The organism is Synechococcus sp. H60.1 (assembly GCF_047462335.1).
Taxonomy (GTDB): domain Bacteria; phylum Cyanobacteriota; class Cyanobacteriia; order Thermostichales; family Thermostichaceae; genus Thermostichus.
The window spans coordinates 8,917-53,356 of sequence record NZ_JANSJA010000185.1; the positions used below are offsets into that span (position 1 = coordinate 8,917).

Genomic DNA, 44,440 nt, shown 5'->3' on the forward strand with positions numbered 1-44,440 from the left:
GGCGCCCTGCTCTGGAACGGTTGCCCCTTCCCCCAGCTAGTAGTTGGCAAGGATCGGGTCTAGAGGTATGCTCCCTTAGGACGTTGGCCAGAAGGGGACAATGGAAGCCGTCAAAAGACCAGTTCGGCGGAACTTAGGGATTTTGGCCTTGCTGGCAATTTGGGCTTGGCTGAGCTGGGGGACACTGGTCTGGTCTGCCCCCTCCTGTAGGGAGCGGGAGCTGCGCTTGCTGCGGCAAATCCTGGCCGCGCTGGGCCGTCCCCAGGTGGTAGTGGAAGAGGTGGCTCTGTTCGATACGGATCAATGTCTGGTTCAGTTGGTATTGGATCGCCGCGGGCTGAGCGGATCCCTGCCGCCGGAGATTGGCCAATTCCACCGCCTGCGGGCCTTGTCCCTCAGTTACAACCAGCTTTCTGGCCCCATCCCCGCCGAGCTGGGGCAACTGAGCGAGTTGGAAAACCTGTTTCTGGACTATAACCAGTTCTCCGGCCCCATTCCGCCGGAGCTAGGGCAACTGCACAAGCTGCGGGGGTTGTTTTTGGATCACAACCAGCTCTCCGGGCCTATTCCTGCCGAGCTGGGGCAGCTCAGCCGCCTAGAAAACCTCAGCCTACAAAACAACCAGCTCAGCGGCGCCATTCCCAGCCAACTGGGCCAGATGAGCTCCCTGAGGGGCCTGTTTTTGGATCGCAACCAACTCTCTGGGCCTATTCCGCCCCAACTGGGGCAACTGCGCCACCTGGAGAATCTGTACCTGTCGGACAACCGCCTCAGCGGATCCCTGCCGCCAGAGCTAGCCCAACTCAAGCAATTACGGGATCTGCGCCTGGCCCGTAACCAGCTCACAGGCGAGCTGCCCGGCTTTTTGGCAGAACTGCCGCGGCTGGAACGGCTCCACATCGAGGGCAACCCTGGCCTCTGCCTGCCGGCGGCCCTGTCGAGTTGGTTTGCCGGTCTCAATCCAGGGGATCCTCCTTCCGCTCGCCCCTGCCCCTAGGTCTGGGATCTAGGCCTTCCGCCGACCTGCGATACTGGGATCAGGTGTCCACAGCCCCCTACGCGAACAGTTAGCCATGTATACCCTGGAATTGCTTCTGAAGGGAAATCCCGCCCCCATCGTCGTCCACCAAAAAGAGGAGGAGGCGGCCAACCGCGCCTATCAGAGTGTGGTTGAAGCTCTTCGCAACGGATCCCCTCAAAGCTTGGAGCTGACCTGTGACCGCACTGGCAAAAAGGTGTTCCTGCTCACCGGCGAGCTGTGTGGCGTGCAAATGACCACCAAGTCGGGTGGCGCTGGTGCCCCAGGAACGCGTCCCGGCTTTTTGGCGCAGTTGCAGGGTTGAGAGCAGCTCTTCGGGTCTTCGCAAGGGATCCTCATGTCTGAGAGGGGGACAGAGTCCTTTCGCGGTGGCAAGAGGGAGTCCCCGCCGGCCATTCGGGTGGAGGGCCTAACCTTTGCCTGGCCGGAGCGTCCCCCGGTTCTGCGAGAGTGCAGCTTTGTCATTCCCAAAGGCCAGTTGTGGATGCTGCTGGGGCCTAACGGCAGCGGCAAGTCCACCCTATTGCAACTGTTGTCCGGATCCCTCACCCATCCTCAGCCCCTAGCCGGCCACTTGGAGGTGCGCGGGCGGCTGGGCCACGTGTTTCAAAACCCGGATCACCAACTGTTTATGCCGACGGTAGGGGCAGATGTCGCCTTTGGCTTGGGGGCAGAGCCCCTCACGTTGGAAGAGATTGCCGAGCGGGTAGAAACAGCCTTGGAGCAGGTAGGCTTGCGCCACTTGATCCGCCGGCCCATCCACGGCCTCAGCGGCGGACAGAAGCAACGGGTGGCGGTGGCCGGGGCCCTGGCCCGGCACTGTGAAGTTCTGCTGTTGGACGAGCCAACGGCCTTGCTGGATCCCGAGAGCCAGGCGGAGTTGCTGCGCTGCATCCGCCGCCTGGTGGATCAAGAGGGGATCACCGCCCTCTGGGTCACCCATCGGCTGGCCGAGCTGGAATGGGCGGACGGAGTAATTTTCCTCTCCGAAGGACGGGTGCGCTATCAGGGATCCCCAGAGCAGGTGCGGCAACAGCTTGGACAACTGTTTGGCGCCTTCAGGTCTCACTGATCCCGAAGAGATGGCAAAAGGGTGGCTGCAACCCCCTGCGGTCGCTGCTTAGAATGGTAATGTATCCACAGCGCTCGATAGGTCGGCAGCAGGTCATCATCCTGGACTTATCTACCCTGCGGAGTGGCAGGTTTCTGCCTGTTAATCCGTGAGTGCGCTAGATCCCTGCGGATCGGCGTCAGCAGATTATACCTGTGGGCCCCTGGCCCCATCTCGTTGAAAGGAGCTTGAGCATATGGGACTGTCTGAAGTCATTGCCAAAGAGCTGGAAAACGCCCGCAAGATCTGCGATGAGTACGGCGAAGGGGATCCCCACTGCCGTGCTGCTTGGGATGTTGTTGAAGAAGTGCTGGCAGCCCGCAGCCACCAGCCCAAAACTCCCAGCAGCCTTGAGCAGCACTGCGCCGAAAACCCAGACGCCGTTGAGTGCCGGGTTTACGACACCTGATTTCAGGTAACCCCGCAGAGTAAACTTCCCCCGACTTTAGTCGGGGGCTTAGCAATAACGCGAGTGGTAAAATCTGCATCCCTTTCCCAGCCACAGGCCGGGTTGACACAAGCAAAAACCCTTTCCTTCCCGTTGGCCAAGCCACAAACACTGGTGGCAGGTCTGTGAGCGATAGGCAGGCGGCACCACCACAACCTTGACCTCTGCCCTCATTGCCTTGTACTGCACAAACTGCCTCAACAGGTAGAACGCCCCTCGCGCTAGCGGGCCGTAGGCCTCACTATTCGACCGCCGCCGTTCTGTCTGGCTGCACGGCTATTGGTTGACACACCCCCGCTCGCGCCAGCGGGCTGTAGGTCTCTGTCGCATCCAGCTTTGCAGAAGTTTCTCACGGAGAAAGGTTTTGAGCAGAATCAGCTCGCAGCCATTGCCTCATCCACAAGACAAAGGCCGTTCCCAGCAGCACCAGTTGCGGGATCAGCGTCTGCCAAGTGGGATACAGACCCAACCAGCGCAGCTTCGGGATCCCGGATAAGGGGGTCATCGGAAGCCAGCCCGCCACTTGCAAAGCGTGGAGGCCGCTGCCCAGGAACTTAAAGCCCAAGTAAAAAATCAGCAGGCTTAAACCCCGGAAAAAAGCCCCCAAGGGCAGCTTCAGCCCCACCTGCAGCAGCAAAATCGCCATTCCCACCAGCAGCAGGGATCCCAGACCGATCCCCAGCCAGAGATCTTCTGCCGCCAGGGAAGGGGCCAATCCCACATAAAACAACACCGTTTCCGCCCCTTCGCGAAACACCGCTGTAAAGGCCAGGAAAGCGAGGGAAAAGACCTGGCCGGTGGCGAGCGCTGCCTGGGCTTGTTCTTGCACAAAGGTTTGCCAGGAGGCAATGGCAGCCCGCTGGTGCAGCCAGAGGCTGACCGAAAACAGCAAACCTGCCGCCACCAGCCCGGTGATCCCTTCCAGCACCTCTTGGCGGGTGTGGGTCAGCAACTGCTGGAAAAACAACTTCACCAGCAAGGCAAGCATCACCGCTGCCAGCAGACCCATGGATCCTCCCAGCCAAACCCAGCGCTGTTGGGCTGACTGCCCACTTTTGCGCAGAAGGGCCAGCAAAGCCACCAGCACCAAGAGTGCCTCCAGACCCTCCCGCAGCAAGATCGAGGCAGCATCCAAAAAGGTGTAGTCCGACATCAGTTCACCCAGGCAGGCTGCCCAATTCTAGCGTTGCCTGAGAAAAGGCTCAGGTAGTGGTGGGAATGAACTTGAGAGCAGCAGAGTTGATGCAGTAGCGCAAACCCGTTGGTGGGGGACCGTCCCGAAACACGTGTCCCAAGTGTCCCCCGCAGTTGGAGCAGTGAACCTCTGTGCGAGGCACGAACAATTTCCAATCCGTCTTGGTACCGATCACCTGCGGAGCAACCGGCTCCCAAAAACTGGGCCAGCCAGTGCCACTGTCGTATTTGGCTGCCGAGGAAAAGAGCTCCTGCCCACAGCCCGCGCAGACATAGATCCCTGGGGCCTTATTGTCGTAGTAGGCGTTGCGGAAGGGGGGCTCGGTTCCCTCTTGGCGCAGCACGTAGTACTGTTCTTCAGTAAGCAGCTCACGCCACTCGGCGTCGCTCTTGGTTACGGGATAGGTTGGTTGAGCCATTGTCTGTTGCTCTCCTGTTGTTCTCAATTCTAACGCCTCTTCATGTCTTCCTCCCCTCCTCCGGCAGGTAGGGGGAGGCCGGGGTGCTTCTATGAGTTCCATCGGTAACTTCTATCCTCGCCTGGGGGCCTACTCCCGCTACAATGGGCACGGGCAAGGCTGGTCTCGAGATCCTAGACTCTCAACTCTGAGGAAGACGGAGTGCTTTATGTTGCTGGTGGGCTCAGGTGCCAAGTTTGTGCAACAGCTCGAGCAATGCGGGGCTTTGGCCATGTTTGTCACCCCGGAAGGGGGATCCGAAGGGCATTACCTGCGGCGGCTGCGCGGGGCCGGCTACGAGGTAGTCACCCTGTCCAGCAAGGGGATTGGGGATTTGGTCAGTTATCTGACGTCCAGCCATGGGGTGCGGCCTGCCACGCTGGGCAAATCGCAGCGGCGTACCTATTTCTACCCCTCGTTGATCGAGCAGTACCGTGCCACCTTGCCCCCAAAGGCTAAGGGATTGGTGTTTTGGTTTTATGAGGGGCATGTGCTCAGCCGGCAAGAACTCTCCTACCTGGTGAAGCTGAGCCAAGAAGATAAGGGCGTGAAATTTGTGGTGGAGCTGGGTCGAGAGCGGTCAATTCGCTGGCAACCTCTGCAGAGTGCCTGAGGATCTGCCCAGATGTCTCGAAAATTCTTTGCTACCATCTCAAGTAGGCGGCCTGCAGCCCAGACTCCCATCCTGCCGGTGGCTTTCCGTGTCTGTGACCTTGCCGAACGTCTCGCTGCAACAGGGTACTTGGTTTAAGCTAATCTGTGGCGCAAGTTTCCACCACTTGCCGTCGATTCGAGAGCTCTCTTTTCTCTACACGCTGGCCGGTGCCGATTGCATTGACGTTGCCGCCGATCCGGCCATTGTGCAAGCTGCCCAACAAGGGATCCGGCGGGCCCAGGCGGAGGATCCCCAGGTGGGATCCCCCTGGTTGATGGTCAGCGTCAACGACGGCGAAGATGTGCATTTTCGTAAGGCGGTGCTGGTGGATCCCGTCTGTCCTGCCGACTGTCCGCAGCCCTGCCTAGCTGTTTGTCCACCCCACGCCTTGATCCGGGCAGGCGCTTCCACCCAAGTCCACATCCGGGCAGAGCTCTGTTACGGCTGTGGCCGCTGTGAGCCAGTGTGTCCCCACCAGCGCATTGCCACCCAGGGCTATCAGGTTGCGGCGGCGGAGATCCTGCCGTCCTTGCTAGAGCTGGGGGTTGAGGCGGTGGAAATCCACACCCGTATTGGTCGGCAAAGTCAATTCGCGCAATTGTGGGGATCCCTAAAGCCCTGGCTGCGGCGGCTGCGGGCCGTCTCGATTAGCTTTAACGATGGCCCCGGTTTGGAGGCTTATTTACGGGATCTGCTGGCCTTGATGGATCCCCTGCCGGAGGTGTTGATCTGGCAGGTGGATGGCCGGCCCATGAGTGGAGACATTGGAGCTGGCACCAGCAAGGCCACCCTAAAGTTGGCCCGCAAGGTGTTGGATATGGGCCTGCCTGGCTATGTGCAACTAGCAGGAGGAACCAATGGGCAAACGGTGTCGCTGTTGGATCCCCGTTGGCCGGTGGCGGGTGTGGCCTTCGGCAGCTATGCGCGACAGTTGGTGGCCGCCTATTTGGAGGGGGGATCTGGATTGGCAGGCGGGATCCCATTGGCCAAACAGTTGGTGCAGCAAGTGAAGCGACGAGCGGTGGCCCCCAGACAAACCTGTTTTTCCGGTGTTTAACAACGTTGCTTAACCATGAGTTTCTCAGTACAGCCCTTCAACCCGTCGGCGAATCTGGAAAGTGCTCCGCACCGCCTAAGCAATCGCACCCCTTTTCCTGGCCAAGTCCACTACAACGACGATTTGAACAAGCTTCTGGATGTTCTGCCCGCCCCCATTCGCCAGCGCCTGGAGCAGCATCCCCAGTTGGATCAGTTGGTGGAGGTGGTGCTGGATTTGGGCCGCCGCCCGGAAGCCCGCTTCCCCGGCTTTGCCGATTACCTCTCGGAGGAGGTAGTCACCCGCGCCGACCTGGATCTGGTCATCAGCCAAGTGGGAGAGTTTAGCGGCGACAACCGGGCTGGCATTGCCTCAACTCTGCACCGGATCAGCGCCATTCGCAACCGCCAGGGCACGATCATCGGCCTCACCTGTCGGGTAGGGCGTTGCGTTATCGGCGTCATCAGCATGATCCGCGATTTGGTAGAGCAGGGCCGCTCGATGCTGTTGCTGGGCCGCCCAGGGGTGGGCAAAACCACCGCCCTACGGGAAATTGCCCGCGTGCTGGCGGACGAGCTGCACAAACGGGTCATCATCATCGACACCTCCAACGAAATTGCCGGTGATGGCGACGTGCCCCATCCAGGGATTGGCCGGGCCAGGCGCATGCAGGTGGCCAGCCCGGAGCTGCAGCACAAGGTGATGATCGAGGCGGTGGAAAACCACATGCCGGAAGTGGTGGTGATCGACGAGATTGGCACCGAGTTGGAGGCTCTAGCCTCCCGCACCATTGCCGAACGGGGGGTGCAACTGGTGGCCACTGCCCACGGCAACCGCATCGACAACCTAATCAAAAACCCCACCCTTTCGGATCTCATAGGCGGGATCCAATCCGTCACGCTGGGAGACGAAGAGGCGCGGCGGCGGGGCTGCCAGAAGAGTGTCCTGGAGCGCAAAGCCCCCCCCACGTTTGAGATTGCGGTGGAGATGCTGGAGCGGGATCGCTGGGTCATCCACGAAGATGTGGCGGCCACTGTGGATCGCCTCCTGCGCAACCGCGAGCCACTGGTGCAACTGCGCAGCCTGGACGAACGTGGCCAAGTGGTGATCGAGCGCCCCACCCTGTCTGGCCCCCAGTGGCCCCCCCCTGCCGGCAGCACCCCGTCCCCGACGCGGGAGCGAGGGGGATGGCACCGTTCTGGGCGGATGGAAGCTTTGCCCTTAGAACCCAGCGAGACTCGTTTGCGCCAGCCTGGTGAATCTGGCTCGCCCTCGGCCAAAGGGGAGGAATCCGTCCCGCCAGCAGCAGCGGGATCCCGTCCTGAGCCGCAAGTTATGGCCAGCCCCAAGGCAGAGTCCAGGTCTGAGGAGGAAGAGGATGCCGACTGGGAGGAACCTGCGGCAGCGGCCCTGGCAGAACGGCAACGGGGCCTGGATGGGCTGCTGAGGATCTATCCCTACGGGGTTAGTCGCTTCCACCTGGAGCAGGTGATCCAAACTTTGAAGCTGTCGGCGGATGTCACCAAAGACCTGGATGAGGCCGATATTGTTTTGGCTTTGCGATCCCAGGTGCGCAGCCGCTCCAAGATCCAGCAACTGGCCCACGCCCGCCAGATCCCGATTCACACCGTCAAGGCCAATACTCTGATTGCCCTTGCCCGCGCCCTGCGTCACATCCTCAACATCGAAAGCGAGGACGGCTCTGATTCTGACCTGGAGCTGTTCATTCGGGCCAGCTCGGGCGACGAAACGGAAGCCTTGGAGGAGGCCCGCCTGGCGGTGGAGCAGATCGTCATTCCCAAGTCCCAGCCGGTGGAATTGCTGCCCCGCTCCCCTCTAATCCGCAAGCTGCAGCACCAGTTGGTGGAGCACTATCACCTGCGGGCCCAGAGCTTTGGCGAAGAGCCCAACCGTCGCCTGCGCATCTATCCCAACTAGCTCCAGCCAGGGTTCCTCAGGCCAGCAGGGATCCAGCGATCATCCCTGCCAAGAGAATGAAGCCCTGGAGGACGTTTTGGCCGAAGATGGCCATGTAGAGAGTGGGAGGGGGATTGACCTGGTGGAGCTGCCAGGTTTGCCGGCCCCAGAGGGCGGCGGCAACTGCCAAGCTGAGGAAATAGACCGCGTGCAACTGCAGGCTGATCCCCACCCCTAAGAGGGCAAGGGCGGCGCCCAAGAAAAATAGCCCCACCGCCGTCGGCGTCTGTCGCCCAAAAAAGCGGGCGCTGGAGTGGATCCCGGCCCGCTCGTCGTCCTCCCGATCCGATAGGGCATAGACCGTATCAAACCCTAACGTCCACAACACCGTGGCCAGCCACAGCCAGCCCAGCCCCTCCTCCCACAGGGGCTTCTGGGGATCCTGGCCACTCACCGCCGTCCAACTGATGAGCACGGCAAATCCCCAAGCCAGGGCTAGCACCAGTTGGGGCACCGGGAACACCCGCTTGGCCCCCGGATAGAGCAGGATCACCGGCACCGCCGCCACGCAGAGGGCAAAGCTGACCGGGTTGAGAAAAAGCGCCAGCCCCGCCGCACAGGCCAAGGTCAGCAGCGCCATCACGATGCCGACGGCAACGGTCAATTCGCGGCTGGCCAGGGGGCGGTTGCGGGTGCGCTCCACCAAGGGATCCAAATCCCGATCCCAGAGGTCGTTGATCACACAGCCTGCCCCGCTGGTGGCTAAGCTGCCCAAAACCAGGATCCCAACCAGCGGCCAAGGCGGCGTTCCCCGTCCGGCCAGAAAAGCCCCCCACAAAGCCGGGATCATCAAAATCAACCGCCCTGCCGGCTTGTGCCAGCGCAACAGCCGTAAAATCGCTCCGCCAGTGGCCCAGAGGGCAGAAGGAGGGGCAGACATAGCCAGATCAAAAGAGGGCCAGTTGCCAAGGGGAATGGGGCTCCGCACCGATCTTAAATCATCCTGAACTGCCCTACCCTGGAACCCTTGTCGCCTCCCTCGCCGTCTTTCCTTTTTGGCCAGCATTTGGCTCCTCTTTTCCCCCTATTGGCCAGCCTGAGAAGTTTGATATCCTAGCGGGGGGCTGCTGTTGAGGATGATGAACTTTGCTCCTTTTCCTCTGTGAGGCCGTTCGCGCAAACGAGACGGAGTCTGCCATGCAAGCAACCCTTTCCATGACCAGTCAACTTCCCCAAGTTCAAGTCAAGGAAGCTTCTCCCCTGCTGGAGACTCTGCTAGTGGTGGATGATGAGGACGCAATTCGAGAAACCGTTGCCCTTGCCCTTGAAGAACAAGGATACCGAGTTTTGCAAGCAGTGGACGGTCGAGAAGCGCTAGAGCTGGTGCATACAGCCGAGCGGCTGGACTTGATGATCCTCGATCTAATGCTGCCCAGTTTGAATGGCTTGGATCTATGCCGTCTGTTGCGTAGGGAGGGTAACACCCTCCCCATTTTGATGCTGACAGCCAAAAGCAGCGAGACCGACCGGGTGATGGGCCTGGAGCTGGGGGCCGACGACTACCTAACTAAGCCTTTTGGGATGCGGGAGCTGATTGCCCGCTGTCGCTCCGTGTTGCGCCGTCGGCAGCAGGCCTACGCCAGCGAGGCCATGGTGCTCCGCTACGGGGATATTTGCATGTTTACCCAGGAGTGCCGGGTGTTGGTGCGGGGGGTGGAGGTGAGTCTCTCGCCCAAGGAGTTTCGCCTGTTGGAGCTGTTCATGTCCAATCCCCGCCGCGTTTGGACGCGGGAACAGCTTCTGGAGCGGGTTTGGGGATCCGACTTCATGGGCGACAGCAAGACCGTGGATGTCCACATCCGCTGGCTGCGGGAAAAGCTGGAGGTGGATCCCAGCAACCCAGAGTATTTGGTGACAGTGCGCGGATTCGGCTATCGCTTCGGCTAGGTTTGGGAGCTTCTCTCGCGCCAGCGGCGGGCAAAGGAAAGGGCTTCGGCACGGGTTTGGATCTGACCCGAAGCCTGGGCTTCCTGGAGATCTTGCAATAACTGGCCCACCCAAGGTCCGGGTTTAGCACCCAAGCTGTGCAGCAGGTCGCGGCCATCCAGCAAGGGCACCAAATGGGCCAGGGGATCCTGGGGATCTTCGTAGCGCTGCAGCCAGGACTCTATCTTTTGGGGGCTGCTGCCGGTCGCTGCCGCCAGCAGGGCTAGGCCGCCGAAGAGGGATCCCGCCTGGTGATAGAGCCGCCACTGTTGGCTGGGTGAGGGGGAGTGGGTTAGGAGCGGCTGGAACTGGGGCAGAAGCTGGTGCAGCTTTTGAATGGCCCGCATCTCTGCCCGGCTGAAGCGCAGCCGTTCCAGCTCAGCTTCCACCGTCTCGGCGGGGGTGCCCGCCGGATCCCACAGTAGGGCTGCCACCACCGTTGCCAAGAGGGCGCTGCGCCGATCCGCCAAAGGCTGGGCCAGCTCCGCCAGCGTGCGGGGGTACTGGAGCTGCCAGATCTCAGCCCATTGCCACACTGCCTGAGCCTGGGCAAAGCCGCAGCTCTGGGGCGTTAGGCGGGGCAGCCAAGCCACCAGCAACCCTGCCGCCACTGCCGCTTGCAGGTGGGCCAGGCCCGGGATCCCCGTCTCCAACAAGGTCACCACCTCGGCCCGCACCCGTTCTGCCGCCACATTGGCCACAAGGGGGGCCCGCTGGCGAATCGCCTCTGCCGTGGCCGGATCCAGCGCAAACCCCAGCTGAGCTGCCTGGCGATAGGCCCGCAACAGCCGCACTGGATCGGCGCTGAGGTTGTCGGGGTGAACCATACGCAGCCACCCTTGCTCAATGTCTGCCCGACCGCCTGTAGGATCCAACAGTTGCCCCTCTTGCAGCGCCAGGGCGAGGGCGTTGCAGGTGAAGTCCCGCTGGCGCAGATCTGCCTCTGGCGTGGGGCCCACCTGCAGGGCTACGTCCACCGTCGCCGCCGTGGGAGGAGAAGCCCTTCCTTGGCCCAGCACAATGCGGGCAATCTGTCGCTCCGCATCCAGCACCACAAAGCCAGCCTTCAGCCGCCGTGCCACCCCCGCCGCCCACCCCACGGGATCGGCTGGACACATTAAGTCCAGATCCAACGGCCCCTTGGGGTCGCTAGGCTGGCCCCGCAGCCAAGCTAGGTAGGCATCCCGCAGGGATCCCCCCACCCAGTAACTCCCCTGGGGCAGCCACTCTTTGGGAAAGGGCAGCTGTTGGTAGAAATAGGTCAGCAGCCACTCGGTCAGCAGGGCTTTGCTCATCGATTGGGTATAGCGGGGAGACTTCCTAGATGGATTTGAAGGGCTAGGATCCCCAGGCTGCCCACAATGGCTTTGGGGGATTTGGCCCTTGCTTGCCCAGACCTGCTCGCGGCCTCGCCGGATCCCTTTTGCCTAACGCTCCAGCAGTGAGCCGCCCACCGCCGCCGGCGCAAACGCAGGCGCTGAAGTGAGCAGATGGGGCCGCACCAGCGCCACCAGGCCGGCAATAAACAGGGGATCGGCATTTAGCGCTGGCACGCGGCGAAACTCGCGGATCCCAGTCTGGTGGGCCAGCTCCCGATACTCGATGTCGATCTCCTGCAAAGTTTCGATGTGCTCCGACACAAAGCTAATCGGCACCACCAGCAGTTGCTTTACTCCCTGAGCGCCCAGTTCCGGGATCACTGTCTCGGTGTAGGGCTGCAGCCAGCGCACGGAGCCCACCCGACTTTGATAGGAGAGGGTGTAGCGATTGGGGCGCCCAACTTCCCGCCAGATGAGCCGGACACAGGCCTCCATCTCCTGCTGGTAGGGATCCCCGGCCTGGGTGACATAGCTTTCGGGAATGCCGTGGGCGCTAAAGAGCACGTGAACGCTTGCTGGATCTGCAAACGCATCCAACTGCTGCCGGATGGCCCTAGCCATGGCCTGGACATATTGGGGCTGATCGTACCAAGAGCAGATCTGGCGGCGCTCGATGCGAGCCAGCTCCGGATCCTCGGCCCAGAGGTGATCCAGGAGTTTGAAGCTGGAGCCGGTCGTGCTGATGGAATACTGCGGGTACAGGGGCAGCACCACCAGGCGGGTAATCCCGTCCGACTTGATCTGCTGCACCACGGACTCGATCAGCGGGTGCCAGTAGCGCATGGCCACATACACCGGCACATCGTAGCCCTCCGCCACCAGTTGGGCCTGCAGCTTTTGCGCCTGTTCAGCGGTGATGCGCCGCAGGGGGGATCCGCCCCCAATAGCCGCGTAGTTGCGCCGGGATTTGGGAGCTCGCAGCGTGGAGATAGCCCAGGCAAACGCCCCCTGCAAAAACGGAAAGGGTAGACGGATTAGCTCCGGATCGGCAAAGAGGTTGTAGAGAAAGGGCTGCACATCAGCCTGGGTCTCTGGTCCCCCCAAGTTCAGCAGGAGCACGCCGCTTTTGGACATAACAAAGCTCAATATCCTTCTCTATCCACTGTAGGCGGTCTTATCCCACCTCCGGAAAGTGGCCTTAAGTTTTTTGCAGCCCTTCTCATTAGTCCAACCCAACAGCCAAAAAGGGGATCCCAACTCACACTGGGATCCCTGCCGGCAGCACACCCTCCTTCCAGAGGATTTAGAACTCTCGACCGCGGTAGACCCGCTGCAGCGCCAGCTTGACGGGATAACGATCGAGATCGGCCAAGTTCAACTTCAGACGCAGCGTATTGAGCAGCCTCCAGTAGGGGGGCACAAAGACTCGTTCGGTGCCCAGTTCGGGGAAGGGCTCGCCCGCTGCTGTTTCCACCCAGCAGCCGCGGTAGCGAACCGGCTGAGCTCCCCTGTGAAGGGCGCGGAGAGGGTGGCCGGGATCGACCGTCAAGCCGCGAAACTGGATTGCCCCTGGACGAGAAGCTTGCCGGTAGCACAGGTAACGGGCCCAAAGCTGGGCCAGCCCCTCCGGCAAAGTCTCAGGACGAACGTGGAAGCGCTCCGGCAGCAGGCGGTCGTTGAAAAAGCCGACAAGTGCAGACCAAGCTTGCCAGAGAAAAGCTCCCAAGAGGCGAGCAGAGAGAGATGGCAAGATCTTCATGGCAGAGGCCAAAAATCACTGTGGGTGGGAATTGCTGTCGATTATATCAACCCCGATCCTGCAAGATGCTCATCCTAAACAGTTTCCCTCTCACTGGGAAGCAGAGGCGGGCTTGCGGCTAAGCGCGTTGAGCCAGCCAACTTCATCGACTACAATAAGCGCAATGCTTAGGTGCCGTTTAATAAATTCTGAAAGCGCACCAACAAGCAGACTCCAGAACCACTGCACTAAGGGGATCGACGGATTATGACCCGGCGCGGCAACATCACTCCCATGGATCGGCTGTGGGGATCCCTTCCCTACCTTTTGCCGTTGGTATCGGCTCTGCCCTTCGGCTTTGTGCCCTCTGGTTTGTTTCAATCTCTGCCAGGTTTGATCCCCATTTTTAGTCCGCTGCTGCGTTTGCTGCCTCTGGCCACCGGCTGGCTGGGCATGGGGCTGTTTTTTGCCCTACTCTTTTTCGTAATCCGCAACGGCCGCGTCGCCCATTTTGTTCGCTTCAACACGATGCAGGCGCTGCTGCTCAACATTGCCCTGTTTTTGGTGCAAGTGTTGATGCAGGTGTTCGCTATGCTCTTTGGCAGCCTTGGTTTGGCAGCGCTTGTTAGCATTTTGGCCACCACTGCCCTGCTTGGGGTAATCGCTGTCACCCTTTATGCTTGGGTGCAGAACGTGCGCGGTCACTATGCCGAGGTGCCGGTGCTCTCCGATGCCGCCTATGCTTGGATTCGCTACTAACAGTTCTCAAGTTGAGGGCTTGGTTGCTGATTTGACGACTTCACTGGAGCCTGAGCCGGCTGTTGCAGCTTTCAAGGATTGCAGGAGGCTGGGGTGCCGTCGGATTTGACCTCTGATGTTGGCCCAACCCTCACCCACCTGGACGCTTCCGGTCGGGTACAGAGGGTGGAAGTGGGACATCAGCCCCTGGCTGCCCGTTTGGCCACTGCCCAAGGGCAGGTACGTAGGCCAGAAAGGACTTTAGAGGCCATTTTGGCCGATCAAGGGCCCAAAGGGAATGTGGTGGAAGCGGCTCGGCTAGCCGGGATCATGGCCGCCAAGCGCACTGCCGATCTGATCCCGCTGTGTCATCCTCTCCCCTTGACCAGCATCACCGTGGATCTGGATCCGGATCCCCACCTGCCCGGCTTTCTGATCACCGCTACGGCAAAAACCACAGCTCAGACCGGAGTGGAGATGGAGGCTTTGACGGCGGTTGCAGTGGCTGCCCTCACCCTGTACGACATGGCCAAGGCTTTGGAAAAGGCGATGGTGATCGAGAATATCCGCCTGTTGCGCAAGTATGGGGGAAGTTCCGGGCCTTCTGGGTTCGATCAGAATAGACCGTCCCAGTGAGATGTTGAAGAGGTTGCACCAACCGGGAGGGCTTATCGGGATCGCGCTGCTGGCCGGGGTGCTGGCACTGCTCTGGCCAATGCTGCAGCGGGGCTACCCCATCACCCATTCCACCCACTTCAATCTCAATTGGGCCTTCCAGTATCAGCGCCAGTTTTTCGGCGGGCAGTTTTACCCCCGCTGGCTGGAGTATTCCAACTTTGGCTATGGCAACCCCACCTTTGCCTTCTATCCGCCCCTGTGTATGGTGGCCACCCTGCCCTTTCGAGCCCTGGGGCTGGACATGCTCGGCTCTTTGGTGGCCAGCATGGGCCTAGCGATGGCGGTCTTGGGGCTGGGGCTGTACCTTCTGCTGCGGCAGGTGCTTCCTTGGGCTTTGGCGTTGGTCTTGGCCCTGCTGAGCATGGCCGGCCCCTACTGGCTGGTGGATATCTACCAACGGGGAGCCATAGGGGAAGTGTGGGCCATTGCCGTCTCCCCCTGGATTTTCTGGGCCTCGCTGCAGACGATCTGCCGGTTGCAGGCCCTTTGGCCGGTTGCGGCTTTGGCCCTGAGCTACGGCCTGCTGGCGCTGTCCCACCTGCCCACCTTGCTGGTGTTGACCCTGATTTGGCTGCCTCTGCCTTGGGTGGTGGGGGGAAGGGATCCCTTCTGGCCCAGGGTGGGGCGCTGCTACCTGGGGTTTGGGCTGGGGCTGGGGTGGACGGCGTTTTATCTGCTGTCGGCCTTCTGGGATCAGCGGCATGTCCAGGTGGATTTTGTCAACTTTACCGAGGAGTATACGCCCCACCATCGCCTGATGGTGAGCGGGCTCATGCAGCTGAAGCCGCGCTGGACAGAGCACTGGTTTGAGAGCAACCTGGTGGGGTACTGGGTTTGGATGGCGGCGGTTCTGGGAGGGGTTGGGATCCTGGTTTTTCTAGAATGGCTGGCCCGCCGGTCGGGGAGGAGTTTCTCCTGCCAGGAAAGTGGTGCTGCCGAATCTCTTGCCAGAGCCACCCTGCTCTACAGCTTGGGAGCCAGCCTGGTGGCGCTGCTGATGATGACGGATCTGCTGGCTTGGCTCTACGAGTGGGTTTTGCCCCTGCGGCGGATTCAGTTCTCCTGGCGCTGGATGGCGGTGACGGCGGTAACCGTGCCTTGGCTAGTGGGATCTCTAGCTGGGTGGGGATGGGGGCACAAGCGCTGGCGGCTCCCTTTGCTGGTGGGGCTCGGCCTGGCCATGGCAGTCCAAACCTGGCAGGGCTTGCAACTGGTGTCCAAAGCCGGCTTTGATCCGCCGCTTGTCCAAACTTTTCAAGAACTCGCTGCAGCCAAGCAGTTCCCCAACGAGCCCCAGGAGCGGCCGGGCATTGCTTTCTTGCACATGCACTGGCGCTTTCCCGATGGGCTGGCGCTGGTGGATGCGCTGGAATACCGGCCCCGCCAGGCGACGCTGCCCATGCCGCCCCCACAGGTGGATCCGCTGCTGCAGTGGCAAGGCGAGGTAGAGGATCCGGCGGCGCGGCTCCAGGTGGAAGAGTGGCGCTACGGCTACCGTCGCTTTCGGGCGCTTAACCCCACCGGTCAGGAGCAAGCTGTAGTCTTGCGCACGTTTTACTACCCCGCCTGGCGGGTACAAATTGATGGACGGTTCAGAGCTGCTGAATACAACGAGCCAGGGCTGTTGCAAGTGCGGATCCCGCCGGGGGAGCACCGCGTGGAGGTGCGCTACTTGGGCACGGCGGCGGACTGGCTGGGCTGGATCCTGACCGGCGTGGCAGGAGTGCTGCTGGTGGAGCTGCGGCGGCTGCTCCGTCTGTTGGGGTTGAGGACAACAGAGGAGGCAACACCATGTTGAGTCGCGTGGCCGATTCCATCTACTGGCTCAACCGCTACGTGGAGCGGGCCGAGAACATTGCCCGTTTTATCGATGTCAACCTAAACCTCATCCTCGACTCACCTAGTGGCACAGCTCAGCAATGGGATCCCATCATCTCCACCACTGGGGATCAGGAGCTGTTTTACCAGCGCTACGGCCAGGCGACCCAGGAAACGGTGATCCAGTTTCTGGCTTTTGATAGGGATTATCCCAACTCGATTTTTTCCTGCTTGCGGCTGGCACGGGAAAATGCCCGTTCTGTGCGGGAGATCATTTCTTCGGAAATGTGGGAGCGGGTGAATCGCTTCTACTTAATGGTGAAGGAAGCTGCTCAACAGTGGCCGCATCTGAGCCAGCTCCACGATTTCTTCACGGAAGTCAAGCTGGCCAGCCATCTCTTTGCTGGGGTGATGGATGCCACCATGACCCACGGGGAGGGGTGGCACTTTGGACAAATCGGCCGCCTTTTGGAACGGGCCGACAAAACGGCTCGCATTCTGGATGTTAAGTATTTTATTTTGCTGCCTTCTGTACAGGATGTGGGCACGCCCCTGGATGAATTGCAGTGGATTGCTCTCCTAAAGTCGGCCAGCGCTTATGAAATGTATCGAAAATACAGCCGCCAACACCGCATTAACCCTAGAGAGGTGGCCTCTTTCCTGATTTTGGATCGGCAATTTCCCCGCTCCATTCAGTTTTGTCTCATTCACGCCGATCGCTCCCTACACCAGATTACTGGAACCCCTGCTGATACTTGGCGGGATCCCAGTGAGCGGACTTTGGGACGGCTGCGCTCTGAGCTGGATTATCTCACCATTGACGATATTATGGAGCAGGGCTTACACGAATTTCTCGACAAGTTGCAATTGCAAATGAATTACGTTGGCGATTGCATCTACGAAAGTTTCTTTGCCATTCGCCCTTTGCAGACGGCTGACCCCCCTCTGCTCCTGCAGCGCCAAGCTTAGCCGAAACCCCTCACCCCCAGCCCCTCTTCCAAAGGGATAGCCCAAGCGCTCCGCGCCGCTCACGCGACCACCCCCAGCCCCTCTCCCTTTGGGAGAGGGGGGTTAATCTCTTTCACGGCTGTTGTATGCTTGCATCTGGTCAGCTGCCGGGGCAAAGGCGGTGCAGAGCACTGGGGAGGCCGGGAATTGCCGCACCGTTACTGGCGGTAGGATTGATGGAAGTTGTTGCTGGTTGGAGAGTGGGGTTGGAGCAGCAGCCGCGAGGGATCGACCAGGCAGCCTTTGTGGCCGCCAATGCCACGCTGATTGGTGATGTGCAGCTCTCGGAAGGGGTGAGCATCTGGTACGGGGCCATTTTGCGAGGGGATCTGTCGCCGATTGTGATTGGCCGCCGCAGCAACATTCAAGACGGGGCGATCCTGCACGGGGATCCGGAGCAGCCGACCTGCATCGGCGAGGAGGTCACTGTCGGCCATCGGGCCGTCATCCACAGCGCCCACATCGAGGCGGGATCCCTGGTGGGGATTGGGGCCGTCATCCTCAATAGAGTCACCATCGGGGCGGGCAGCATGGTCGGGGCTGGAGCGGTGGTCACCCGCTCGCTGCCGCCCCGCTCTTTGGCAGTCGGGATCCCGGCCAAGGTCATCCGCACCCTGACAGACCAAGAGGTGGAGCAGTTGCGCCGCCACGCCGAGCACTATGTGGATTTGGCGCTGCAACACGCCCGTCGTTTCGCCAGATGGCCGGGCCCTGCTGCTCCGGCCTAAGCCTACCCCTCAGCAGCGGGGATCCCCGCAGAGCACCCAGGTATCTTTGCTGCCGCCCCCTTGGGAGGAGTTGACCACTAGGGATCCCTTTTTGAGGGCCACGCGGGTTAGGCCGCCGGGATGAACGTAGATCTCTTTGCCGTAGAGAATGTAGGGCCGCAGATCCACATGGCAGGGCTCCAGCCTCAGCCCCTCTCCCCAATCCACGAGGGTGGGCACGCGGGAAAGACACACGACGGGCTGGGCGATGTAGTTGCGGGGCTGGGCGCGGATTTTCTCGGCAAAAGCGGCCCGCTCCTCCGGTGTGGCCCGCGGTCCCATCAGCATGCCGTAACCGCCCGACTCATTGGCCGCCTTCACCACCAACTTGTCCAGGTTCTCCAGCACATAAGCTTGATCCTTGGGATCCCAACACAAGTAGGTGGGCACATTGGGCAAAATCGCTTCTTCTCCCAGGTAGTAGCGGATCATCTGGGGCACATAGGCGTAGATGACCTTATCGTCTGCCACTCCTGTCCCCAAGGCATTGGCAATTGCCAGCCGACCCGAGCGATAGACCTCAAACAGGCCGGGTACCCCCAAGAGGGAATCGGGGCGAAAGACCAGCGGATCGATGAAGTCATCGTCGATGCGGCGGTAGATTACATCCACCCGTTGCAGGCCCTTGGTGGTGCGCATCTGCAAATAGCCATCGGCCACCACCAAATCCCGTCCTTCCACCAGCTCCACCCCCATCTGCTGGGCCAGAAAAGAATGCTCGAAGTAGGCGGAGTTGTAGATGCCGGGGGTGAGCACCACCACTGTCGGGTTGGCCAGGTGCGGCGGCGTCAGATTGAGGAGGGTATCCAACAAGTGGCTGGGGTAGTCGTCCACCGGGCGGATCCCCATCGTGTTAAACAGCGAGGGAAAGGTGCTTTTCATCACCCGCCGGTTTTCCAGCACATAGGAAATGCCCGAGGGGCAGCGCAGGTTGTCTTCCAGCACGTACCAAGTCCCGTCCCGATCCCGCACCAGGTCGGTGCCGGTGACGTGGCACCAAATTCTCCCCGGCGGGTTGAGCCCAATACAAGGCCGCAGGAATCCTTTGGCCGTCTCGACCAGCTCAGCAGGGATCACCCCATCCTTGAGGATCTTCTGGTCGTGATAGACGTCGTCGATAAACAGGTTCAGGGCATGGATGCGCTGCTTCAGGCCCTGCTCCAGCCGCTGCCACTCAGAGGCTGAGACGATGCGGGGAATGATGTCGAAGGGGAAAATCCGCTCCGTGCCCTGGCTGTCGCCATAGACGTTGAAGGTTACCCCCATCTGAAAGAGGGCTGCCTGGGCCGCCGCTTGCCGCTGCTGCAGCTCTCCTTCTCCCAGCGAATGCAGGCGCTCAATCAGCGGGATCGCCTCAGGGCGAGGCCGACCGCGCCCCACAAACAGCTCATCGTAAAAACCTTCACCTGGGTCATAAGTATCAAAACGCACGTCGGGATCCCTCGAACCCTACCCTGTTTTACTGTGGGCGGCTCTGGATTTGCCTAGTGTGCTTCCGGCTACTTTTACGGTTATCGTGGTGGAAGTTAGGACAGGGGGTATACCGGTTGCCCCCAGTCAGCCAGAGTTGTCAAGGTTTATGGTGGCGGGCGGTACTTTCTCAGCTTTGTTGTCAATGTAGTGTAGAGGAATGAACCGGACACCCTCTTTTGTAAATCGGCCCCTCATCGGCGTTACTACCCCCAGCCGCAACGGCCAGGGAGATTTTGTGGCGCCGGGCCGCTATGTGGATGCCCTTCGCGCTGCTGGCGGGATCCCCGTTCTTTTTCCCCCAGGCGAAAGTGAGCCACAAGCGCTGCTGGCTGCGGTAGATGGGCTGGTGTTGACAGGAGGCGGCGACCTTTGCCCCAGCACCTACGGAGAGGATCCCCAACATCCCCAGGTGCGTCACGTCAGCGCCGAGCGGGATCGCTTTGAGATGGCCTTGGCGGCAGCCGCCCTGGCGCAAGGGATCCCGGTCTTGGGCATTTGTCGAGGGATGCAGTTGCTGAACGTGGTCAGCGGCGGCAAGCTGATCCCCCATGTGCCCGACGTGTACGACGAGCTGGATCATTTCAACCCCGCCGATCGCAAGCCCGTTCGCCACAGCGTCAGCCTCATCCGCTCCACCCGCCTGCAGCAAATTGTCGGCGTCGACGCAATCTCCGTAGTCTCTTGGCACCACCAGGCTGTTTGGGGGGTGCCGGCGGGCTGGCGTTTGGCTGCCTGTTCTCCCGACGAGCTCATCGAGGCCATCGAGCACGAAACCCATCCCTGGGCTATTGCCGTGCAGTGGCACCCCGAGTTCACCTTTGAAGAGGCTGAGCATTTTCGCCTGTTTCAGGCCTTTGTGCAGGCAGCGCTGCAGTTTTCGCCGCGCCTGGCCAGCCCTGAAGCAATGCCTCAGGTTGCCTAGGGATCCTGTGCTGCTGCTGGAGAAGAGGCGGGGGCTTATCCCTCGCGATAGCCGGGGAGAGCCCTTGCTATGCTTTGCCCAGTGCCCCCCAAAAGAGGGCCTATGAGCAGGAGACAGGCACTGGCTAGAGCAGTTCTGGGTGTCTTAGCTTTTTTCGGTTTAGGTTTTGGCTGTAGTCCCAGCCCTTGGCTGCGCCAGTTTGGTACCCCTTCCTCTGACGAGGCTCGCGCCATCGCAATTGATGGAAAGGGAAATATTTGGGTGGCGGGGGTAACGGAGGGAAGCTTTTTGGGCCAAAGCTCGGCAGGGGGTGGCGATGGTTTCTTGCGCAAGTACAATGCCTGGGGCCGAGAGCTCTGGACACGGCAGTTGGGCACCCCTGCTTTAGACGAAGTTGTGGCGGTGGCAGTGGACAGGAGAGGGAACACCTGGGTGGCAGGAGTGACCTACGGCGCTTTCCCCGGCTACAGCAATGCCGGCGCAAAAGACATCTTCCTGCGTAAGCACGATCCCCAGGGTCGGGAGCTCTGGACGCAGCAGTTGGGCGGTGCTGAGCCTGACCAGGTCACTGCCATTGCCGTGGATGGCAAGGGCAATGTCTGGGTAACCGGGAATAGCGGAGGCAAGAGCTTTGTGCGCCAATACAACGCTGACGGCAAACCCCTCTGGGTCCGCGAGCTAGGGGCCCAGGTCACTGCCCTGGCCGCCGATGGGGCAGGAAATCTCTGGATAGCCGGATTCGTCCGCGACCGCACAAGGGCTGGCAGCTTTGTCGGCCAGTATGATCCCAGCGGCAACCAGGTTTGGCTGCGCCAGTTTTCCAACAAAGGGGGCGACGGCACTCTTGCCATCGCTGTGGGAGAGGAGGGAAATGTTTGGGTGGCGGGCTATACCCAGGAGGCTCCTGCTGGCCAGGCCTTGCTCCAGGGGTACAGTGTCTTTGTGCGGCAGTATGATCCCTACGGCAACGAGCTCTGGAGCCGCCAATGGAACGGCGCGAAAGGGGAGCGCCCTCTGGCCATTGCCGTGGATAGGCTCGGAAGGGTCTGGGTGGCAGGATCCACCCAGGGGATCCCTGCAAGTCGCAGCGATGCCTTTGTCCGCCTCTACGATACCAACGGCGGCGAGCTCTGGCGCCACCAGTTCGGCAGCGCCGACTTCGACTGGATTCAGGCCATGGCGCTAGACCAAGAAGGCACCCTCGGGGTGGTAGGTGTAACCTGGGGATCCCTCGCCGGAGAGCCCCATGCTGGTCTGAAAGATGTCTTTGTGCTCAAGTACGGCCGTTAGATTGACACCCCCACCGCCTCAAGGCGTAGGGTTCTCACGTAGTTCAAACAGGCGCTGTCAAGACGCCTCTAGACAGTCCCCTCAGGAAAAGCCCTGCTCGCGTCAGCAGGACGGCGTCCTCTCGCGTCTCGGACGCCTGCACCAGTCGGGTTTTTCACCGTGATTAGGTGCTGGCCTGGGAACGGTACGCCTTTTCGGCAAGTATACCCTTGGCAATTACGAGCTTTTCCGCTCCCCACGCAAGTGCGGGGCTACCAAGCTATCCTTCTGGGTAGTCTCAAGGAGATGGCGGGGCGCCTGGCGCTGGCTCTATGCATCGGATAGCTGCTTTGCCGGGGGGATGGGATCCTTCCCAAGGTGGGGTCATTTTCCTGGAGCAGGATCCGGCCCCCATCGTTGTCCTGTCGGCAGCCGACACGGATCTGACGGCCTTGAGCGCAGCCATGCGCCTGCTGCCGGCTGATTTCCCGGCGGTGCGGGCGGCTAACCTCTTGCAGTTGCAACAGCCTCTCAGCATCGACGACTACGCCGAGAAGGTGTTGCGGCAAGCTCAGGTGGTGCTCCTGCGCCTGTTGGGGGGAAGGGCCTACTGGAGCTATGGTCTGGAGGTGGCCAAAGAGGTAGCGGCAGCAGCGGGAGCCACCCTGATTGTGATCCCTGGGGATGACCGCCCCGATTGGGATTTGGTTAGCCACTCCACCGTGCCCCTGACAGTAGCAGACCGGGTGTGGCAGTACTGGCTGGAAGGAGGGGCAGCCAATGTGGCGGCTTGCTTGAAATTCTTGGCCAGGGAGTTTCTGGGACAGGAGTACGCCGTGCCAGAGCCGCAGGTGCTGCCCCGGCTGGGGATCTACCATCCCCCCCTATTCCCCCTCAGGGATCCCCACGCCCCCAAGGTAGGGATCCTGCTCTACCGGGCCCATGTTTTGGCGGGGAATACGCAGCCAATAGATGCCCTGGCCAACGCCCTGCAGGAGCGGGGGTTGCAGCCGCTGTGTCTGTACACCTATGGCCTGCAGGAGCCGGACTTGCCGCAGGCCATCCGGGAGCACTTCGGCGGCCAAATTGAACTTTTGTTGAACACCACCAGCTTTTCCCTGGCCCGCCTGGAGAGCGAGCAGCCCGATGTCCGTCTCTGGCAGGAGCTGGATGTGCCGGTTGTGCAGGTGGTCTTGAGCAGTGGGTCGCGGGAGCGCTGGGAGAACTCCACCCGGGGCTTGGGGGCGCGGGATCTGGCCATGAACGTGGTGTTGCCGGAGGTGGACGGCCGCATCCTCAGCCGCGCCATCTCGTTCAAGACGGTTCAACAGTGGGATCCCCGCCTGCAGACGGAGATCATGGCCTATGAGGCTGTGCCGGATCGGGTGGCGTTTGTAGCCGAGCTGGCGGCCAACTGGGTAAAGCTGCGGCGCACTCCTGCCAACCAGCGCCGTCTAGCCTTGATTTTGGCCAACTACCCCAGCCGGGATGGACGGCTGGCCAATGGGGTAGGGTTGGATACACCGGCAAGCTGCGTCGAGATCCTCAAGGCCCTGGCGGAAGCTGGCTACCGCGCCTGTCCACTGCCCCAGAGCGGAGATGAGCTCATCCGCTGGCTAACCCAGGGCCAAACCTATGATCCGCTGGGATCCCTACGCCCGGCGCGGCAGGTGCTGCCGGCTGCCCTCTACCGGGAGTGGTTTGCCCAGTTGCCTGCCGCTGTCCAAGAGGATCTGGTGCGGCAGTGGGGGGATCCGCCCGCCCACGACATCCCCATTGTCGGCCTGCAGCTGGAGCAGGTTTTTGTCGGCCTCCAGCCGCCGCGAGGCTACGACCGGGATCCTGCTTTGAACTACCATGCCCCGGATCTGGTACCGCCCCATGAGTACCTCGCCTTTTACCTGTGGCTGCGGCAAGTGTTTGGCGTGCAGGCAGTGGTGCATGTGGGCAAGCACGGCAACCTGGAGTGGCTGCCTGGCAAGGGATCCGCCCTTTCGGCCACCTGCTACCCAGAAATAGCCTTGGGGCCTCTGCCCCACTTCTACCCCTTCATCGTCAACGATCCTGGCGAGGGATCCCAGGCCAAGCGGCGGGCTCAGGCTGTCATCCTCGACCACCTCACCCCGCCCTTAACCCGTGCCGAGCTCTACGGGCCCTTGGCGGAACTGGAGCGGCTGATGGACGAGTACTACGAGGCCCAGCAGATGGATCCTGGGCGCTGCCCGCTGATCCGCGCCCAGATCCAGGAGCTTGCCTGCCGAGAGCACCTCGACCTGCAGTTCAACCTGGATAAGGAAGAAGACTGGGGCCGCCTCGATGGCTACCTCTGCGAGCTCAAGGAATCCCAGATCCGAGATGGACTGCACATCTTTGGCTGCACCCCCACTGGCGAGCAACTGGTGGATCTCCTGCTGGCCCTGGCCCGCTACCCGGGCTCTGGCCAGTTGGGCCTTACGCAGGCCATCGCCCGCGACTGGGGTTGGGACTGGGATCCCCTAGCTGCCGACCTGACGGATCCCTGGCCGGACAAACCGCCGGCCTAAAAGTCGCTACCGAATTGCAAGGGAAAGCTCGCCGCCTCAATCCCTAGCCCCCCTCTCCCTCTGGGAGAGGGGCCGGGGGTGAGGGGCAAACTCAAACCGAGAAGCCTCAGCAGGCGTTTTAATAGCGAGATTGGAAGTTGCGCCGCCGCTCGCCGCCGTTGGCGTTACCAGAGCGGAAGCCTGAGGTGGGGCGTTCTTCTCGCGGACGAGCCTTGTTGACCTTGAGGTCACGGCCCATCCATTCTGCGCCGTCCAGAGCGGCAATGGCAGCCTGCTCTTCGGCTTCAGAGCTCATTTCCACGAACCCAAAACCGCGGATGCGGCCTGTCTCACGGTCGGTAGGGATCTGCACCCGCTTCACGGAACCGTACTCAGCAAAAACAGCGGTCAAATCCGCTTCCGTCACCTTAAAGGAAAGGTTACCTACATAAATTGACATCGACGATCTCCGAAAGAGAGAGGAACAAAGGGCGAGATATTCGGAGAGCCGTCTGCCAATACAAAACGTGAAAACCCGTCAAGATCAGAAGAACCGAACGCTACAACCGACATCTATCTCGAATTAGCTTTCATCATAACACAGAGATGGGGGATGGCCACTCCCCTTGCACAAAAATAGCCGGTGCTATTCGGCTGCCTAGGTCAAGAGCCCCAAAGGAGAGCGCTCCCCGTTGCCCTAGCCCAGCTTTTCCAGGCGGGCTTGCAAAAGCTGCATCTGGGCCTCCAGCTCTGCCAGTTGCTCGCGGCTGGCCTGCACCACTTCCGGGTTGGCCCGACTGAGGAAATTGGGGTTCTCCAGGCGGGCGCGGATCCCTTGCGCCTCTTTTTCCAGCTTGGCCAGATCTTTTTGCACTTTAGCCTGCAGCGCCTCCACATCCACCAGCCCCGTCAAGGGCACCAGCACCTGCACCGTGCCCACTACGGCAGCCGCCACCTGCTTGGGTTCCCTGGCCAGGGATCCCGTAATTTCTAGGGACTCGGCCTTGGCCAGATCACGGATGTAGGCTTGAGCGGCGGTGAGGATCCGCTGCTCGTCGGGATCCTCGGTAACCAGCAGAGCCGTGATGGTTTGATGGGGCTTAAGGCCAGCCTCTGCCCGCAGGTTGCGCAGGCTGCTGATGGTCTGGATCACCAGGCCGAACTCCCGCTCCAGTTGCGGGTTAATCCAGCTAGGGTCAGGGGCGGGATAGGGCTGGACGGAGATGGAGGTGGCTTGGTTGGCCTGGGTGAGGAGCTGCCAGACTTCTTCGGTGACGTGGGGCATCCAGGGGTGCAGCAGCCGGAGGATGGTCTCCAGCACAGTGGCCAACACCTGCTGTGCCGTGCGCTTGGAGGTTGGGTCTTCTCCCCGCAGCCGCGGCTTGACCAGCTCGATGTACCAGTCGCAGAAGTCATCCCAAATCAGGGAATACAAGAGCCGCGCCCCCTCGCCCAGGCCGTAGGCTTCCAGCTCTTCGATAACCTGGGTGGCCGTGGAGTGCAGCCGCGACAGGATCCAGCGATCGGCCAGCTCCAGCGCCTCCGGAGCCGGGGATCCCAGTTGGGCGGGGGTTTGCCCCTCCAGGTTCAGGAGCACAAAGCGGGAGGCGTTCCAAATCTTGTTGGCAAAGTTGCGGGCCGCCTCCACGCTGGCACTCTCGCCCGTCTTGCGGTCGTAGGCCAGGCGGATATCCTGCCCTGCCCCCACCACTTCTTTAACCAAAGCGTAGCGCAGGGCGTCGGTGCCGTATTTGTCCAAGAGCTCGATGGGATCGATGCCGTTGCCCTTGGACTTGGACATTTTTGCCCCGTGCTCGTCCCGCACCAGGCCGTTGATGTAGACATCTTTGAAGGGGATCTGGCCGGTAAACTGCACTCCCATCATGGCCATGCGGGCCACCCAGAAGAAGATGATGTCGAAGCCCGTGGACATGAGGGAGGTGGGGTAGTAGCGCTTGAAGTCCTCCGTCTCTTCCGGCCAGCCCAGCGTGGAAAAAGGCCACAAAGCCGAGCTAAACCAGGTGTCCAACACATCGGGATCCCGCTCCAGCCGCTCGAGGGCCGGGCCAAACTTCTCCCGTGCCTTCGCCCAGGCCTCTTCAGCATTGCGGGCCACCACAAAAGCCTGGGGATCCTCAGGGATCTGGCCGTCGATGACGGGGTACCAGGCCGGGATCTGGTGCCCCCACCACAGTTGCCGCGAGATGCACCAGGGGCGCAGCTTCTCCAGCCAGCCCGTGTAAACCTTGGTCCAGCGCTCCGGAATAAAGCGGGGGTTGTGGTGCTCCCGCTCCTCCTGCAGGCAGCGGGCCGCCATGCCGGAAACATCGCAAAACCACTGAATGGAGAGCAGCGGCTCAATGGGCACACCCCCGCGGTCGCTGTAGGGCACGCTGTGGGTGTACTCCTCCACCTTCTCCAGCAGACCGTGCTCGGCAAACCACTGCACCACCCTCTCGCGGGCCACAAAGCGATCCAGACCGGTGAAGGGATCCCCGTTCTCGTTGAGGGTGCCGTCCTTGTTGAGAATGTTGATCAAGGGCAACTGATGGCGCCGGCCCATCTCAAAGTCGTTGGGATCGTGGGCTGGGGTAACTTTGACACAGCCGGAGCCAAAGGAGGGATCCACGTACTCGTCGGCAATGATGGGGATCAAGCGCTCCTTGATGGGCAGCCGCACGAACTGGCCAATGAGATGGCGGTAGCGCTCGTCTTGGGGGTGGACCGCCACGGCTGTATCCCCCAGCATTGTCTCGGGGCGGGTGGTGGCCACCACCAGGTACTGGTTGGGATCCGCAGCCAGGGGATAGCGGAAATGCCAGAGGTGGCCCTTGACCTCTTTGTTGTCCACCTCAATGTCGGAGACGGCCGACTGGGTGGCCGGACACCAGTTGACCAAATACTCGCCCCGGTAAATTAGCCCTGCTTCGTAGAGGCGGACAAAGGCTTCCGTAACTGCCCGGCTCAGCCCCTCATCGAGGGTAAAGCGATCCCGCGTCCAGTCCAGTGACAAGCCCAGGCGCCGCAGTTGGCTTTTGATGGTGCCCTGGGATTGCTCCTTCCAGGCCCAGGCCCGCTCCAGAAAAGCCTCGCGGCCCAGGTCAAAGCGGCTCTTGCCCTCCTGGCGCAGTTGGTTTTCCAGGATGGTGTGCACGGCAATGCTGGCATGATCCGTACCGGGCAGCCAGAGGACGTTGTAGCCGCGCATGCGCTTGTAGCGCACCACCACATCCGGCAGGGTAAAGGCAAAGGCATGGCCCATGTGGAGGCTGCCCGTGACGTTGGGCGGGGGCAGCACCATGCTGAAGGCTTCTCCCGGCGCCTTGGGATCTGCCACATAAAACCCCTTTTCCTCCCAAAAACGCTGCCACTTCGGCTCGGTTGCAAAGGGGTTGTACTGGCTGGGCAGGTGGGCAAGGGCAGGTGCAGCAGTCATGCCGAATCTAGGCCAGGGCTTCTCGAAGAACTACCCTAATAGGTTAGCAGGCTTACTTCAGCCTGACGGGCTCTTGCGGCTCTCTTTGCCGGGGTGGGCCTTGCGGGGGATTCCTCTTGACCTTGTAGTTAGCTATAGGGTTTAGGCTAGGAGAGCTGCTGGAGAGAGGGTATAGAACCGGGCATGTCTGAACTGCTGCGGGTGGGTCAGGTAGCCGAGAAGTTGGGCATCAGTCCCCAAACCCTCTACTTCTACGAGCGCCTGGGGCTCATCCCCAAACCGCGCAGGACGGAGGGGGGCTATCGCCTCTACGGGGAGCCTGAGCTGGAGCGGCTGGCTTTTATTGCCCGCGCCAAGGCTTTGGGACTTACCCTGGCCGAGATCAAAGAACTGCTCTTGCTTCAGGAGAACGGGCAAGCTCTGCCCTGCTGGCAGGTGTACGTAAAGCTAACGGAAAAACTTAGACAAATCGATAAGTCAATTGCCCATCTGCAGGAACTCAAAGGGGAGCTATCGACACTCATTGAACAGTGTCAACAGAAATTTTCCGAACAAGAGAAAAGTTCCTCTTGCACTATCTTCCAACAACAGCTCGATAACCCATGACAAGAGAACCCCTTGCACCATTTTCTGCTAATGCTTGGCAGCCCTTGTGTCCAAGGAGCGGGGAGCAAGGGATCCCGGTTCAACTGATTACCCTGAAGAGCCTGCTGTTCCCTCGAGCTTTGGCACAACTGGATGCGGACAGCAACTATGCGTTTTGCCGGGATCCCATTTGTCCTGTTGTTTATTTTTCTGAGCAAGGTCAAAGCTTTGGGGTTGACGACCTCAAGGTGCCAGTCTTTCAAAAAGAAAGTGGCGAGGACGTGCCCGTCTGCTACTGTTTTGCATGGACCCGCCGGCGCATTCGGCAAGAGCTGCAGGGATCCACAACGCCCCAGGCCATTCTTGCCGAGATTGCCGCCCACATCAAAGCCAGGCGCTGTGGCTGCCAGGTCAACAACCCCCAGGGGTTTTGCTGTCTGGAAAATGTCAGGCAGGTCATCTTAGAAGTGCAGCAAGAGAAAGTTGGGGAACGAGATAGCTGAAGAGCCAAAAGACCAGAGATTTCTCCGTTTCAAGGGTAGCTTTGGTCGTACCATTCCTACGAGGATTGCGCACAGATTGTCCAACCTTCTAAAGGCAAACTTGTGTCTAGAATCTTCTCGGCTGGGGTGGGAATTATCGCAATTATCGGCTAAAATAGGCGTTGAGCCATTCCAGGCATTCCATGAAGTAAAACACCAACGGCGCGGTAAAGACATAGCTATCGCCCCGATCCAAAATGCCGCCGTGGCCGGGGATGAGATCCCCGGAATCTTTGACGCCGGCATCCCGCTTCATCAGCGATTCCGTTAGGTCGCCCAACAGGCCCGTTAGCCCAATCAGAAACCCCAGCACGCTGCCGCTCCACCAGCGCCAGGGCCAGTTCAGATAGTAGGCTCCGGCCATGGCCAGGGCCATGCTGGCTGCGATCCCGGCCACGGCCCCTTCCACCGTTTTTTTGGGGCTGAGGAGGGAGAGCTTGGTGCGCCCAAAGGCCCGCCCACAGAGGTAGGCCGCTACATCGGCAGCAATGACACAGCCAATAGCCAACAGCGTAATCCACAGCCCTTCCCCCAGTCCTTGGGAAAAAGACAAAGCCCTGACCCGAATCCAGAAGCTGGGCAACAGCGCGCAGTAAAACAATCCCAAAATCGAGGTGGCAATGTCGGCGATGGTGGCCAGCTTGGGCTTAAAAAGCAGATAAAAGCAGATCACAGAACCGGCCACGATAAAAGCAGGGCTGGTCCACTCCGGCTTAACCTGCTGCAAAATCACCAGCACCTGGCTGGAAAACATGGTGGTGCGCATGGCCGGTGCATTGCCCTTGGCCTGCACCAAGCGAAAGAACTCCAGTTGCGCCAGAAAAATAATCAGCCCAATGGCTGCCGTGAAGTACCAGCCCCCTAGCAGGGTGACCGTCAGGGCAAATAGCACCGCCGCAAAACCGCTAACCCAACGGACTCCCATAGGCGCACCCCGTTATCTTGGCCGGCCCTTCAGCTTCCAGGAGAAGATCCCCCCTAGAAAAAGCCTTTGCCAGGATACCTGCTCTTGCAGTATTCGCCTCAGCGGGACGGAGTTCTGACTTCGATGCGGCTGCTGCAATGGCAATGCCTCCTGCCTTAATCTTTCAGTCTACCCCCCTTCCTCCAGAACTGGGATCCACCTCGATCTCCCCTTCAGCAGGATTGCAAGTGCCCCCAAGCGTGGGATAATTAAAAGACTGCAAAAATGGGTTACCCTTAATCACCTTCCAGCATGGTTCAGGAACTTACCCCTCCCGTGGCTAGTGCTCGCATCTCTGCCGAAGAGGCCCGCATGCTCTACGAAGACATGGTGTTGGGCCGCCTGTTTGAGGACAAGTGCGCCGAAATGTACTACAAGGGCAAGATGTTTGGCTTTGTGCACCTGTACAACGGGCAGGAGGCGGTGTCCACGGGGGTGATCAAGGCGCTCAAGCCCACCGACTACGTGTGCAGCACCTACCGGGATCACGTGCATGCCCTCAGCGCCGGGATCCCCCCGCGGGCGGTGATGGCGGAGCTCTTTGGCAAAGCCACCGGCTGCAGCAAGGGCCGCGGCGGCTCGATGCACCTGTTCTCGGCGGAGCACAACTTTTTGGGGGGCTACGCCTTTGTGGCGGAAGGGATCCCGGTGGCCACAGGGGCGGCCTTTTCGGCCAAGTACCGCGGCACCGACCAGGTGACAGCCTGCTTCTTTGGGGATGGAGCCTGCAACAACGGCCAGTTCTACGAGTGTCTCAACATGGCCGCCCTCTGGAAGTTGCCCATCCTCTATGTGGTGGAAAACAACTTCTGGGCTATCGGCATGGCCCACAAACGGGCCACTTCAGTAACCGACATCTACCTCAAGGGCCCTGCTTTTGGCATGCCCGGCTACCAAGTGGACGGCATGGACGTGCTGGCGGTGCGAGAGGCTGCCCAACAAGCTATTGCCCGGGCCCGCGCCGGCGAAGGCCCCACCCTGCTGGAGTGCATCACCTATCGTTTCCGGGGCCATTCCCTCGCCGATCCTGACGAGCTGCGCAGCCCGGAAGAAAAAGAGTTCTGGCGGCAGCGGGATCCCATTAAGCAACTGGAGCGCTACACCCTCGAACACAACTTGATGACTGAGGCGGACTTCCAGGCCATTCAGGAAAAGGTGAGCGCCGTGATTGAGGATGCCGTCCTTTTCGCGCTGGAAAGTCCTGAGCCTACCCTGGACGAGTTGCACCGCTTCGTTTTCGCCGAAGACGAGTAGATCCTGCCTAGTTCCCAGGTGTCGAGGGAGTGCGGGAGCCGAGACCTGGCTTGGCCAGCCAGGTTCTCTCGCCAACTCTGACGGACTTTCCACCCAGGCCGCCGTTGCCGCTCTCTTGGCGATCCTCGATGCTTAGCATCAGAGAAACCTTCTCCAGATCTGCGCTATTGCGCAGATTTTTTTGTAAAAATCGCTTTCCATTTGTTTACATAGCTTCATATCATTAGTATGTTGAGCATAAGTACTTATTCCCGGCCATGAGTAATTCCCTTGAGTTTCCCTGGCTGTCGGCCCTGGTGCTTCTGCCGCTGCTGGCAGCCTTTGGGATCCCTCTGCTCCCCCAGAGCCGCTGGGCGCGTTGGTATGCCCTGGCGGTGGGGGCTTTGGATTTGGGCCTGATGGTCTATGTTTTCGGGCGGCACTACAACCTGCAGGATTTCTCACTGCAACTGGCAGAACGCTACGCCTGGGTACCCCAAATTGGTCTGCACTGGTCGCTGGCGGTGGATGGCCTGTCCTTCCCGCTGGTGTTGCTCTCGGGCTTGATTACGACTTTGGCGATGGTGGCGGCTTGGGAGGTGGCTGACAAGCCGCGCCTGTTTTTCTTCCTGCTGCTAATGATGTATGGCGCCCAGGTGGGTGTGTTCCTGGCGCAGGATCTGCTGCTTTTCTTCTTGATGTGGGAGATCGAGCTGGTACCCGTTTATCTTCTCATCTCCATTTGGGGTGGGCCGCAACGCCAGTATGCTGCCACCAAGTTCCTCCTCTACACCGCTGCCGCCTCTATTTTTATTCTGGTGGGGTCCCTAGCGATGGCCTTCTACGGCGAGGGCTTTAGCCTGGAGATGGCAGAGCTGGGTGCAAAATCCTACCCGCTGGCCCTGCAGGTCTTGGCGTATGCAGCTTTCCTGATTGCCTTTGGGGTGAAGCTGCCCATTTTTCCGTTTCACACCTGGCTGCCGGATGCCCATAGCGAAGCCTCGGCGCCCATTTCGATGATCTTGGCCGGGGTGCTGCTCAAGATGGGGGGCTACGGCCTCATCCGCCTGAACGTGGGCATGCTGTCGGAAGCCCATGTGTCCTTTGCCCCGGTGCTGGCGGTGTTGGGCACAGTAAACATCATCTACGGGGCGCTGGGGGCTTTGGGGCAAAACCACCTCAAGCGGCGCCTGGCCTATTCTTCCATTGCCCACATGGGCTTTGTGTTGATCGGCATTGCCACTTTTACGGAGCTAGGCCTCAACGGCGCCCTGCTGCAGATGATCTCCCACGGTCTCATTGCGGCGGTGCTCTTCTTCTTGACAGGGATCACCTACGAGCGCACCCACACCCTTGCTCTCGACAAGTTGGGCGGGCTGGCCAAGCAAATGCCTAAGACCTTTGCCCTGTTTACAGCAGGAGCTTTGGCCTCGTTGGCGCTGCCGGGGATGAGCGGGTTCGTGGGTGAGCTGACGGTGTTGCTGGGCTGGACCACCAGCGACGCCTATGCGCCGGCCTTTAAGGCAGGGGTGGCCCTGCTGGCGGCGGTGGGCCTCATTCTTACCCCCATCTACTTGCTCTCCCTGCTGCGGCAGGTGTTCTATGGAGCTCAGGATCCCGGGCTGGTGCTAGAGGAGTATCTGGGGGACATGCGCCCACGGGAAATGGCTGTCGCCCTCTGCCTGCTCTTGCCCATCCTCGGCATCGGCCTCTACCCCCGTTTGGCTACCCAGACCTACGATGTCACGACGGTAGCGGTGGCGGCCCAGTTGCGCAGTGTCCTGCCGACGGAAATTGTGCAACGGCCCCTCTTGCCGGTGCAGCCGGCTCAGGTGGCGGCCTTGCCCCCGACCGATTAGAGGGTGTCGGGATCCCCGCTTTTGCCTTCAACGGAAGAGCTGTTGCTTGAGAAGTCCTCTACCTCAAGTTTCAGCTCTTCTTTTATTTCGAGGTTAAACGTGGGAGGGGGGATTTTTTAGGCTGGAATTCGCTTCTGGCCCCTAGCGAGGATCAGAATGAATGGAGTTGCGTTCGCTCAGGTTGAGCTGCACCACCAGCCACCAAAGGGTAACGTCGGAGTAAGTTGCCCGCCGCTTCAGCCGGGAAATGGAATGAACCGGATTTTGGCTGTCGATCATCCACTCCGAAGCGATGATTTGGCTACGTTGCTGAGCATTCATTGCCTCTCCCCCTTCGAACTGCTCAAGACTTGGGATAGCTCCTACTTTTAGGATGGCGAATTTGTAGGGGAGCGTGTGAAAAAATATATTACGCAGGGATCCCTAAGGACAGCTAACTTTCTTAGCAACTCGGATCCCGACGGCTGCTCAGTTGAGAACCTACTGGCCGAGGAGCCAAAAAAACTTTGCAAAAGGGTGAGGAATTGAGCAGGGAGAATTGTCTTTGTCTTTACAAGTCTTAAGACCTGGAAAAATTCAATTCTCTCCTTCTCTGCCAGCCTGGAAACAGGGATCCCTCTCTAGGAACCGGCGGCGAGCCGATCCCAAATCTCTTCGTGGGAGAGGCCCTTGCGCACCCATTCTTCACCATTGTGTAGCCGCTGAGCGGTGCCGATGAGAAAGCGGTTGCAGTCGGCTCCCAGGGATTCACAGGTGGTTTGCACACAGACCAGATCCCGGCCCGAGAGCAACGAGAAGAGGCCGGCCAGCATTCCTGCCTCTAGATAGCCGGCAGGCTCCCGCTGCGCAGACAGCTCCTCCGGGCTGAGGCTGGCACGAGCAGCCAGGGCAAAGCCGGAGTTGCGGATCCTAGCCTCCACCAAGCCGCGGTCAGCAGCGGAAAAATCCAGCTCTAGGCGTCCCCAGCCGTGGGTGGCCCAGAGCTCGCTGAGGGCATCGAGGAAGATCCCCAGCGGCAATTCCTGCAACGGCTGTTGGTAGTAGCGGGAGAGTTCGTCTTCGATGCGGCGGAAAAACGCTTCTCCCCACTCGCGACCACAGTTGTAGAGGATGACGCGGGTGGCTTGCCCGGTCTCGTAGCGCAAGCCGGCGTAGATGGCTTCCAGGAGAGGCATGGGAAAGGCTGCCAGGCGGTATCCTCCCCGGCTGTAGAGCAGGCCGCTGTGGATGTCGGGACGGATGTAGTAGGCAGGGCTAAAGCAGTGCCCGGGCAGGATCTGGTCTTGCAGGATCTCTTGCAGGGTAGTCATGGCTTTCCTCTCAGGGAGATGGACGGACTTGAGGGCGGCTGAAACTTAGGCTTTTATGGTCATTTCAAATAAGTTGGTTGCCTGGATCCCAGCTCCCCTCTCCCTCAGGGAGAGGGGCTGGGGGTGAGGGCAAGCTCCCTCAGGGAGAGGGGCTGGGGGTGGTCGCGTGAGCGGCGCGGAGCCCTTGGGCGAGCAGCACGGAGCACTGGGATAGTAGGGAGTGCCTTTATCTGGCCATAGGGAGCAAGGAATGGATGAGCAGGGAGTGGGCTGTATACAGTAATTGGTGGATGGATCGAGAGTCCATTGACTTCAGTTGACCAGCATCGACTTGGCCAAGAGCACGTAGGGGCGGATGGCCTCGCTCTCTTCGGGGCCGAAGACAGCGCTGAGGGAGTCGAGCATCAACTTATAGGCAGGCTGGCACTGGTCACGCATCTTGAAGGACTTCAGGATCGTCTCCAGCCAGTAGAGCAACTTATCCCGCAGGTAATCCTCATCGTTGAGCACCATGGCCAGGCAGCAGTAGCGCCACACCATGCTTAGATCCCGGCGGCAACGCTCCCAGGCCAGGTGCCCATGTTGGCGGGGCAAATTCGGCATCATCGGCTGGAACTTCTCCATCACCCGCTCCACCAGCTCTTGCTCTTTGGCCTGCAGGACTTGATAGAGGCGGACTCGTTTGGGGATCCCTTCCACATAGGCGTGTAGGGTTTTCAGCTCGTCTGGGCGCAGATAGCGGCCCTCACTTTGTTGCATCAGCGCGGTCACCATTGAATTCATAGGAAGCCCCCTTGGTTTAGACGAACATTTGCATCAGGGTGAGCGCTTCTTCCGACGGAGCTGCAGTCTCGGTTTGAGGAGCAAATTCCGGCTCAAGCCGCTCTGGGGAAGGGGTGCAGACAGCCTGTAGCGCTTGCCAGTAGGGGGCAAGCAAACCCTGCTGCTCCGCCGGCAGGGATCCCTGCACCACCGCCTGCAACTGCCGGAGCGCTTCCGGCAAACCCAGATACCGTTCCATCGCCCCACACCTCCATTGCCGCAGGGGCAGGGGATCCCCCAACAACAAGCTCAGGCCCAGGGAGCGCAAGCAGAAGGCCAGTTGCCGGGCCAAGAGGCGCTGAGTGGGGGTGAGAGAGGATTCTGCCTCACCGCTGTACCCGTGCTGTTGCAGAACCTTCTCGATCCACGCCAGCTCTTGTTGTTGCAAGACTTGGTAGAGATCCAGCCGCTCTGGAAAGGAGAGAGCGTAGCGGATGAGATCCTGCAGATCGTCGGGCGTCAGGTAATCCCCTTCTCGATCGGCAATGCGCTCCGGCCAGGAGTGAAGGTCATTCATGGGTGAGGTCTCCTTAAAAAACCCGATTCAAAACCAGTCTCAAAACGAGTCAAAAGATCGAGCAGCTCGAGGAAGCAAAACCCAAGTTGGGGCAAAGCAGGGCTAGAGCAAGGCTCCACCAAACAAAGCGGCAAAATCCTCAAGCGTAAAGGGATCCTCTGGCGGCAGCTCCGGCGGTGGCTCAGGGCGCGGGCGGACGCCCGACCAATTGCAGCCGGCAAAAAACTGCCCTACCGACTGGGCCAAGAACAGGGGGGAGTCCGACAGCGATTCTGGAGCGAAGGGAGCTTTGGCCAAGGGCCGGTTATCCCAGTTCAACCCCTGTAAAAACACCGCCAGCGGCTGGGTTAAGTCCAGATCGGTGTCTAGGTTGAGGGTGACCATGGGCGTTTCTCCAAAGTGGCAAGGGAAGGATTGCAAAAGCCACAGGCAGACCTCACAGTTGGTGCAAACGCTGCTCGATCTCGCGGGCGCTGGCCCCTTCGCTCACCCAGAAATTGGCGGCATCGATGCGCTCTTGCCCGCCCAGCAAAAACTTGCAATAGGTCTCCCCCATGGCGTAGCACTGGATTTCGATGCAGGCCAGCTCGCGGGAAGTCATAGCAGAGAAAAATCCGGCAAATAGCCCGGCATAGAGGTGACAAACCGGCTTGCCCACATCGCCCAAGGTGCGGGCCACCAGCGAGTCAAACAGGTTGATGAATAGGAACCCTTTTTGCTTGGACTCGGTTTCCACCTCCCACTTGCCCCAGCCTTGCGCCGTAAAAGGCCACCACCAGGTCTCCAGCAAAAACAGAAGGTTGGACTGCTTGACCCCAACTCCGTACTCCCGCTCATACCACTGGGAAAAATGCTGGGCATCGCGGCTGCCCCAGTCTCTGCCGATGGTGTACATCACCGCCGCAGAGGCATCGCCCACTTCCCGCTCTAGGCCCGCCTGCAGGCCGACAATGAAGTCTTCGCTGAGCAGCAGGTTTTGGGTGTTGTTCCAGTCGATGATCGTGCCTTGCTCTCGGTTAAAGCGGAAGAAATCGCGGTAGCTGTAGTGGGCGTGCTTGTCGCGGCCCACCGGCATGGTGACTGCGGGACGGGGATCCGGTCGAGTGGTAACGCTGGCCATGGCTTTCTCCTCAACAAAACTGAGCCGTGATCCACTGCAGCAGGAACCCAAGCAGAGTGTTGGGATCCCTTAGGCCTCGCGGGTCTGGGCAAGGGTGCTGCCGATGATGCGGAAGTCTTCGTTTTCCAGTTGCTTGATCGTGGAACGGGTGATGATCTTGCCCTCCTCCACCAAAACGCGCCCTGTTCGGGGGTGCAGCAAGTCTTGTTCGGCCCGCCGACCGATGAGCACCTCGATATCCTTCAGCGAGTTCACGTACATCCCCGGCGGCAGCTCCACCACCACCCCATCGGCCACCACCCGTGCCTGACAGGCCAAGCGGGAATTGCTGCGGGCGCTGGTGATCGTCTCCAGGGTTTTGGCCTCGCGGGGGGTGATGGGGGTGAGGCTCTCCATGCCCTCCTTGACGTAGACATGACAGGTGGCGCAGAGGCCGCGGCCGTTACATTCCTTGGAGACATGGAGCTCCTCCGACAAAATGGCCGACAGCAGATTGCTGTAGGTATCCACCTCCGAGACGCGGGATAGAGGATCTAGCCGGATTTGTTTCACCATAGGTGGGATCCCCAACTTCAAGGCAGACAAAAACTCTGCCGGCAGATACGCCCTGCCGCAAAAGCAATGCAAGCGAAAAATCAGTTCCTACTCGTATTCTGGATTTTGACCAGGCTGGGGGAATCAAAACGTCACAATCTTTAACTACGGGTAAGTACGAAAAGTTTCTCCATGTAGAAAGCTGGAAAGTAGAATCACGTAAACTCAAAAAAACTGGGGCCTTCTTGTAAACATTTATCGCAAGCTTCCCCGGTTCAACTTATCGACAAGATAAATCTTGAGTAGGGCTTTTGCTCGATTGGATTTTGGGTTGGCATTGACAATTTTTGGATCTGGTTAATGCCGATTGTAAAAGTGTATCGAGCAACTCCATCTTCATCGTTTCTTTAAGTTGACCTCTTGCCCAATCGGTTTTTGTCGGTCGCGTTGCTTGGGAGCTATCGCTATGGAACTACGCCAGCGGGATCCGCAAACGTTGCAAAACCTGTTGCGGGCTGCCTACCAACAGCTTTTGGAACGCCAGCCCTACCAGCACGAGAAGGCGGGAGAGCTGGAAAAAATCGAGCAGGACTTTCTGCGGGGTCGGATTGGGATCAAGCGGTTGGTTCGCCAAATTGGGGGATCCCGGCTCTACCGGCAGCTCTTTTTCAGTGCCGGCTGCAACACCCGCTGTGTGGAGCAGGGTTTTAAGCACTTTTTGGGACGGGCCCCGGCCAGCAAGGAGGAGGTGGCGGCCTACCACGACATTCTGGTGCGCCAGGGCTTTCAGGCCATGGTCAATGCCTTTATCGACTCGGAGGAGTACCGCCACACCTTCGGCAACGACCAACTGCCCCATCCGCGGCAGCGGCTGAGTGGCTGCCCGCCTCTGGCCTACCTGCTGACAGAGCAGATGCACCGGCGCCATGAGCTGGCGATGCAGGGATCCCCACGGCTGCAGAGCTTGGCGGTGATGTAACTCAGGCGGTGGGAGCGGGGAGAAAGTCGAGGCTGTAGGCCTGGCGGACATTGAGGCCAGCTTCGACAATTCCCAGGGCCACCATTTCCTGAAAATAGGTCTGCCAGCGCTGGTGGGTCATGGCGCCGATCCCCAGGGTGGCCGCGTCGCCGGCAGTGAGGAGGCCGTAGTCTTTTAGGGCTTGGTGGGCATAGGCCAGAAGGGCCTCGCTCATGTTGGGGTTGTCCTGGCGGATGAGGCGGTTGCCGGGGCGGGGATCCTCCAGGTAGCTCTGCCAGCCCGCGATGGAGGCGGCCACAAATTTTCGCACCTCCTCCGGGTACCGTTCGGCAAAGGGGCGGGTAGTCTCCAGCGTGGTGGCATAAGGGGAATAGCCGTAGTCGGCCAGCAGGAAGACAACCGGATCAAAGCCGCCCTCCTGGCGCACGCGGAAGGGCTCGGAGGTGACATAGCCCTGCTGGGCAGAGTGTTTGTCCAGCAGGAAGGGGGTGAGGCTGAGGTTGTAGGGACGCTTTTGCTCGTCGGTAAAGCCAAACTTGGCCCGCAAGAAAGGCCAGTAGGTGAGGTTGGCTCCCGGAGAGACCCAGATGGGCTTGCCCCGCAAGTCCTCCAGGCGCTCGATGCCCACGCCCGGATGGGCCAAAAGACACTGGGGATCCTTCTGGAAAAAGGCGGCCACGGTGAGCACGGGGATCCCTGACGGCAGAGCCGCCAGGGCGTCGGGGCTGCCGCCGAGGACAAAGTCCGCTGCTCCTCCAGCCAGCAGTTGCAGCACGTTAACCGCCGTTCCCCCCATGCGGATTTCCACCTGCAGGCCGTAGTCGGCGTAGATACCCAGGGCCAGGGCCTGGTAAAAGCCGCCGTGTTCTGCCTGGGCGTACCAGTTGGTGACTAAGCGCAGGGGCCGGGATCTGGAGCGGCGGGATCCCGCTGCCGCTGCCACTAGAGCAGCTCCACTGGCCAGAAAGCGCCGTCGGGGCCAGAGCTCTGCAGTCACACTAGCCATGGGCAGGGATCCTCAGACTGCAACGCTTTCAGTATCTCGCAACCAGGTGGTTTTTGCCTCAGCTTGGAGGAAGAGTTGCCAAGCAAGTGGGATCCCGCTTTTGCGGCAGGATCAACAGGTAGAGGGCAAGAGAAGGGGTGCAGCAGCATGGGCAAGGTGTATCTGGTGGGGGCGGGGCTGGGTGGGCGGGACGGCCTGACGCAAGGGGCGCTGGAGATCTTGCGGCGGGCTGAGGCCGTCTGGGTGGATGAGCTGGTGGACGAGCGCTTGTTGGCGGAGTTGCCCCCCCAGGCGCAGGTGTGGCGACGTTCCGAAGCAGCGAGCTTGCAGGAGGGCATCCGCTGGCTCATCCAGCGCTGCCGGGAAGGGAAGCAGGTGGTTCACCTCAAGGCGGGGGATCCCTTGATCTTTGGCCGTGCCCGCGAGGAGGTGCAGGCCCTGCGGGAGGCGGGCTGCCCGTTTGAGATCTGGCCAGGCTTGTCGTCGGCCCTGGCCGGCCCTTTGTGGGCAGGGATCCCTCTGACTGATAAGCACTTGAGCCGTGCCTTTGCCGTGCTGACCGCCCACGAGCTGGAGGCCCTGCCCTGGGGCGCTTTGGCCCAGTTGGATACGTTGGTGATCTTGATGGGATCCCGGCAGCGGCAGCAGATTGCGGCCCAGTTGAGGCAAGCTGGGATCCCGCCGGAGCGTGCCGCCGCCGTGATCTGGGGGGCGGGGCAGGCGGAGCAGCAGGTTTGGGTGGGCACCCTGGCAGAGCTGCAACAGGGGGAAGGGTTGGAGCCAGAAAAGCTGCCTGGCCTGCTGGTGGTGGGCGAGGTGGTGCGGCTGCGGCAGGAGTTTTTGCCAGGGATCCCACCGTTACCGCCACCGGCTCCTTTGGCAGGCAAAACGGTGCTGGTCACCCGTGCTGAGGGGCAGTCGCCAGCTTTGCGCGAGCTGCTGCAGACTCAGGGGGCGCGGGTGCTGGAAATGCCTGCCCTGGTCATCCAGCCGCCTACAAGCTGGGATCCCTTGGATACAGCCATTGCCGCCCTAGAGAAGTTCGATTGGCTGCTCCTGACTTCGGCCAACGGCGTGCAGGGTTTTTTCGAGCGGTTGCAGCAGCAGGGGCGAGATAGCCGGGCTCTTTACTCTCTGAAAGTGGCAGTGGTGGGATCCAAAACGGCGGCGGTACTGGCCCAGTACGGCATCCGCCCAGATTTGCTGCCCTCTGAGTTTGTGGCTGAAGCCCTGCTGCCTATTTGGCCGGAGCCAGTGCAGGGGCAGCGCATCCTCTTTCCCCGCGTCGAATCCGGAGGACGGGAGGAGCTGGTGCAGGGGCTGCGGCAACGCGGAGCCGAGGTGGTGGAGGTGGCGGCCTACCAGTCGGCCTGTCCGGCAGCGGCGGATCCCCAGGTGGTGGCTGCCCTCAAGGAGCGCCAGGTGGATATCCTCACCTTTGCCAGCTCCAAAACCGTGCAGCATTTTGCCCATCTCCTCCACCAGGCCGGCCTGGGCCCTGAAGTCTGGGATCCGCCGGTGCAGATTGCGGCCATCGGCCCCAAAACGGCGGCAACCTGCAGGCAGATCTTGGGGCGGGTAGATGTGGTGGCCCAGGAGTACACCCTGGAAGGGCTGGTGGGATCCCTCGTTCAGGCAGACGGTTAGCGCGGATAATGGGCAGGGATTGGCGAAGAAAAGGAACCCCCAAGACACCATGTGGCAGACGGCCAAGCTCTACGAAGACATCCTCTACGAGAAGACCGACGGCATTGCCAAGATCACCCTCAACCGCCCCCACAAGCGCAACGCCTTCCGCCCCAAGACGGTTGCCGAGATGATCGATGCCTTTCTGGATGCGCGGGAGGATCCCAATATTGGAGTCGTGCTCCTGACGGGCGCCGGGCCGCATACGGATGGAAAATATGCCTTCTGTGCTGGGGGCGACCAGAGCGTGCGGGGAGAGGCCGGCTACCTGGACGAGGCAGGCGTTCCCCGCCTCAATGTCCTGGATCTGCAGCGCATCATCCGCTCCCTCCCCAAAGTGGTGATTGCGCTGGTGGCCGGCTACGCCATTGGCGGGGGCCATGTTTTGCATCTCATCTGCGATCTAACCATTGCCGCCGACAACGCCATCTTTGGCCAAACCGGGCCGCGGGTGGGCAGCTTTGACGGTGGCTTTGGGGCCAGCTACTTGGCGCGAGTGGTGGGCCAAAAAAAGGCGCGCGAAATCTGGTTCCTCTGCCGCCAGTACACGGCCGCCCAGGCGCTAGAGATGGGCCTGGTCAATGCGGTGGTGCCCGTGGAGGAACTGGAGGCAGAAGGGATCCGCTGGGCGCGGGAGATCCTCCAGCACAGCCCTCTGGCCATCCGCTGCCTCAAGGCCGCCTTCAACGCCGATTGCGACGGCCAGATGGGGCTGCAGGAGCTGGCCGGGGACGCGACGCTGCTGTACTACATGACCGAGGAAGCTGCCGAGGGCAAACGCGCCTTCTTGGAGAAGCGCCCTCCCAACTTTCGCCAGTTTCCCTGGCGGCCCTAGGGAGCGGCTCCCTGTCCAGGTCGGGATCCCTTAGGCTGGACTTAGTTCCTGGTCTAAGCCGATGGCCGCACCCACTCCGACGCTGCTCTTGGTCGATGGTCACTCCTTGGCCTACCGCGCTTTTTACGCCTTTGCCCACAGTCGCGAGGGGGGCTTGCGCACCTCCACCGGGATCCCGACGAGTGTTAGCTTTGGCTTTTTGAAATCGCTGCTGGAGGTCCTGGAGAAGTACCCCCCCACCCATGTAGCTGTTGCCTTTGATACCCGGCAGCCCACCTTTCGCCACGAGGCTGATGAAACCTACAAAGCAGGCCGCCCGGAAACGCCGCCGGAGTTTCTTGAAGATGTGGAGAACCTCCAGCAGGTGTTGGCGGCGCTGCGCATTCCCATTTTGGCAGTGCCCGGCTTTGAGGCCGACGATATTCTGGGGACTCTCTGTAGGCTTGTTCCCCAAAAGTATCGAGTGCAGATCTTAAGCGGTGACCAGGACCTGTTTCAATTGATTGACCGCGAGGGAAGAATTAGGGTTTTGCACCTCAACAGCAAAGATCGCGTCAGCGAATTTGGCCCCCAAGAGGTCAAAGAGAAATTGGGCATCTGGCCTTGGCAAGTGGTCGACTACAAAGCCCTCTGTGGTGACCCCTCCGACAACATTCCCGGCGTCAAGGGGATTGGCCCCAAGCGAGCGGCAGAGCTCTTGCAGCGCTATGGCAGCTTGGAGGAGATTTTCAACCATTTGGAGGAGATCCCTGGCAAAGTCCAGCAGTACCTTAGGGAAGGGATCACGGCGGCCCGGCACTCCCAATTTCTGGCTCGGATTCACTGCGACGTCCCCCTTGTGCCTGACTGGGAGGGCATGAGGTTGACCGGCTTTGACCCAGAGGAAGTGCTGCCACTGCTGGAGAAACTAGAGTTTCGCAGTTTCATTACTCAAGTGCGGAAACTCCAGGCTACCTTGGGCGGGATCCCCCCTCAGGCAACTGCAGCCAGGACAGCTTCCCCAGAAGCTGCAAGGGATGGCTCTGCCTACGACGAGGCCCTTTGGTTTGATTTTCCCGCTGCTCCCGCCCCTTCTCTGCCGGCAGTGCGCATTGTGGATACCCCAGAGCAATTGGAGCTGTTGCGGCAAGAGCTGTTGGCCTGTTCGGGGATCGTAGCCTGGGATACGGAAACCACGAGTTTGGATCCCCGCGACGCCCAACTGGTGGGAATTGGCTGCTGTTGGTCAGAGGGGGATGTGGCCTATTTGCCCATTGGTCACCGCCAGGGATCCAACCTGGACTGGAACCTAGTTAAGCAGAGCCTAAAGCCCATTTGGGAGGATCCCAATCGGCCCAAAAGCCTGCAAAATTGCAAGTATGATCTCAGTATTTTTCGCGCCCATGGCATCCGCCTACAAGGGATCCAATTTGATCCCATGCTGGCCAGCTACGTTCTCAACCCAGAGGCCAGCCACAACTTGGCCGACTTGGCAGCTAGCTATTTAAATTTGCCCACCACCAGCTACGAAAAGTTGCTGGGCAAAGCAAAGTCCATTGCCGATCTGCCCATTGCCAAAGTGGCAGAATATTGCGGCACCGATGCCTATTGCGCCTATCGCTTGGTGCCTATCCTCACCGAGAAGCTGCAACAGACTGACCCACGCCTCTGGAATCTTTTTATCCAGGTGGAGTTGCCCTTGGCTCATGTTTTGGAAGAAATGGAGTGGGTCGGCATCCGTATCGACACTGAGTTTCTCCAGCAGTTTTCTCAGGAGCTGGAAAAAGAGCTACAAAGCCTGGAGCAAAAGGCCTATGCCCAAGTGGGGGAGGTCTTTAACCTCAACTCTCCCAAACAACTGGCATCCCTACTCTTTGAAAAGCTCAAGCTAGATGTCCGAAAAACTCGCAAGACAGCTACCGGCTACTCCACCGACGCTTCTGTTTTAGAGAAGCTGGAAGGGGATCACCCAGTTATTGAAACTATTCTCCAGTACCGCACCCTGGCCAAGCTCAAATCCACCTATGTGGATGCGCTGCCAGCTCTGGTAAGACGCGATACAGGCAGGGTGCACACCAACTTTAACCAGACCGTTACTGCCACTGGCCGGCTCAGCTCCTCCAACCCCAATTTGCAAAATATCCCCATCCGCAGCGAGTTTAGCCGCCGCATTCGCCAGGCCTTCATTCCCCAGGAGGGATGGCTGTTGGCCTCGGCTGACTACTCACAAATTGAGCTGCGCATCCTGGCCCACCTCAGCCAAGAGCCAACCCTCCTTGAGTGCTTTCGCTCCGGGGAAGATGTGCATACCCTAACCGCTCGCTTGCTCTTTGACAAGCAAGAGGTAACCAGTGAGGAACGCCGCCTTGCCAAGACGATTAACTATGGCGTGATCTATGGCATGGGAGCCCAGCGTTTTGCCCGCACGGCAGGAGTATCGCTGGCAGAAGCTAAGCAGTTCTTGCAGCGATTTAATGAGCGCTATGCTGGCGTTTTTGCCTATCTCCGCGCCACCGAAGCCTTTGTGGAAGAACACGGCTATGTGGAAACCATCCTGGGTCGCCGCCGCTATTTCCCCAATTTGTCTCAGCTATCGGGCCACCGCAAACAAGCCGAGCTGCGGGCTGCTGTGAATGCCCCCATTCAGGGATCCGCTTCAGACATTATCAAAGTAGCTATGGTGCGCCTGCAGGAAAAGCTCCAGAACTTTCGTTCGCGTTTACTTTTGCAGGTTCACGACGAGCTGGTATTTGAAGTAGAGCCCTCAGAATGGCAGGACTTACAGCCCCTCATTCAAAGAGAAATGGAAGGGGCGGTGCCCCTCTCCATACCGCTGGTGGTGGATATTCAAATTGGCCACAACTGGAAGGAGGCCAACTAAGAATGTTAAGCTATGTGAAAGCGTTCGTTATCTCCCTATGGCTGTTGAGATCTACA

Annotated in this window: 43 protein-coding genes; 24 read left to right on the forward strand and 19 right to left on the reverse strand. The window is 60.2% G+C overall.

All coding sequences use genetic code 11. The features are described from left to right. The first annotated feature begins 148 nt into the window (after window positions 1–148). The 4 genes from NW852_RS09355 to NW852_RS09370 all read left to right on the forward strand — a co-directional run bounded on the left by NW852_RS09355 (window position 149) and on the right by NW852_RS09370 (window position 2,559). Entirely contained in the window at window positions 149–997 is an 849-nt protein-coding gene (locus NW852_RS09355; RefSeq protein WP_414371820.1) for a hypothetical protein, read from the forward strand. 76 nt (window positions 998–1,073) lie between these two features. Continuing rightward, window positions 1,074–1,343, forward strand: a complete 270-nt coding sequence (locus NW852_RS09360) for a hypothetical protein (RefSeq protein ID WP_414371822.1) — start codon at window positions 1,074–1,076, stop codon at window positions 1,341–1,343. Between the two features lie 33 nt (window positions 1,344–1,376). Then, a complete protein-coding gene (locus NW852_RS09365) occupies window positions 1,377–2,111 on the forward strand; it encodes an energy-coupling factor ABC transporter ATP-binding protein (RefSeq protein ID WP_414364377.1) in 735 nt (244 codons plus the stop codon). A 235-nt stretch (window positions 2,112–2,346) separates the two neighbouring features. Next, window positions 2,347–2,559, forward strand: coding sequence for a CP12 domain-containing protein (locus NW852_RS09370; protein WP_414371825.1), 213 nt, complete (start codon window positions 2,347–2,349; stop codon window positions 2,557–2,559). Between the two features lie 48 nt (window positions 2,560–2,607). On the opposite strand, the gene NW852_RS09375 is transcribed toward NW852_RS09370, so the two are convergent. The 3 genes from NW852_RS09375 to msrB all read right to left on the reverse strand — a co-directional run bounded on the left by NW852_RS09375 (window position 2,608) and on the right by msrB (window position 4,211). After that, window positions 2,608–2,772 carry a hypothetical protein gene (locus NW852_RS09375; protein ID WP_414371894.1) on the reverse strand — a complete coding sequence of 55 codons (165 nt, stop codon included), beginning with the start codon at window positions 2,770–2,772 and terminating at the stop codon, window positions 2,608–2,610. A 175-nt stretch (window positions 2,773–2,947) separates the two neighbouring features. After that, entirely contained in the window at window positions 2,948–3,751 is an 804-nt protein-coding gene (locus NW852_RS09380; protein ID WP_414364372.1) for an FTR1 family iron permease, read from the reverse strand. A gap of 49 nt (window positions 3,752–3,800) precedes the next feature. Further along, window positions 3,801–4,211, reverse strand: a complete 411-nt coding sequence (msrB, locus tag NW852_RS09385; protein WP_414364370.1) for a peptide-methionine (R)-S-oxide reductase MsrB — start codon at window positions 4,209–4,211, stop codon at window positions 3,801–3,803. Between the two features lie 208 nt (window positions 4,212–4,419). On the opposite strand from msrB, the gene ndhN reads away from it, so the two are divergent. From ndhN to NW852_RS09400, 3 genes are all read left to right on the forward strand, one after another. Then, window positions 4,420–4,863 carry an NAD(P)H-quinone oxidoreductase subunit N gene (gene ndhN / locus NW852_RS09390; protein ID WP_414364400.1) on the forward strand — a complete coding sequence of 148 codons (444 nt, stop codon included), beginning with the start codon at window positions 4,420–4,422 and terminating at the stop codon, window positions 4,861–4,863. A 94-nt stretch (window positions 4,864–4,957) separates the two neighbouring features. Further along, on the forward strand, window positions 4,958–5,962 hold the full coding sequence (locus tag NW852_RS09395) for an LdpA C-terminal domain-containing domain (protein ID WP_414371827.1): 1,005 nt from the start codon (window positions 4,958–4,960) through the stop codon (window positions 5,960–5,962). Window positions 5,963–5,977: 15 nt separating this feature from the next. Next, on the forward strand, window positions 5,978–7,879 hold the full coding sequence (locus NW852_RS09400; RefSeq protein WP_414426678.1) for a R3H domain-containing nucleic acid-binding protein: 1,902 nt from the start codon (window positions 5,978–5,980) through the stop codon (window positions 7,877–7,879). Between the two features lie 16 nt (window positions 7,880–7,895). On the opposite strand, the gene NW852_RS09405 is transcribed toward NW852_RS09400, so the two are convergent. Beyond that, window positions 7,896–8,798 carry a 4-hydroxybenzoate solanesyltransferase gene (locus NW852_RS09405; RefSeq protein ID WP_414364366.1) on the reverse strand — a complete coding sequence of 301 codons (903 nt, stop codon included), beginning with the start codon at window positions 8,796–8,798 and terminating at the stop codon, window positions 7,896–7,898. Window positions 8,799–9,073: 275 nt separating this feature from the next. Here NW852_RS09405 and NW852_RS09410 point away from each other — a divergent pair, with 275 nt between their 5' ends. Next, window positions 9,074–9,805 carry a response regulator gene (locus NW852_RS09410; protein WP_414364363.1) on the forward strand — a complete coding sequence of 244 codons (732 nt, stop codon included), beginning with the start codon at window positions 9,074–9,076 and terminating at the stop codon, window positions 9,803–9,805. Here the strand turns inward: NW852_RS09410 and NW852_RS09415 are convergent. The 3 genes from NW852_RS09415 to NW852_RS09425 form a co-directional block, all read right to left on the reverse strand. Next, on the reverse strand, window positions 9,802–11,139 hold the full coding sequence (locus tag NW852_RS09415) for a CCA tRNA nucleotidyltransferase (protein ID WP_414371830.1): 1,338 nt from the start codon (window positions 11,137–11,139) through the stop codon (window positions 9,802–9,804). The genes NW852_RS09410 and NW852_RS09415 overlap by 4 nt on opposite strands. A gap of 132 nt (window positions 11,140–11,271) precedes the next feature. Further along, a complete protein-coding gene (hemH, locus tag NW852_RS09420) occupies window positions 11,272–12,297 on the reverse strand; it encodes a ferrochelatase (protein ID WP_414371832.1) in 1,026 nt (341 codons plus the stop codon). A 169-nt stretch (window positions 12,298–12,466) separates the two neighbouring features. Beyond that, the gene (locus NW852_RS09425) at window positions 12,467–12,922 is read right to left on the reverse strand and encodes a hypothetical protein (RefSeq protein WP_414364358.1); all 456 of its coding nucleotides are present in this window, start codon (window positions 12,920–12,922) and stop codon (window positions 12,467–12,469) included. A gap of 246 nt (window positions 12,923–13,168) precedes the next feature. Here NW852_RS09425 and NW852_RS09430 point away from each other — a divergent pair, with 246 nt between their 5' ends. The 5 genes from NW852_RS09430 to NW852_RS09450 all read left to right on the forward strand — a co-directional run bounded on the left by NW852_RS09430 (window position 13,169) and on the right by NW852_RS09450 (window position 17,871). Then, window positions 13,169–13,660: a Tic20 family protein gene (locus tag NW852_RS09430; protein WP_414364357.1), complete on the forward strand. Its 492-nt coding sequence runs from the start codon at window positions 13,169–13,171 to the stop codon at window positions 13,658–13,660. Window positions 13,661–13,765: 105 nt separating this feature from the next. Continuing rightward, a complete protein-coding gene (moaC, locus tag NW852_RS09435) occupies window positions 13,766–14,275 on the forward strand; it encodes a cyclic pyranopterin monophosphate synthase MoaC (RefSeq protein WP_414398847.1) in 510 nt (169 codons plus the stop codon). A 1-nt stretch (window position 14,276) separates the two neighbouring features. Beyond that, the gene (locus tag NW852_RS09440) at window positions 14,277–16,115 is read left to right on the forward strand and encodes a hypothetical protein (protein WP_414426679.1); all 1,839 of its coding nucleotides are present in this window, start codon (window positions 14,277–14,279) and stop codon (window positions 16,113–16,115) included. Further along, the gene (locus tag NW852_RS09445; RefSeq protein WP_414371839.1) at window positions 16,109–17,104 is read left to right on the forward strand and encodes an alpha-E domain-containing protein; all 996 of its coding nucleotides are present in this window, start codon (window positions 16,109–16,111) and stop codon (window positions 17,102–17,104) included. The genes NW852_RS09440 and NW852_RS09445 overlap by 7 nt, the downstream gene beginning before the upstream one ends. A gap of 215 nt (window positions 17,105–17,319) precedes the next feature. Then, a complete protein-coding gene (locus NW852_RS09450) occupies window positions 17,320–17,871 on the forward strand; it encodes a gamma carbonic anhydrase family protein (RefSeq protein ID WP_414347985.1) in 552 nt (183 codons plus the stop codon). A gap of 9 nt (window positions 17,872–17,880) precedes the next feature. Here NW852_RS09450 and NW852_RS09455 read toward each other — a convergent pair whose 3' ends face one another. Continuing rightward, window positions 17,881–19,341 carry a circularly permuted type 2 ATP-grasp protein gene (locus NW852_RS09455; protein ID WP_414335409.1) on the reverse strand — a complete coding sequence of 487 codons (1,461 nt, stop codon included), beginning with the start codon at window positions 19,339–19,341 and terminating at the stop codon, window positions 17,881–17,883. A gap of 199 nt (window positions 19,342–19,540) precedes the next feature. On the opposite strand from NW852_RS09455, the gene NW852_RS09460 reads away from it, so the two are divergent. The 3 genes from NW852_RS09460 to cobN all read left to right on the forward strand — a co-directional run bounded on the left by NW852_RS09460 (window position 19,541) and on the right by cobN (window position 24,117). Next, a complete protein-coding gene (locus NW852_RS09460) occupies window positions 19,541–20,305 on the forward strand; it encodes a gamma-glutamyl-gamma-aminobutyrate hydrolase family protein (protein ID WP_414335407.1) in 765 nt (254 codons plus the stop codon). Between the two features lie 102 nt (window positions 20,306–20,407). Further along, entirely contained in the window at window positions 20,408–21,595 is a 1,188-nt protein-coding gene (locus NW852_RS09465; protein ID WP_414371842.1) for an SBBP repeat-containing protein, read from the forward strand. A 311-nt stretch (window positions 21,596–21,906) separates the two neighbouring features. Then, on the forward strand, window positions 21,907–24,117 hold the full coding sequence (gene cobN / locus NW852_RS09470) for a cobaltochelatase subunit CobN (RefSeq protein WP_414371844.1): 2,211 nt from the start codon (window positions 21,907–21,909) through the stop codon (window positions 24,115–24,117). A gap of 118 nt (window positions 24,118–24,235) precedes the next feature. Here the strand turns inward: cobN and NW852_RS09475 are convergent, their stop codons facing one another. Together NW852_RS09475 and NW852_RS09480 are read right to left on the reverse strand one after the other, a co-directional pair. After that, a complete protein-coding gene (locus NW852_RS09475; RefSeq protein ID WP_414335402.1) occupies window positions 24,236–24,556 on the reverse strand; it encodes an RNA recognition motif domain-containing protein in 321 nt (106 codons plus the stop codon). A 237-nt stretch (window positions 24,557–24,793) separates the two neighbouring features. Beyond that, window positions 24,794–27,532 (reverse strand): valine--tRNA ligase, encoded by a 2,739-nt coding sequence (locus NW852_RS09480; RefSeq protein WP_414371845.1) that lies wholly within the window; start codon window positions 27,530–27,532, stop codon window positions 24,794–24,796. 183 nt (window positions 27,533–27,715) lie between these two features. Here NW852_RS09480 and NW852_RS09485 point away from each other — a divergent pair, with 183 nt between their 5' ends. Then, window positions 27,716–28,138: a heavy metal-responsive transcriptional regulator gene (locus NW852_RS09485; RefSeq protein WP_414349108.1), complete on the forward strand. Its 423-nt coding sequence runs from the start codon at window positions 27,716–27,718 to the stop codon at window positions 28,136–28,138. A gap of 44 nt (window positions 28,139–28,182) precedes the next feature. Beyond that, entirely contained in the window at window positions 28,183–28,620 is a 438-nt protein-coding gene (locus tag NW852_RS09490; RefSeq protein ID WP_414364345.1) for a putative iron-sulfur cluster-binding metallochaperone, read from the forward strand. Between the two features lie 142 nt (window positions 28,621–28,762). On the opposite strand, the gene NW852_RS09495 is transcribed toward NW852_RS09490, so the two are convergent. Then, a complete protein-coding gene (locus NW852_RS09495; RefSeq protein ID WP_414371849.1) occupies window positions 28,763–29,584 on the reverse strand; it encodes a phosphatidate cytidylyltransferase in 822 nt (273 codons plus the stop codon). Window positions 29,585–29,875: 291 nt separating this feature from the next. On the opposite strand from NW852_RS09495, the gene pdhA reads away from it, so the two are divergent. Both pdhA and NW852_RS09505 read left to right on the forward strand, forming a co-directional pair. Then, window positions 29,876–30,877: a pyruvate dehydrogenase (acetyl-transferring) E1 component subunit alpha gene (pdhA, locus tag NW852_RS09500; protein WP_414366314.1), complete on the forward strand. Its 1,002-nt coding sequence runs from the start codon at window positions 29,876–29,878 to the stop codon at window positions 30,875–30,877. Window positions 30,878–31,134: 257 nt separating this feature from the next. Continuing rightward, complete coding sequence (locus NW852_RS09505) at window positions 31,135–32,715, forward strand: NAD(P)H-quinone oxidoreductase subunit 4 (RefSeq protein ID WP_414426680.1); 1,581 nt, start codon at window positions 31,135–31,137, stop codon at window positions 32,713–32,715. A gap of 141 nt (window positions 32,716–32,856) precedes the next feature. Here the strand turns inward: NW852_RS09505 and NW852_RS09510 are convergent, their stop codons facing one another. From NW852_RS09510 to NW852_RS09540, 7 genes are all read right to left on the reverse strand, one after another. Continuing rightward, window positions 32,857–33,036 carry a hypothetical protein gene (locus tag NW852_RS09510; RefSeq protein WP_414366311.1) on the reverse strand — a complete coding sequence of 60 codons (180 nt, stop codon included), beginning with the start codon at window positions 33,034–33,036 and terminating at the stop codon, window positions 32,857–32,859. 299 nt (window positions 33,037–33,335) lie between these two features. Next, the gene (locus NW852_RS09515) at window positions 33,336–34,025 is read right to left on the reverse strand and encodes a V4R domain-containing protein (RefSeq protein ID WP_414366309.1); all 690 of its coding nucleotides are present in this window, start codon (window positions 34,023–34,025) and stop codon (window positions 33,336–33,338) included. Between the two features lie 312 nt (window positions 34,026–34,337). Beyond that, complete coding sequence (locus NW852_RS09520) at window positions 34,338–34,808, reverse strand: phycobilisome protein (protein WP_414366307.1); 471 nt, start codon at window positions 34,806–34,808, stop codon at window positions 34,338–34,340. A gap of 16 nt (window positions 34,809–34,824) precedes the next feature. Further along, window positions 34,825–35,364, reverse strand: a complete 540-nt coding sequence (locus tag NW852_RS09525; protein ID WP_414366305.1) for a hypothetical protein — start codon at window positions 35,362–35,364, stop codon at window positions 34,825–34,827. Window positions 35,365–35,466: 102 nt separating this feature from the next. Continuing rightward, window positions 35,467–35,748 (reverse strand): hypothetical protein, encoded by a 282-nt coding sequence (locus NW852_RS09530; protein ID WP_414332444.1) that lies wholly within the window; start codon window positions 35,746–35,748, stop codon window positions 35,467–35,469. Window positions 35,749–35,800: 52 nt separating this feature from the next. After that, window positions 35,801–36,484 carry a V4R domain-containing protein gene (locus tag NW852_RS09535; RefSeq protein WP_414332442.1) on the reverse strand — a complete coding sequence of 228 codons (684 nt, stop codon included), beginning with the start codon at window positions 36,482–36,484 and terminating at the stop codon, window positions 35,801–35,803. A 69-nt stretch (window positions 36,485–36,553) separates the two neighbouring features. Continuing rightward, window positions 36,554–37,039 (reverse strand): 2Fe-2S iron-sulfur cluster-binding protein, encoded by a 486-nt coding sequence (locus NW852_RS09540; RefSeq protein WP_414332440.1) that lies wholly within the window; start codon window positions 37,037–37,039, stop codon window positions 36,554–36,556. A gap of 445 nt (window positions 37,040–37,484) precedes the next feature. Here NW852_RS09540 and NW852_RS09545 point away from each other — a divergent pair, with 445 nt between their 5' ends. Beyond that, a complete protein-coding gene (locus NW852_RS09545) occupies window positions 37,485–37,997 on the forward strand; it encodes a phycobilisome rod-core linker polypeptide (RefSeq protein WP_414366302.1) in 513 nt (170 codons plus the stop codon). A 1-nt stretch (window position 37,998) separates the two neighbouring features. Here NW852_RS09545 and NW852_RS09550 read toward each other — a convergent pair whose 3' ends face one another. Next, complete coding sequence (locus NW852_RS09550) at window positions 37,999–39,003, reverse strand: ABC transporter substrate-binding protein (RefSeq protein WP_414371854.1); 1,005 nt, start codon at window positions 39,001–39,003, stop codon at window positions 37,999–38,001. Window positions 39,004–39,150: 147 nt separating this feature from the next. Here NW852_RS09550 and cobA point away from each other — a divergent pair, with 147 nt between their 5' ends. The 3 genes from cobA (at window position 39,151) to polA (ending at window position 44,384) form a co-directional block, all read left to right on the forward strand. After that, entirely contained in the window at window positions 39,151–40,650 is a 1,500-nt protein-coding gene (cobA, locus tag NW852_RS09555; RefSeq protein WP_414371856.1) for a uroporphyrinogen-III C-methyltransferase, read from the forward strand. Window positions 40,651–40,699: 49 nt separating this feature from the next. After that, window positions 40,700–41,524, forward strand: coding sequence for a 1,4-dihydroxy-2-naphthoyl-CoA synthase (menB, locus tag NW852_RS09560; protein ID WP_414371896.1), 825 nt, complete (start codon window positions 40,700–40,702; stop codon window positions 41,522–41,524). 61 nt (window positions 41,525–41,585) lie between these two features. Beyond that, the gene (polA, locus tag NW852_RS09565) at window positions 41,586–44,384 is read left to right on the forward strand and encodes a DNA polymerase I (RefSeq protein ID WP_414371858.1); all 2,799 of its coding nucleotides are present in this window, start codon (window positions 41,586–41,588) and stop codon (window positions 44,382–44,384) included. Window positions 44,385–44,440 lie beyond the last annotated feature (56 nt).

Coding starts and splice junctions, on each gene's coding strand:
- NW852_RS09530 (WP_414332444.1), bottom strand. CDS start 35,748: ATGGTCACCCTCAACCTAGACACCGATCTGGACTTAACCCAGCCGCTG.
- NW852_RS09465 (WP_414371842.1), top strand. CDS start 20,408: ATGAGCAGGAGACAGGCACTGGCTAGAGCAGTTCTGGGTGTCTTAGCT.
- NW852_RS09405 (WP_414364366.1), bottom strand. CDS start 8,798: ATGTCTGCCCCTCCTTCTGCCCTCTGGGCCACTGGCGGAGCGATTTTA.
- NW852_RS09515 (WP_414366309.1), bottom strand. CDS start 34,025: ATGACTACCCTGCAAGAGATCCTGCAAGACCAGATCCTGCCCGGGCAC.
- NW852_RS09520 (WP_414366307.1), bottom strand. CDS start 34,808: ATGAATTCAATGGTGACCGCGCTGATGCAACAAAGTGAGGGCCGCTAT.
- cobA (WP_414371856.1), top strand. CDS start 39,151: ATGGGCAAGGTGTATCTGGTGGGGGCGGGGCTGGGTGGGCGGGACGGC.
- NW852_RS09400 (WP_414426678.1), top strand. CDS start 5,978: ATGAGTTTCTCAGTACAGCCCTTCAACCCGTCGGCGAATCTGGAAAGT.
- NW852_RS09425 (WP_414364358.1), bottom strand. CDS start 12,922: ATGAAGATCTTGCCATCTCTCTCTGCTCGCCTCTTGGGAGCTTTTCTC.
- pdhA (WP_414366314.1), top strand. CDS start 29,876: ATGGTTCAGGAACTTACCCCTCCCGTGGCTAGTGCTCGCATCTCTGCC.
- NW852_RS09475 (WP_414335402.1), bottom strand. CDS start 24,556: ATGTCAATTTATGTAGGTAACCTTTCCTTTAAGGTGACGGAAGCGGAT.
- NW852_RS09540 (WP_414332440.1), bottom strand. CDS start 37,039: ATGGTGAAACAAATCCGGCTAGATCCTCTATCCCGCGTCTCGGAGGTG.
- NW852_RS09410 (WP_414364363.1), top strand. CDS start 9,074: ATGACCAGTCAACTTCCCCAAGTTCAAGTCAAGGAAGCTTCTCCCCTG.
- msrB (WP_414364370.1), bottom strand. CDS start 4,211: ATGGCTCAACCAACCTATCCCGTAACCAAGAGCGACGCCGAGTGGCGT.
- NW852_RS09365 (WP_414364377.1), top strand. CDS start 1,377: ATGTCTGAGAGGGGGACAGAGTCCTTTCGCGGTGGCAAGAGGGAGTCC.
- NW852_RS09440 (WP_414426679.1), top strand. CDS start 14,277: ATGTTGAAGAGGTTGCACCAACCGGGAGGGCTTATCGGGATCGCGCTG.
- NW852_RS09445 (WP_414371839.1), top strand. CDS start 16,109: ATGTTGAGTCGCGTGGCCGATTCCATCTACTGGCTCAACCGCTACGTG.
- NW852_RS09375 (WP_414371894.1), bottom strand. CDS start 2,772: ATGAGGGCAGAGGTCAAGGTTGTGGTGGTGCCGCCTGCCTATCGCTCA.
- hemH (WP_414371832.1), bottom strand. CDS start 12,297: ATGTCCAAAAGCGGCGTGCTCCTGCTGAACTTGGGGGGACCAGAGACC.
- ndhN (WP_414364400.1), top strand. CDS start 4,420: ATGTTGCTGGTGGGCTCAGGTGCCAAGTTTGTGCAACAGCTCGAGCAA.
- NW852_RS09480 (WP_414371845.1), bottom strand. CDS start 27,532: ATGACTGCTGCACCTGCCCTTGCCCACCTGCCCAGCCAGTACAACCCC.
- NW852_RS09535 (WP_414332442.1), bottom strand. CDS start 36,484: ATGGCCAGCGTTACCACTCGACCGGATCCCCGTCCCGCAGTCACCATG.
- NW852_RS09380 (WP_414364372.1), bottom strand. CDS start 3,751: ATGTCGGACTACACCTTTTTGGATGCTGCCTCGATCTTGCTGCGGGAG.
- polA (WP_414371858.1), top strand. CDS start 41,586: ATGGCCGCACCCACTCCGACGCTGCTCTTGGTCGATGGTCACTCCTTG.
- NW852_RS09485 (WP_414349108.1), top strand. CDS start 27,716: ATGTCTGAACTGCTGCGGGTGGGTCAGGTAGCCGAGAAGTTGGGCATC.
- NW852_RS09545 (WP_414366302.1), top strand. CDS start 37,485: ATGGAACTACGCCAGCGGGATCCGCAAACGTTGCAAAACCTGTTGCGG.
- NW852_RS09415 (WP_414371830.1), bottom strand. CDS start 11,139: ATGAGCAAAGCCCTGCTGACCGAGTGGCTGCTGACCTATTTCTACCAA.
- menB (WP_414371896.1), top strand. CDS start 40,700: ATGTGGCAGACGGCCAAGCTCTACGAAGACATCCTCTACGAGAAGACC.
- NW852_RS09460 (WP_414335407.1), top strand. CDS start 19,541: ATGAACCGGACACCCTCTTTTGTAAATCGGCCCCTCATCGGCGTTACT.
- NW852_RS09430 (WP_414364357.1), top strand. CDS start 13,169: ATGACCCGGCGCGGCAACATCACTCCCATGGATCGGCTGTGGGGATCC.
- NW852_RS09370 (WP_414371825.1), top strand. CDS start 2,347: ATGGGACTGTCTGAAGTCATTGCCAAAGAGCTGGAAAACGCCCGCAAG.
- cobN (WP_414371844.1), top strand. CDS start 21,907: ATGCATCGGATAGCTGCTTTGCCGGGGGGATGGGATCCTTCCCAAGGT.
- NW852_RS09510 (WP_414366311.1), bottom strand. CDS start 33,036: ATGAATGCTCAGCAACGTAGCCAAATCATCGCTTCGGAGTGGATGATC.
- NW852_RS09525 (WP_414366305.1), bottom strand. CDS start 35,364: ATGAATGACCTTCACTCCTGGCCGGAGCGCATTGCCGATCGAGAAGGG.
- NW852_RS09495 (WP_414371849.1), bottom strand. CDS start 29,584: ATGGGAGTCCGTTGGGTTAGCGGTTTTGCGGCGGTGCTATTTGCCCTG.
- NW852_RS09360 (WP_414371822.1), top strand. CDS start 1,074: ATGTATACCCTGGAATTGCTTCTGAAGGGAAATCCCGCCCCCATCGTC.
- NW852_RS09550 (WP_414371854.1), bottom strand. CDS start 39,003: ATGGCTAGTGTGACTGCAGAGCTCTGGCCCCGACGGCGCTTTCTGGCC.
- NW852_RS09505 (WP_414426680.1), top strand. CDS start 31,135: ATGAGTAATTCCCTTGAGTTTCCCTGGCTGTCGGCCCTGGTGCTTCTG.
- NW852_RS09450 (WP_414347985.1), top strand. CDS start 17,320: ATGGAAGTTGTTGCTGGTTGGAGAGTGGGGTTGGAGCAGCAGCCGCGA.